We start from the raw sequence: 57,671 nt of genomic DNA on the forward strand, positions 1-57,671 counted from the left end.
TAGGTGGTCTTTCAGTGGTCTTTATTATTTCATCTATTTCTAATTTATAGTTAAGTAACGACAACTATTTATATTTAGATGATAACGAAAAGAATGGGCGTTGGAGTATAGATTCCGCTATTAAGGTTTATCATGGTGACGATATATCTTTACCTGTTCGAGGGGATAATGTTGCATTGAGGAATCTGGGGGACTTCTCCAGTGATGATAAAGGGGCAAGAACATATCTGAATCTGTATTCAGGTTCGTCATATTACTATGCAAAGCTGGACAAATACAGTGTTTCAAATCCTAATATCTCTCACGTGATGCACTTTTCTCTTCGATGGTTGGCACCCAGCGACTACGGTATCTATCGGAAGTATATTTTCAGGGGGCCGGCTGGAGATGGTTTACTGCAGCCGTATTATGGACGAATGGATAAATCGGAAGATGATTATGTCATAACCTATGAGAATAAGGACAAATTTTATTGGGAAGTCATTACTATAGATACAGCTAAACTGGACAAGAAAAAAGTGGGTGATAGAAATTTCCATGCAATAAGAGCGAGCAATGGTTATGGTTCATTCTTGTTGGGAAGAAAAGACAGTTACTGTCCTGGCGGTACGAGCACTTGCTATGTGCTGAAGTCTGGTGCGGGCGCTTATGACAGTGACGGCACGCCGAAAAAGGATTTTTTATGGATTATTGATTATATTAGAAGTAACTGATCTATAAATAATCATGACAGCTCATGGTGGATTTGTGGTCCACCGTGAGTTTTTCAATATTCCAACGCGACGGCGCGCACCGAGGCTAGAGCCTTAAGCGTGCTATAGAGTTCACTCAGCGAGGTCTTACGCCGCAGGGATACCTTCATATTGATCTCAATCAGGTCTTTTTTGATATCCCTGATTGTCAAACCATCGACCAGATACTTGTTTTTCTTCATTTCAGTGATGACTTCGTTGAGACCCTCTTTGTTCAAAATAATTATTTTGACTTTAATTTTCCCTACGGCTCCGTATCTGAAATGAAGATGGGAAACGACGGGGCTTAACTTTATAGACAGTAAAAACAAGAGGGTGACCAGTAGCGCATAGAGATAGAATCCTGCGCCGCAGGCAATGCCGATCCCCGCTGATGCCCAAACGATAGCGGCGGTTGTCAGACCTGAAATGGCATCATCACGGCGGTGCAGGATTACGCCGGCGCCGATAAAACCGACGCCGCTGATGACCTGCGCCGCCAGCCGCATGGGATCCGTACGAATGTTGCTGGCTAACTCGGCATAATGTTCGGCAGAAGTAATGGACACTATCGTGAGCATGCAGCTGGCTGTTGCGATGATCACGCAGGTTTTAAAACCTACGGGTTTCCCTTTGGACTCCCTTTCCAGGCCGATGATCCCGCCGAGTAAAAAGGCGGCCAACAGTTTGGCCGCGATTTCCCAGTGTGGATATACCGCGTCTCTGATGTACAGCATAATATCCATGGCTATTTCTCTTCGTTCCTTTACCCGTTTGGTTTAGCGTTTGGCCGGTTCGGTGGCGATTTGTTTCCTTCGCAGCGTGTCGTCTTTAAAGAACACCAGGAAGAACAACGAAACACCGGCGGCAACAACGGCAGGGTAAAGCCAGAATGTCGCCCATTGCGGAAGCGCGGCGGCGGAAGTGCTGGAAACGGTCACCGTTTCGTTAAATATTTGGCCGCAGACAGCCGAGGCAAAAAACAGACCGAGGCCGTTGGAGACGATAAAGCGCAAGCTTTGCGCCTGAGCCTTAATTTCTTCCTTGGCTTTGCTATCGACATAGATGTCTCCCGCGGTGAAGAAGAAATCCCAGCAAAGGCCCTGCAGCATCAATGCGGCAAGGACGTAGGCCATATCGACATGCAGCGCGGAGTAGGAAAGCAGCAATGAGCGCAGAATCCAGCAGATCGCGCCCAGCAGAATGGCCGTTTTAAAGCCAAAACGCAGTAAAAACGCCGACAGGACAAACATGAACAAGACCTCCATCACGGTACCTGCTTGCATCATGGTTGCGGCGTTGTCGAAGCCCAAAGATTTCAGAAAAACCGGAATATAGGCGGAATAAGCCGTTTTGGGGATCATCAAGACAAAGGTGCTGGCCATAAAAATGGCGAAATACTTATCTTTGAACAGGGACAATGCGTCGAGGCACAGTAGCTCGCGCAGCGTGAAACTTTGTTTCCGTTCTTTCGGCGGCGTATTGGGCAGTGTGAAGCAGTAAATGCCCAGTAAGGCCGCAGTGCCTGAGGCGATATACCAGGTCGTCGTGCTACCGGAGAGGCCGAGTTGACCGAGCAGAAAACCGATGGACATAAAGCCGAAGGTGCCGAAAACGCGGATCACTGGGAACAGTTGCACACCGTCGATATGGCGGAAGCTAATGCTGTTGGCCAACGCCGTCGTGGGATAGAAAATTAAACCAACGAAGAAAATCAGCAGCAAAATCATCGTGGTGTTTTGTACTTCAATGTATTGCGGTACCAGCAGTAAAACGCCCGCATTGACCAAATGCAGCGCCGCCATCACTTTTTGCGAAGGGATAAAACGGTCGGCGACGAGCCCGATAAACAGCGGGGAGATGAGCGTTGCGATGCCCAGCAAAGCGTACGCATCTCCGATGATGGCGGAAAGCCCCACGCTGCTTAAGACCAATCCCATGGTCATGTTCCAGGCACCTTGGACGAAATATTGCAGGTACATCATGACGACCAAACGAGGTATCTTATTATTTTTCATGTTATTTCCTTTTATATTTCTATTTTCAGCCCGTCGTAGGCGATCCTGATATTGCGCTCATCAAACAACTCGACTAATTGGTGGTGCAACAGGTTCACGTTATGTGAAATATGCGAAATGACTATTTCGCCATTTGGGTGCAGCGCCTGAGAATCTTGTAATCGCTGCTGTGCGGCAAAAATGGTTTCTATGCTCATGTGGTTGTCTGAACGTGCGTTTTGAGTAAACCCATAGGTACATTCAAGAACGACCAGGTCGGCACGTTTTCTCTCCAACCATTGCCAGGTCGCCTCTGGGAACCAGCCCGAATCATGGCCGTAAAATATTTTTTTCCCTTCTTTCTCAATAAAATAGACGTAGCAAAACTCCCAGGGCGCGTGGTTGGCGAGCAGCGGAGTGATGCGGTAGTCGTGGCGTTCGACGGTAGTGAGGGGCGGCGGGCAGATAAAGCGAAATCGCTCCCGGCTGTAATTCGGCAGCATGTCGAGACAGCCATTGATGGCCCGGTCGTTGCCGGTAATGGTTAATGGATGTTCAATATGGTGGCCGAAACCTTCCATACGGCTAAAAAGCTCGCCAACGTTGAAATGGTCGGCGTGTGTATGCGTGAACAGCAAATCAGTAATTTTTGTCGCATCAATAGCGTCGCGCATGATTTGATAACTGAACTCTGGCGCCATGTCGATTAATAAGATGTCATCGATAAGCGCTGAAGAACGAGTGCGAATGTCTTTGCCTTGCATCGCGTGAGCTTGCAGACACAGGTCGCAACGGCAGAATGGGTTAGGTATTCCTTCAGATGAGGAAGAGCCCAGAAAGTGAATTTTCATTTTCTCTCCATTTTTATTTTTTTTTGATGTTTATTGGAACGTACCAATCATTATTTCCGGTAGATTTTTTTGCAAATTTTTCATTCTGTTTTCGTGATTTCAATCAAATTGATTTTTTATTCTTGTTATTTATCAGTTAGATGTGTTCGGCGGGGTTTTCCAGAAGAGAATGGCTTTATCCATTGCATTCATGCAGCTATTTATTCTAAATGTGAATTATGAATGAAAGTAGAGTGGTGGTATCGCTAAACACGCCGGTCATCGTTGATCAGAGTGTTGGTGTGAAGCCGGTCGCTTATTTGATCGACTATTGTGCTTCAGTATAGAATCCTGTCATGACTCCATCCGCAAGCTAAGATCCAACAATGCCTACAATCAAGGACATAGCCAGGTTGGCCGGCGTCTCTCACGGCACCGTATCGAATGTACTGAATGGTCGGGGGAACGTCAGCGTCAAGAAAATCAACGCGGTCATGGACGCCGCCCGACAGCTTGACTATAAACCCAATGCGCAGGCGCGGGAGTTGCGGGCCGGGAAAGGCACGGGAATTGCCGTGGTGTTGCCCGATATCACTTCCGAGCGCTACGGTTCTTTTTATACCGGCATTACTCAGGCGCTATCGCTGCAGGCAGAGGTGGCCCTTTATCTGACCGACGATCGTGAGCAAAACGAACGACGGATCTTGCAAATGTTGGCGGCGAAGCAATATCGATTGGTCGTCAGCGTTTCCTGTCTGCCCCAGGCTGCCGACTATTACGATTTGTTGGGGCAGGATGGGGCCGAGATCGTCTTTGTTTATCGCCAACCCGAAGGCGCAGAGCGCTTCGTGTCGCCGGATTTCGTACAGGCTGCCCATGACATTGCGCAAGAGCTCGCGGTTTCTTCCGCAAGTCGAATCGGCTTGTTCTGCGAAGAGCGCCGATATCCGTATGCCGAGCAATTTGCGTCTGCGTTGCAAACGCGTTTGGCGCTTCTGCGCCCTGAAAGCACGTTGACAATATACAGCAGCAGCCAAGCTGAGAGTTACCGCACCGCGTTTGCGTTTTTTGCGGCGGAGCCTTTTGATGCGATCGTCGCTATGGATAGCGAAAAAGCCGACGATCTCAGGGCGGCCTGTCGTCTGGGCAGTGAACTGGCCTGTCCGGCACTGTACGTCCTGAGTGGCGGAGCGAAAGGCGGAGAAGACAATCTGCACTGTTATCAATTGGATGCGATGCAGTTGGGGTACGGCATTGGCGACGGTTTTCTGAACGCTTTGCCGCGAAGCATGCCGGAGCAACCGGGTACGGGCAATAAAGGGTTCGACGTGGCCGCTAAATCTTTGCTGTTCCAGCGTGAAATATCACGGCATGTTTTGCATTTCGCATCGTTGGCCAACCCTTCCATTACGGCTCTCAATAAGCTTCTGCCCGGCTTTCGTCGGCAAAGTGGCATCGACGTCAATATTACGACTTACTCCTACGATGAAATGTTCCACCTGCTGGAAGAGCCGGATCAACAGCGCGATATCGATATTTTTCGCGTCGATGTCGCCGTTTTGGCTTGGTTGGCTCCTCGTTTGATGCGGCCATTGGTCACCCTTGGTGACGGGGTTGCGTCGCTGGCGACGCGTTTCTCTGGCCAAGCGTTGGAGAAATATATCTTTTGCGGCGGGACTGCCTATGCGTTGCCTTTTGATCCCAGTATTCAACTGCTGTTTTATCGTCGGGATCTGCTCGAAGACCCCGTAATCAAAAGGATGTTTTACGAGCAGTTCGGCGACGAACTCCGCGTGCCGGAAAATTTCTCTGATTTTGATAGGGTGTCGGCTTTTTTTGCCAGGTTGCATCAGCCGGGAAACCGGATGCGTCCTATGGGGGCTTGTGCGATAACGGGCAATCCCAGGCTTATTGCTACGGAGTTTCTGCTGCGCTATTACGCCCTTTCCGGCCATTTAATGCGAGACGAGATGGGGCCGCAGTTAGAGCCTGTGGTTGGCTGCAGGGCGTTGGAGCAGTATATCGGCCAGTTTAACCACGTCCGTGAACTGCCCGGCGGCTGGTGGAGTGAGTCTCTGGCACTTTTTGAACAGGATGGAGTGGCGATGTTGAATGTTTTCATGAACTTGTTCAACGATGTAGCCCATAGTCCTGTCGCCCCTTCTCTGGGATATGCGCCGGTGCCGGGCAATGTACCCATGCTGGGCGGAGGCTCGCTAGGGGTGTCACGCCATAGTCGAAAGGACAGGCAAATCGCGGTATTTTTCGACTGGCTATTTTCACGTGAAATATCGGAACAGATCGCTTTATTGGGCGGAAATAGCGCTCATCCGGCGATTTATGACAATCCACGCATCATTCATAGTCACCCGTGGCTGCGTCTGGTGAGAGCGGTGGGATATCAGGGGGTAAGAGAGTCTTCTTTACCGGACGGTAAAGGCGTAAACCTGCATCAGATAGAGTTGATCATCGGCCAAGGTGTGATGAAATCTCTCGATAAGTCTATGAAACCAATAGAGGCTATTAACTATATCAATAGTAAACTACGCGTTTTGCAAAATTCGACGGGCGCTCCTTAAACACACGAGCAACTTCAGAACTGCGTTGACACACGAGTCTTGCACTGAAGTGGGTTAATTTATTAAGAATATTCGCACGATAATAATAATCGAATAATAGAATTCAGCAGGTTGCTGTTAATAAGTTTATTTCGGCCGATAGCGTTCGCCATTTTTATTATAAAAACCCAATAAAAAAGCACGCCGACGGCGTGCTTTGGGTGAATGAGGCTGCGCTTATTGCGGATATGGCACCCAGTCGCCGCCGTTCAGGCGAATGTAGGGCTTGCCCTGATACAGCATCACGACGGCGTTGTCGTTTTCGGAGATGACCGGGGTCTGCGGCAGCCCCAGGGTCAGCGCCTGCCAGTCGACGCTGGGTTCGCTGAAGACCTTGCCGTCCACCAGACGCGACACCAGTTCAGACAGCGCCAGATAGCTGCTCGGCGTTTTGATCTGCAGCGGGCTGCCCTGATGCGGCGCCTTCATGCCCACCAGTTTGATGCCGACCGGCGTATGGGTGATATTCGGGCTGGGAATGTCGCGCAGGCCGGACATCTGCATCTTGTCGCCCACCAACGCCGCGCCGTGTTCCGGCACGATCACCACCACCACTTTGCGGCCGGATTTCTCCAACTGATCGAGGAAGGTGTTCAGCTGATCGAACAGCTTCTGCGCGCGCGACGGGTAGTCGGCGCTCTTGTTGGAGCCGACGAAGCGGTTGCCGTCGTGCAGCGGGATGACGTTGAAGAAGGTGGCGGTGCGGCCGTCACCGCCTTTTTGCTGCTGATCCAGCCAACGGGTCAGCAATTCGAGATCGTTATAAATCGGCTCGCCGTCGAACGACGTCAGCTCGTTGCCGATGCCGGCCTGCGACATCAGCGGCGCCTGCATGTCGCCCTGTTCACGCAGCTCTTTCAGGAAGTTGCCGAACACCCCGGAGTGATCGAGCATCAGCTGTTCCTTGAAGCCGAGCTTCGCCAGGTTGTCGAACAGGTAACACTGCTGGTTCACCGGCTGATACAGATCGCGATGCGAAAGCTGGCCGCAGCTGGCGCGCAGCAAACGGATGGCCGCCGGGCCGCTGTAGGCGGTGGCCGAGTTGAAGTTGTCGAACATGATGTCCATCTTCGACCACAGCGGGTGATTTTGCAGGTTGACCGCGTCCATATCGGCCCAGGCCAGCGAACAGATGTTGATCACCAGCAGATCGAACGGCTGGGCATCGGCGGGCAAGCTGGCCGGGAACGCGGTGGTGCGGCCTTTTTCTCGCTCGTAGAACTGGTTCAGGTAGGCCGTCAGGTTGGCGCTGGTCGGCGGCAGGCTGTCTGCCGGCGCAGCATCCCCCGCCGCCGGCGCAGACGTGGCCGGCGTATTGGCGCCGCCGGCCGCGGCCGTGGAGGTCGCGGGCAGCAGCGAGACTGCCGGCCCGGCGATGTTGACGATATTGAGCCACACCAGCGCCGCCACGGTGAACACCGTGACGCGCACCCACTGCGCGACGAACAGGTAGGCGATAAACAGCACGAAGGCCGCGCCGATCATTTGCCAGTTGATAAAGCGGCCGATCAGCTCCAGCAGGTACTGGGCGCTGAAGCCGGCCAGCTGCGAACCCTGGCTGAGAATGCTGTTGATGCCCGGCAGCCAGGTGTCGTGGTAGAACAACGCGATGCCCATCGGAATGGCGAGGTAATGGCGCCAGCGATGCAGGCGCTGCGACGGGATCGGCATCAGCAGAAACGCCATGAACACCAGGTTCGGCAGCGCGTGGAAGTTCAGGTAGCCGAACCACAGCAGGCCGAATTTGGCCAGAAAGTAGAGGTTCCAACCGCCCAGCCCACGCCAGTAGCGCCACAGAGCGTTATCGGATTGCGTCTTCGAGTTTGGATTCATGGCTGCTTCTTACGTTTAATCTGAGATGAGGAGCCTGTGCGCACCCACAAACCGGCGGATTTCAAATAGCGCGGCGATAACAACAGGTTTTGCCAGTATTGACGCAAATGCGGAAAACGCCGGTGAAAGGCGTAGCCCAGCGGGATGAAGATCAGCGCGCACAGCAGGATCAGTTGCACGATGTCGTTAAGGTTCAGCATGCGGTTCCTCCTGCGGGCCAAGCGTCAGCGTGAAGGCGACCGGCTGCCGCCGTTCTGCGGGCGCCTCGGCCGCCGTCTCGCGGGGGCGCGGCGCGGCGCCGGCGGTGCCGGTGGCCGAAATCTGCCAGCGCCCCTGAGCCATACGTTTGATTTCCGAAATGATATCGACGTCCTGGTGCCACACCACCCGGTTGCTGAAGGCTTCATCCACCGGCAGGCGGAAGATGAACCTCAGCGCGGTATCCAAATCGTTGATGCGGCAGGTGGAGAGAAACAGCACCAGCCGCCCCTGCACCACGGTCATCACGTCGCCGAAGCGCCGCAGGTGGCACAGGGTCATCGCCTGTTCGGCGCGCAGGCCGGTGGCCGGCCGCAGCGCCACCATCACGCCTTTGCCGTCCTCGGGCAGCAGCGTGTTGCCCATCAGCGAAAGCACCGCCTGGCTGAACGGTTCCGGCCGCATATAGCCTTTGAGCTGCAGCGGGCGCAAGCCGGCCAGCAGCGCATCGATGTCGGCGGGCACATGGCGCGAGAAGCGCTGCCCCTGAATACCCTCGAGCATGGTCAGAAAACGCGACAGCGGCGCGACGTGCGGCACGATCAGGTTGGCGCCGCAGGCCAGCAGCAGCCGCTCGTCGCTGTAGCGCAGGCTGGCACTCATCTCGCGCACCGCGATTTTCAGGCCGTTGCCGCGGCTGCGGCGCAGGGTGTGGATCTGGTGCGCCAGGTGATCGATTTGGTCGCTTTGGTACAGCGCGAAAATCAACGTCGCCGAGAGTCTCAGCATGCCGTGCTGCGCCAGTTCGTCGTTGCTCTCCAGCAGCTGCCAGTTGGCGGACAGCGGCGGCGCGCCTTCCAGGATGCTGCGCTCGGCCAGATACAGGCCTTCATCGCTGCGCAAGGCGGTGGGGGAGGGTTGGCTGTTTTCATCCTCACCCTGCCAGCCGCCTTCCGCGGCGTACAGCGTCAGCAGCTGATTGGCGTTGATGCCGTTTTCGGTGCTCCACCAGTTCACCAGATATTGCGCGCTGTCCTGTTGCCATTGCAGGCTGGACAGGCCGTTCAGGATGCGATGCTGCGCGCTGAGCTGCCCTTTGAGCTTATTGATGCCGCCGCCGTGGCTGAGGATCAACAGCGTGCAGCCCTGCCGCCGCAGCCAGGCGGCGAGGGCGCGCGTCCACTCGCGCAGCTCTTCGGTGGTGAAGGTTTGCCACAGGCTGGCGTGGGCCAGCAGGATAAGTAAGCGATTTTGCGGCCGCAGGGCGCGCATCAGATCGTCGCTCAACTGCGTCAGCGCGGCTTTTTTCTCCGGTAATTGATACAGCGGCAGCTTCTGCAAAGCAGGCGAAGCCAGCTCGGCCAACAGGCGATCGGGTTTGTCGCCGCTGCAGATCAGGGCGACTTTGCGGGTGGCCGGCTGGGCGGCAATGACCTGGCGACACAGCAGCGCGGCGTCGCTTTGCCTGTCGATATTGATCCAATAAAGCCCGGGGGCCTGCATCACCGACAGCTCTTCCCAAATCTGCCGAATGCCTAGAGAAAAAGAGTGCGCCATAGGATGTGTTCTACTTTCGTTGAAAGCCGACTAAAGGCGTTTATATATAAAGATAGCCATTTTTACTCTGGCAATAACAAATCTCCTACGCTCTGCAACAATATTTGTTGAGAATCATCTTATTGCCTCTCTCTTTTTGTATCGTTGCTATAGTTAATTAACATAGCCTATTTTCGCCAAGGCGGAAGAATGAATAACGCACCCACCCATTTTCGTGCAGCGGCGCCTGGGGAGAGCCAGGATGACCTGCAGGCGCTCAGCCAAGCTTTTTCATTGCCGAAATTAAGCTATGTCGATATTTCCCGGCAGGAGCGGTTAACGCAAATGATGACGCGCTGGCCACTGTTGGCCGAATTGGCGCAGACCACGGGGAGCCATTGATCTATGCCGGTGATCGCGCTGCAAGGGTTGCGGGGTGGAATGGGGACGACGTCGGTCACGGCGGCGCTCGCCTGGGCGTTGCAGCAGCTGGGTGAGTCGGTGTTGGCGATCGATTTCACGCCGGATAATCTGTTGCGCCTGCATTTCAACACGCCGTTCGAGCTGGCGCGCGGCTGGGCTCGCGCGGAGCGGGATGGCGGCGGCTGGCAGGAAGGCGCGCTGCGTTATTGTGAAAACCTCGACTTTCTGCCCTTTGGCCGCCTGAATGCGGCGGAACGGCTGGAAGTACAGCGTCAGTGTCGGGAGCAGCCGGAACGCTGGCGCGACAATGTGCGCCAGCTGATCGCCGGCGATCCGCAGCGCTGGATCCTGCTGGATGTCCCGGTCGGGGACGGCGTGCTGGCGCAGCAGGCGCTGCAGCTTGCCGATTGCGTGTTCATGCTGTTGAACCCCGACGCCAACTGCCAGGTGCGGCTCCATCAGCAGACGCTGCCGAACGACTGCCGTTTCTTGGTCAATCACTACTCCTCCGCCAGCCAGCTGCAGCAGGATCTGCATCAGCTGTGGCTGCAAACGCTGAGCGGCCTGTTGCCGGTGGTGATCCACCGCGACGAAGCGTTGGCGGAAGCGCTGGCGGTCAAACAGCCGTTGGGCGAGTACCGCCCCGAGAGCCTGGCGGCGGATGAAGTGCTGACGCTGGCCAACTGGTGCCTGATCAATCTCAAACGGGGCGTTGCGCCATGAGCCGGGTGCTGAGCCTGCTGCTGGTGCCGCCGGTGCGTCAGGCGGTTCAGACGCGCTACCGCGGCTATCGCCGCAATGGCGCATCGGCGCTGACCGCCTTTTTCGCCACGCTGCTGGTGGCGTTGGGCTGGCTGCTGCTGCGCTTCGAGTCGCCGGCCTGGCAGCGCGTGCGTACCGGCCGCGCTTACTGGTTCCCGCATCTGTCCGCCGAACGCCCGCGCCCGGCGGATGCGCTGCGTTATCTGCTACAGGGGCTGTGGCTGCTGCTGTTTCGCAGCGGCCGCGCGCCGGTGCAGCGCGACTATTTCGCCGGTTGGCGCCGCCTGCAGCAGCGCTATGCCGACTGGCTGCAGGGCCTGCCGCAGCGGCTGAAGAACGCCGGCGTGGAACAGCGCTCGGTGGAGCGCCTCGGCCGCATGAACCGTGGCATGCGGCGCGCGCTGTTTATTCTGGTCAGCGTGCTGGCGGCGATCCTCGCCATGCTGTGCATCTCGCAACCGTTCGATCTGCCGGCGCAGTTCGTGTTCGTCCTGCTGCTGTGGGGGATCGCGATGGTGGTGCGCCGGGTGCCGGGGCGTTTGCCCGCGCTGATGCTGATCGTGCTGTCGCTGACCGTCTCCTGTCGCTACCTGTGGTGGCGCTATACCGCCACGCTGAACTGGGACGACCCGCTAAGCCTGGTGTGCGGCCTGTTGCTGCTGGTGGCGGAAACCTACGCCTGGGTGGTGCTGGTGCTGGGCTATTTCCAGACCATCTGGCCGCTTAATCGCCAGCCGGTGCCGCTGCCCGCCGATAGCGCCAGCTGGCCGACCATCGATCTGATGGTGCCGACCTACAACGAAGATCTCGGGGTGGTGAAGCCCACCATCTACGCGGCGCTGGGCATCGACTGGCCGAAAGAGAAGGTGAATATCTATATCCTCGACGACGGCAATCGCCCCGAATTCCGGGCGTTCGCCGCCGAAGTGGGGGTGAAATACATCGCCAGGCCGACCCACGAACACGCCAAGGCCGGCAACATCAACAACGCGCTGAAGCAGGCCACCGGCGAGTTCGTGGCGATTTTCGACTGCGACCACGTGCCGACGCGCTCCTTCCTGCAGCTGACCATGGGCTGGTTCTTCAAAGACAAAAAGCTGGCGATGCTGCAAACCCCGCACCACTTCTTCTCGCCGGATCCGTTCGAGCGCAACCTCGGCCGCTTCCGCCAGACGCCCAACGAAGGCACCTTGTTCTACGGGCTGGTGCAGGACGGCAACGACATGTGGGATGCGACCTTCTTCTGCGGCTCTTGCGCCATCCTGCGCCGCAGCGCGCTGGACGAAATCGGCGGCATCGCGGTGGAAACCGTCACCGAAGACGCCCACACCTCGCTGCGCTTGCACCGGCGCGGGCACACCTCGGCCTATATCCGCATTCCGCAGGCCGCCGGGCTGGCGACCGAGAGCCTGTCGGCGCACATCGGCCAGCGCATTCGCTGGGCGCGCGGCATGGTGCAGATCTTCCGGCTGGACAACCCGCTGCTGGGCAAGGGGCTGAAACTGGCGCAGCGCCTGTGCTACGCCAACGCCATGCTGCACTTCCTGTCGGGCATTCCGCGGCTGATCTTCCTCACCGCGCCGCTGGCGTTTTTGCTGCTGCATGCTTACATCATCTTCGCGCCGGCGCTGGCGATCGCGCTTTACGTGCTGCCGCACATGATCCACGCCAGCCTGACCAACTCGCGTATCCAGGGGAAATACCGCCATTCGTTCTGGAGCGAAATCTATGAAACGGTGCTGGCCTGGTATATCGCGCGGCCGACGACGGTGGCGCTGTTCAATCCGCACAAGGGCAAATTCAACGTCACCGCCAAGGGCGGGCTGGTGGAGGAGGAGCACGTCGACTGGGTGATCACCCGGCCTTACATGTTCCTGGTGATCCTGAACCTGGCCGGGCTGGCGTTCGGCGTCTGGCGGTTGGCCTATGGCCCGACGGACGAGGTGATGACGGTGATCATCAGCCTGGTGTGGGTGCTGTACAACATGACGATTCTCGGCGGCGCGGTGGCGGTGGCGGTGGAGGCCAAGCAGGTGCGTCAGGCGCACCGCGTGGAAATCGCCATGCCGGCGGCGATCGCGCGCGCCGACGGCCATCTGTATCCCTGCACGCTGCGCGATTACTCCGACGGCGGCGTGGGCATTGAGATGCGGGTGGAAAACGCGTTGAAAGACGGCGACAGGCTCTCGCTGCTGCTCAAGCGCGGCCAGCAGGAGTACAGCTTCCCCTGCGTGGTGACGCGCGCCTTCGGCAACAAGGTGGGGGTGCGCCTGGTCGACCTCTCCACCCGCGAACACATCGATTTCATTCAGTGCACCTTCGCCCGCGCCGATACCTGGGCGCTGTGGCAGGACGGGTTCCCCGAAGACCGGCCGATCGAAAGCCTGCGCGACGTGCTGGCGCTGGGCTTCCGGGGGTATGTGCGCATGGCGGACTACGCGCCGCCGCTGGTGCGCGGTCTGCTGGTCGGGGTTACCTCGCTGACCGCCTGGGTCGTGTCGTTTATTCCGCGCGGCGTCGGCAGGGATCCGACCTTGGGTCAACAAGAAACAGTGGGTTAGCTGCGAGTTCAACCGCCCGCTCACTCGCCCGGTGAACAGGCTCCAACATTGATGATGATACGATGACGAGAAAAATAACCTGGTTAACTGCTCTGGCCTTAGGCATCAGCACCCTGTCGCAGGCCGAAACCGCCACCGCGCCGACCGTGGCGGCCCAGCCGCCGATCGCCGCGGCGGCCGATACGGCGATCGCGCCACCGCCAACCGCCGCGCCGCAGGATCCGAATGCGCCGGTGCGCGACGTGTCGCTGTCGTTTGCGCAGATAGCGCCGCCGCCGGGCACCTTTGTTCTGCGCGGCACCCGGCCGGACGGGCAGATCGAATTCGGCGTGCGCAGCGACGAGGTGGTCTCGCAGGCGATGCTCGATATGGAGTTTACGCCATCGCCGGCGCTGATCCCGGTGGAGTCGCACGTCAAGGTCTACCTGAACGACGAGCTGATGGGCGTGACCACGATCGCCAAGGAGCAGCTGGGCAAGCCCAATCGCATCCAGATGGCGATCGATCCGCGTTATATCACCGATTTTAACCGCGTTCGGCTGGTGTTCGTCGGCCATTATCAAAATATCTGCGAAAACCCGGCCAGCACCTCGCTGTGGCTCGACGTCAGCAAGTCCAGCGCGCTGAAGCTGCGTTTCCAGACGCTGCCGGTGAAAAACGAGCTGTCGCACTTCCCTGAGCCGTTCTTCGACAGCCGCGATAATCGGCCGCTGACGCTGCCGATGGTGTTCGCCGGCCAGCCGGATCTCGCCCAGCAGCGTGCGGCGGGCATTCTGGCGTCCTGGTTCGGCAGCAAGGCGCAGTGGCGCGGGCAATCCTTCCCGACGCTGTACAATGCGCTGCCGACGCAGCACGCGGTGGTGTTCGCCACCAACTCGCAGCGCCCGGATTTCCTGCGCGATTATCCGGCGGTCAACGGCCCGACGGTGGAGATGATCAGCCATCCGGATAATCCGTACGTCAAACTGCTGTTGATTCAGGGGCGTGACGACAACGATTTGATCACCGCGGTGAAGGGCATCGCGCAGGGCAACATCCTGTTCCGCGGCCAGAACGTAACGGTGGACAAGGTGGAACAGCTGGCGCCGCGCCAGCCGTACGACGCGCCGAACTGGGTGCGCACCGATCGGCCGATGACCTTCGCCGAGCTGCAGCAGTACGCCGAGCAGCTGCAAACCAGCGGCATCGAGCCCGGGCCTATTTCGCTGACCATGAACCTGCCGCCGGATCTGTTCCTGATCCGCAGCACCGGCATCGACATGCACCTGAAATACCGTTACACCGCGCCGCGCATTCAGGACGGTTCGCGGCTGAGCGTCAGCCTGAACAACCAGTTCGTGCAGGCTTACTCGCTGGTGCCGGAGCACGAGCAGGGCGCGCAGCTGCTGCGCCTGCCGTTGACGCAGGGGCTGCTCGATTCCGACAAGAACGTCAATATCCCGGCGCTGCGGCTGGGGGCCACCAACCAGCTGCGCTTTGACTTCGACTACACCACGCTGCTGGCCAGCGGCGCGGAAGGGCGCTGTGAAACCTACTCCTTCACGCAAAACCACGCGGTGATCGACGGCGCGTCCACCATCGATTTCTCCGGCTACCGCCACTTTATGGCGATGCCGGATCTGCGCGCCTTCGCCAACGCCGGCTTCCCGTTCAGCCGCCTGGCGGATCTGTCGCAAACGCTGGTGTTGGTGAATCAGAAACCGCAGCCGGCGCAGGTCAGCGCGCTGCTGAACGCGCTGGGCGTGATCGGCGCGCAAACCGGCTACCCGGCGCTGGCCTTCACGCTGAGCGATGACTGGTCGCAGGCCAAGGATCGCGACGACGATATCCTGATGGTCGGCACCATTCCGCCGGAGCTGCGCGACGACAAGAAAATCAGCCTGCTGGTGGACGCGACCCAAAGCTGGGTGAAACAGCCGACGCGGCAGCCGCCGCTGCCCAGCGCGGAAGCACTGGCGGAGGACACCCGGCCGGACAGCAAGACTGCCGTCAGCTCCGAGGGGGCGATGTCTGCGATCATTGGCGTGCAGTCGCCGTTCAACGACCAGCGCAGCATCGTGGCGCTGTTGGCGGACAGCCCGCGCGGCTATGAGCTGTTGAACAATGCCCTGCTGGACAGCGGCAAGCGCGCCGCGGTATTCGGCTCGGTGGCGGTGATCCGCGAATCGGGGGTCAACAGCCTGCGCGTCGGCGATATTTACTATGTCGGCCACCTGCCGTGGTGGGAGCGGCTGTGGTATGCCCTCTCCACCCATCCGGTGCTGCTGGCGGTGATCGCGGTGGTGCTGGTGGTGATCCTGGGGCTGATGCTGTGGCGTGGCCTGAAGGCCTTCAGCCGGCGTCGTCTGGCGCCTGAAGATCGGGATTGACGGCGGTGAACGCCATGCTGCAACGCCTGTCGCTCGGCATGCTGCTGCTGTGCGCCTTCAGCGCCGCGGCGGCCTGCGAGTGGCCGGGCTGGCAACAGTACAAGCAGTTCTACATCAGCCCGCAGGGGCGGGTGATCGATCCGAGCAGCCCGAACAAAATCACCACCTCCGAGGGGCAGAGCTACGGCCTGTTCTTCGCCCTGGTGGCCAATGACCGGCCGACCTTCGATCTGCTGCTGGCCTGGACGGAGAACAACCTGGCGGCGGGCGATCTCAGCGCCCGTTTGCCCGCCTGGCTGTGGGGCGAGAGCGACGACAAACAGTGGAAGGTGCTGGACGCCAACTCGGCGTCGGACGCCGATCTGTGGATCGCCTACAACCTGCTCGAAGCCGGCCGCCTGTGGAAAAGCCGGCGCTATCAAACCCTGGGAACGCTGCTGTTGCAACGCATCGGCCGCGAGGAGGTGGCCGACATTCCCGGCCTGGGCCTGATGCTGCTGCCGGGCAAAGTCGGGTTCGTGACGGACGATCGCTGGCGGCTGAATCCCAGCTACCTGCCGCCGCAGCTGTTGGCGCGTTTTGCGGCGCTGAACGGCCCGTGGCGCGCGATGCGCCAGGTCAATCAACGGCTGTGGCTGGACACCGCGCCGCACGGTTTCTCGCCGGACTGGGTGGTGTGGCAGGTCGGCGCCGGCTGGCAGCCGGATCCCGTCAAGCCGAACGTCGGCAGCTACGACGCCATTCGGGTTTATCTGTGGGCCGGCATGCTGGCGGACGACGATGAATACAAGGCGGCGCTGCTCGAACGTTTTCAGCCGATGGCGCAGCTCACCGCCAAACAGGGCGTGCCGCCGGAGAAAACCGATACCGCCAGCGGCAAAACCACCGGCGGCGGCCCGGTCGGCTTTTCCGCCTCGATGTTGCCGATGTTGGCGACGCAGGCTGAGGCGCTGGCGACACAGCGGCAACGCATCAGCGAACATCCGCCGGGGGACGACGCCTATTTCAGCGCCTCGCTGACGCTGTTCGGTCAGGGGTGGGATCAACAACGTTATCGCTTTAATCGTCAGGGTGAATTGCAACCCTCGTGGGACGGCCAATGCACAACTTCAAAATAAACTGGCTGAATTTGATTCCGCTGAGCCTGGCGATGCTGCCGCAGGCGCGCGCTGCGGAAGCCGTGGCCCCGGAGCAGTGGCTGCTGGAACAGGTGCGCATTGGCGAGGCCGGCAACAAGGACGATCTGGTGCGCCAGTCGCTGTACCGGCTAGAGCTGATGGATCCGAACAACCCGGACGTGATCGCCGCGCGCATGCGTTTGGCGCTGCGGCAGGGCAATATGGCGCTGGCGCAGCAGCAGTTGGACAAGCTAAAAACCCTCGCGCCGCAGTCCAGCGCCTATCGCCAGGCGCAAATGAACATGCTGCTGACGCAGCCGGAAACCCGGCAGAAGCTGCAGCAGGCGCGCCTGATGGCGACCGCCGGCCGGTTGCCGGAGGCCAAGGCGCAGTACGATGCGCTGTTCCACGGCGAGCCGCCGACGCTCGAGCTGGCAGTGGAGTACTGGCGGCTGGTGGCGCGCTTGCCGGGGCAGGAGGCGAAAGCGTTGAAGCAGCTGCAGGCGCTGGATCAGCAATATTCCGGCAACGTGGCGTTGCGCATGTCGCTGGCGCGCATGCTGTTCAGTCAGAACCAGGACGCGCAGGCCTATGAGCTGCTGCAGAAGATCGCCGCCGATCCGGCCGGGCGCGGCGATGCCGCCGATCTGTGGTTGGACAAGGTCAAAGCGATGCCGGTCAGCGCGCAAAGCGTGGCGGCGCTCAACCGTTTCCTCGGCGTGTTCGATACCGGCGATCAGGCGACCAGCGCCCGTGAAGAGCTGGCCAGACAGCAGAAACTGTTGGCCGATCCGGCGTATCAGGCGCGGGTGCGCGGCCTGGCGCAGGTGGATAAAGGCGGCAGCCGGGCGGCCATTCCGGCGTTGCAAAAGGCGCTGGCGGCGACGCCGAACGACGCCGAGGTGCTGGGCGCGCTCGGCCAGGCCTATTCGCGCGCCGGCAACCGCCCACAGGCGTTGAAGCTGTTCCGCCAGGCGCTTGCCGCCGACACGAACGGCTACGACAGCGGCAAGTGGCAAAGCCTGATCAAGAGCACCAGTTACTGGCTGGCGATAGACGAAGGCGACAAGGCGCTGAAGGCCGGCAATCTTGCGCTGGCCAGGCAGAAATACCAGCAGGCGCGCCAGCTCGACGACCGCGACGGCGATGCGTTTATCGGCCTGGGCGATGTGGCGGTGGCGAGCAAGGATGACGCTGCGGCGGAAGGGTTTTATCAGCAGGCGCTGCGGCGCGATCCCGGTAACGGCAGCGCGCTGCGCGGCCTGGTGAATCTCTATCAACGCCAGTCGCCGGAAAAAGCGCTGGCCTACCTCAACGGCCTGCCGCACAGCCAACAGGCCAAGCTGCGCAGCACCCTCGACGGGCTGCGGCTCGATATGTTGAAGCAACAGGCGGAGACGCTGGCGGCGCAGCAGCAGTGGCAGCAGGCGGCGGAAATCTATCGCCGCGCCCAGCCGATGGATCCCGACGACGTTTGGCTGACCTATCGCTATGCGCAGGCGCTGCGTCAGGCCGGCCAGCCGCAGCAGGCGGACGCCTTATTCCGGCAGCTGGCGCAGCGTCAGCGCGCCAATCCGCAGTTGGCCTATGCCTATGCGCTCTACCTTTCCGGCAGCGATCGCGGCGACCAGGCGCTGGCGCAGCTCAATACGCTGCCTGCGGCGCAGTGGAACGACAACATGCGCGAACTGGCGCAGCGGCTAAAAATGCAGGCGGTGATTGCACATGCTGAACGGCTGCGGGCGGCCGGCGACGAACCGGCGGCGGAAGCCTATCTGCGCCGGCAGCCGGCGGACACCCGCATCGATTTGCTGCTGGCCGACTGGGCGCTGGCGCGCGGGGAGTATGCGGCGGCGCTGGGCGACTATCAGCGGGTGAAACGGCGCGAACCGAACAACCCGGATGCGCAGCTGGGCGAGATCGAAGCCTATGTGGCGCAGGGGGATCTGGACGCGGCGCGCCAGCGGCTGAAAACCGAACCGCAGCCGCAAGACGCTTCGCTCAACAGCCAACGGCGGATCGCTAACGCCTGGGGCGCGGTCGGCGATCCGCAGCAGGCCGAAGCTATCTTCGGTCGGCTGAAAACGGCGGCGGCCGCGGAGCCCGTGGGGCAGACCAAGGCGCTGATCTACCGCGACGCCGCCCGTCTGGAACGGGCGCAGCGGCAGCCGGAGCGGGCGCAGCAGGATTACCGCCAGGCGATGGTGGCCGGCGGCATCACGCCGACGCTGCCGCAGGATAATGACGGCTACACCTATTTGACGCGCAATAATCCGAGCGACGACTGGCTGAAACGCGGCATCCGTTCCGAGGCCGCGGATCTGTACCGGCAGCAAGACGTGAACGTCACGCTCGATCACGATTACTGGCGCTCGAGCGGCACCGGCGGTATTTCCGACTTCAATGCGCATGACACCATGCTGCAGGTGGACATGCCGCTGTATGACGGGCGCGCCTTCTTGCGCACCGACACCGTGCAGCTGGATGCCGGCCGCTTCTCGACCGACGGCAGCGGCCACTATTACGAGACCTTCGGCACCTGCAACACGCAAGGATGCCGCGGCGATGAACATCAGAAATCCACCGGCACCAGCGTGGCGGCCGGCTGGAAAAACGATCGTTGGGCCGCCGATATCGGTACGACGCCGATGGGCTTCGAGGTGGTCGACTGGACCGGCGGGCTGGCCTACAACGGCGACTGGAACCACATCGGCTGGACGCTGGCGGCCTCGCGGCGGCCGATCTCCAGCTCGCTGCTGGCGTTCGGCGGCGCCAAGGATCCGAACACCGGCATCACCTGGGGCGGCGTGCGCGCTACCGGCGTCAGCCTGAGCGCCAGCTACGATCGCGGCGAGGCGAACGGCGTGTGGGCCGATCTCAGCGCGCACCAGATTACCGGCAAGAACGTGGCGGATAACCAGCGGCAGCGGTTGATGGCCGGCTACTACTACAAGCTGATCAACGAAGACAATCGCCGCCTGAGCGTCGGGCTCAATACCATGCTGTGGCACTACCAGAAGGATTTGAGCGGCTATTCGCTGGGGCAGGGCGGCTATTACAGCCCGCAGCAATATCTGTCGCTGTCGCTGCCGGTCAACTATCGCCAGCGCACCGAGAACTGGTCGTGGGAGCTGGGCGGTTCGGTTTCGCTCTCCCATTCGAAAACCGACAGCCAGCGCCGCTATCCGCTGCAGGGGCTGATCCCGGATTCGCTGCCCGATAAGTTCGCCGTTGAGGATGGCAGCTCCTCGAGCGGCGTCGGTTATACCCTGCGGGCGATCGTCGAACGCCGTCTCAGTTCGCACTGGACGCTCGGCGCCGGTATCGACATTCAACAGGCGAAGGACTATACGCCGAGCCACGCGTTGATTTATCTGCGCTATTCCCTGGCCGGCTGGCAGGGGGATCTCGATTTGCCGCCGCAGCCGCTGACGCCTTACGCCGACTTCAAGTAGCCGGGAGGGGAAAGATTCGGAGTGTCGGACACCGGGGAGTTTTGTTACCCTGTGTCCGGGTCGCGTTTGTTCGCTTTAGGAAAAGACTGAAACCCGCGATTTTCTTGGTTTTGCCTGCGGCATAGCCAGATAAAAACAGCCGATGATCGAGTATAATCAGCCCGGTTCGAGGGGGCGGGTGAGAGTCAGCCCCCTTTTTTGTTTCAGCCCGATTTCACGGAGAGCAGGTTTGCGGGTCAGGCGTTCGTTAACGATTAAGCAGATGGCGACGGTGTCCGGCGTGGCGCTGGTCACGATCTGCATCTTTATCGTGATCCAGTTATTCCACTTTGTGCAGCAGCGCAGGGATGACTACGCCCAGCAACTGGAGAATATCGCTCAATCCGTGCGCCAGCCGCTGGCGGAAGCGGTGCTGCGCATGGACGTGCCGGAAGCCAAAAAGGTGCTGAACACGCTGTTGCCGGTCGGCATTCTCAGCCGGGCGGATATCGTCTTGCCGAACGAGTTTCAGGCGCTGCACGCCAATTTCCCGCCGGAGCGGCCGGTGCCGACGCTGATCGCCCGGCTTTTTGAGCTGCCGATCCAAATTTCCGTGCCGCTCTATTCGCTGGAGCGGGTGCCGGCCAACCAGCAGCCGCTGGCCTATCTGGTGCTGCAGGCCGATTCGTTCCGCATGTACCAGTTTATCCGCAGCATTTTGTCGACCATGCTGTCGACCTACCTGCTGTTGGCGCTGATCCTGTCGGTGGCCATCACCTGGTGCATGAACCGGTTGATGGTGCATCCGCTGCGCGCGATGGCCAAAGAGCTGGAAAACATCTCGCAGGACGAAGCGCCCTACCACCAGCTGATGCTGCCGACGCTGCACCAGGACGACGAGCTCGGCCTGCTGGTGCGCAACTACAACCGCAATCAACAGACGCTGGCCAAGGCGCATGCCGACATGAGCCGCCTGAGCACCCGCCATCCGGTGACCGAACTGCCGAATCCGGCATTGCTGAACGCGTTGCTGGAACAGCATATCGCCTCCAGCCTGCGCCCCGAGCGTTTTAACCTGCTGGTGATCGGCATCGAGACGCTGCATGAAGCCTCGGGCGTGATGAGCCCGGCGATGCGTGAAGCGCTGCTGTTGGCGCTGGCGAAGAAGCTGCGCGGCTGCATCGACGAAAACGGCGTGCTGGCGCAGCTGAGCAATACCGAATTCGCCATCCTGGCCAAGGGGACCGAGCGGCCGTTCCACGCCATGCAGCTGGCGCGACGCATCATGGCGGAGATCAACGCGCCCTTGACCCTGGAAGGTCTGGCACTGCGGCCCAACGCCAGCATCGGCATCGCGCACTACCTCAATCAGGGGGAAAGTGCGGAACAGCTGCTGCGCAGCGCCACCTCGGCGATGATGTCCGCCCACCGTGAAGGAAAAAATCAGATCCTGTTTTTCGAGCCCAGCCTGACGGAACGCACGCAGAAGCGGCTGACGCAGGAGAGCGAGATTTTGCACGGCATCGAGCAGCGGCATTTTACGCTGTTCCTGCAGCCGCAGATCGACATGCAGTCCAACGAGGTGATCGGCGCCGAAGCGCTGTTACGTTGGCAGCAGTATGACGGCAGCTATACCCTGCCGGCCGACGTTATCCCGCTCGCGGAAGAGCTGGGCGTGATCGTGCCTCTCGGCAACTGGGTGCTGGAAGAGTCCTGCCGCATCCTGGCGGACTGGCAGCAGCGCGGCATTGCGCTGCCGCTGGCGGTCAACGTTTCCGGTATACAGATGCAGCATGAGGCGTTCGTCCCGCATCTGAAAAACCTGCTGGCGCAGTATCGGATAGACCCGCGCAAGCTGCTGCTGGAGATCACCGAGACGGTGCGCATCGACGATCTCGACCGCGCGCTGGCGCTGCTGCGCGAGCTGCACGATCTGGGATTGTCGATCGCGCTTGACGACTTCGGCATGGGCTACTCCAGTCTGGAATACCTGAACCGCTTGAAATCCCTGCCGATCGATTTGATTAAAATCGACCGCAGCTTCATTCAGGGGCTGCCGGCCGACGATGCGATGGTGCGCATCGTCAGTGCGATCTCCGAAGTGCTGGCGTTGCCGGTGATGGCCGAAGGCGTGGAAAACGCCGAGCAGCGCGACTGCCTGCTGCAGCACGGCATTCGCAGCGGGCAAGGATTCCTGTTCGCCCGGCCGCTGCCGCGCGCAGCGTTTGAAGCCGAGTTTTGCCGCGCGGCGCCGTAAGCGCCGCGTTTACCTTTCCGGTACTTTTCCCCGTCCGAAAATCGCTATTTCTCATCTACCTCTTTTGCGTTAGTGCAAACAAAGCATTACGCAATTTTCAGCTTTGCACCCCGACTGACGCGTTTCAGCTCTTAAATTCACATCAACTCCCAGGGGCGGGTGCAACAAATTATTTCCATGTTGTTAAGTGGGTGTTATTTTCCGCGCAAGCAATGAACAGGCTGGATTTTTAGACTGCTGCCTGGTGCGTGTCTTCCCCCCATAGGATGTTCATATGAAAACAACGATCTTTAAGAGCCTCTATTTTCAGGTGCTGACGGCGATCACGCTGGGTATCCTGCTTGGCCATTTCTACCCTGACCTCGGCGCCGAGATGAAACCTCTGGGCGATGGCTTCGTCAAACTGATCAAGATGATTATCGCCCCGGTGATCTTCTGCACCGTGGTGACCGGCATCGCCGGCATGGAAAGTATGAAGGCGGTGGGCCGCACCGGCGCCATCGCGCTGCTGTATTTTGAAATCGTCAGCACCATCGCGCTGATTATCGGCCTGGTGATCGTCAACCTGGTGCAACCGGGCGCCGGCATGAATGTCGATCCCGGCACGCTGGACGCCAAGGCGGTGGCAGTCTACGCCGAGCAGGCGCAGCAGCAGGGCATCATTCCGTTCCTGCTGGACATCATCCCCGGCAGCGTGATCGGCGCGTTCGCCAGCGGCAACATTCTGCAGGTGCTGCTGTTCGCGGTGCTGTTCGGCTTCGCCCTGCATCGCTTGGGTGAAAAGGGGCAGCTGATCTTCAACGTGATCGACAGCTTCTCGCGGGTGATTTTCGGCATCATCAACATGATCATGCGCCTGGCGCCGCTGGGGGCCTTCGGCGCCATGGCGTTTACCATCGGTAAATACGGCGTCGGCACCCTGGTGCAGCTCGGCCAGCTGATCGTGTGCTTCTATATCACCTGTATCCTGTTCGTAGTGGTGGTGTTGGGCAGCATCGCCCGCGCCAACGGCTTCAGCATCTTCAAATTCGTCAACTACATCAAAGAAGAGCTGCTGATCGTGCTGGGGACCTCGTCGTCCGAGTCCGCGCTGCCGCGCATGCTGGATAAAATGGAGAGGCTGGGCTGCAAGAAATCGGTGGTGGGCCTGGTGATCCCGACCGGGTACTCCTTCAATCTAGACGGCACCTCTATTTACCTGACCATGGCCGCGGTGTTTATCGCACAGGCGACCAACACCCACATGGACATCATGCATCAGATTACCCTGCTGGTGGTGTTGCTGCTCTCCTCCAAAGGGGCGGCGGGCGTGACCGGCAGCGGCTTTATCGTGTTGGCCGCCACCATCTCCGCCGTCGGCCACCTGCCGTTGGCCGGCCTGGCGCTGATCCTCGGTATCGACCGCTTCATGTCGGAAGCCCGCGCGCTGACCAACCTGGTGGGCAACGGGGTGGCGACCGTGGTCGTGGCGAAGTGGTGCGGCCAACTGGATGAGAAACAGCTGAAAGCCACGCTGAACAACAAAAACGCCGGCGCGGACAAAACGCTGCCTTCCGCCTGATATTGACGGCGAATCACCGGCCGCAGCCGCGGCCGGTGAGGTTTTCCCCCTGCCTCGTAACGATTTCTTGCATTAAAAACCCCGCTATCTATTATTTTTCACTCTAATGAGTGACATCCGCAAAGGCGCGCGGTCTAACACGATGGTACACTTTCTGCTTTCCGCCCCACTGTGAAACTCAGGGCGTATTTTTATGATTCCATTGAATGGAATACACGCATTTGCATAAGAAATTGGATAGTCATTAAGTAGGGGTTCACATGCAGGGCACCAGAATTCATCTTATAGTTGGTGGGCTGCTATTGGCTGCAGCCAGTAGCAGCGTGCAGGCTGAAGCACTACAACCCGATCCTGCCTGGCAGCAGGGGGCGCTGGCCAACGGGTTTTCATGGCAAATTCTCGATACGCCGCAGCGGCCAAGCGACCGCGTGGAACTGCGGCTGATCGTCAATACCGGCTCTCTGGTGGAGTCTTCGCAACAGACCGGCTTCGCCCAGCTGTTGCCGCGGCTGGCGTTGACGCGCAGTGAAAGCTTTACCGCGCCGCAGCTGCGCGCCCTGTGGCAGCAGAGCGTGGATAACGAGCGGCCGCTGCCGCCGGCTATCATCTCGTATGATTTCACCATGTATAATCTCAGCCTGCCGAATAACCGGCCTGACCTGCTGAAAGAAGCGCTGGCCTGGCTGGCGGACACCACCGGCAAACTGGCGATCGACGAGCATACGGTGCACGCGGTGATGAACTCCACCATCAATCCGGTCGGCACTTTCCCGCCCAATACCCAAGACGTCTGGTGGCGTTACCGCCTGAAAGGCTCGACGCTGCTGGCGCACGATCCGGCGCAGCCGGCGAAACGGCCGGTCAACCTCGAACAGCTGAAGAAATTCTATCAACAGTGGTATACCCCGGATGCCATGACGCTGTTCGTTGTCGGCAAGGTCGACAGCCGCAGCCTGGGCGAGCAGATCAACAAGGCGTTCTCGCCGCTGCAGGGCAAACGTGAAACCCCGGCCCCGATGCCGACGCTGACGCCGCTGCCGCAACAGCCGGTGAGCCTGATCAGCGAGCAGGTGAAACAGGATACGCTGTCGATCATGTGGGATTCGCCGTGGCATCCGATTCGCGATTCGCAGAGCCTGCTCCGTTACTGGCGTGGCGATCTCGCCCGCGAGGCGCTGTTCTGGCATCTCCAGCAGACGCTGGAAAAAAGCGACCAGAAGAGCCTGCATCTGGGCTTTGACTGCCGCGTGCAGTACCAGCGCGGGCAGTGCGCCATCCATCTGGATACGCCGAACAACAACCTGAACGGCAGCCTGGGCTTTATCGCCCGCGAGCTGGCCAACGTGCGTGACAACGGCCTGTCGAAAGAAGAATTCGATGCGCTGCTGGCGCAGAAAAACGATCAGCTGAGCAAGCTGTTCGCGACCTACGCCCGCACCGACACCGATGTGCTGATGAGCCAGCGCCTGCGTTCGCAGCAGAGCGGGGTGGTGGATATCGCGCCGGAACTGTATCAGAAGCTGCGCCAGGAGTTCCTGTCCAGCCTGACGCTGGAGACGCTGAATCAGGCGCTGAAGCTGCAGCTTTCTCAGGAGGCGACGCTGGTGCTGATGCAGCCGAAGGGCGAGCCGGAAATGAGCATGAAGCAGCTGCAGGAAACCTATGACGGCATCATGATGCCTGCGCCGGCGGTGGTGACGGAGGAAGCCAAACCGGCCGACGCCGCGGTGGCTGCACCGGCGACGGACGCCGGCGCGCAGTAATGCCCAACAGGGGGCTCAGGCCCCCTCAGTTGCGGTACAGCACCTTGATGATGTGGTAACCGAACTGTGTTTTGACCGGGCCATAAGGTTTGAGCAGCGGAATGCTGAACACCGCTTTATCGAACGCCGGCACCATCGCGCCCTTGTTGAATTCGCCCAGCGAGCCGCCGTTGCGTTTTGACGGGCAGCTCGAGTATTTGCGCGCCAGCGTGTCGAAGCTGACGCCGCGCTTCAGCTTGGCCAGCAGCTCGTTGGCCAGCTTTTCATTGTCTACCAGAATGTGCAGGGCGCACGCCGTTTTTGCCATGGTATTGCCTTTGTCGATGCGAAAATTGCGCTGATTATACCCGCTAAATCTCATCGGCGCTTTCTGCTACAATTCCCTTCCACGTTTTACAGCCGAGCAAGCCAGCACCATGCGATTAAACCCCAGCCAACAACAAGCCGTCGAATTCGTTACCGGGCCCTGCCTGGTGTTGGCCGGTGCCGGTTCCGGCAAGACGCGCGTTATCACCAACAAGATAGCCCACCTGATCCACCATTGCGGCTATCAGGCGCGGCACATCGCCGCCGTGACCTTTACCAACAAGGCCGCGCGCGAGATGAAAGAGCGCGTGTCGCAAACCCTGGGGCGCAAAGAGGCGCGCGGGCTGATGATTTCCACTTTCCATACCCTGGGGCTGGAGATCATCAAGCGGGAATACGTGGCGTTGGGGATGAAGTCCAACTTCTCGCTGTTCGACGATCAGGATCAGCTGGCGCTGTTGAAAGAGCTGACCGAAAAGTGGCTGGAAAGCGATAAGACGCTGGTGGCGCAGCTCATTTCGACCATCTCCAACTGGAAAAACGACCTGATCGATCCCCAGCGGGCAGCGGCGCTGGCGCGCTCGGAGCGCGACAAGCTGTTCGCCCACTGCTACGGTCTGTACCACGCCCATATGCGGGCGTGCAACGTGCTGGACTTCGATGACCTGATCCTGTTGCCGACGCTGTTGCTGCAACGCAACGAAGAGGTGCGCGAACGCTGGCAGCAGCGCATCCGCTATCTGCTGGTGGATGAGTATCAGGATACCAACACCAGCCAGTACGAGCTGGTGAAGCTGCTGGTGGGCAACCGCGCGCGCTTTACCGTAGTGGGAGACGACGACCAGTCGATCTACTCTTGGCGCGGCGCGCGGCCGCAGAACCTGGTGCTGCTGAAGGAAGATTTCCCGGCGCTGCAGGTGATCAAGCTGGAGCAAAACTACCGTTCCAGCGAGCGCATTCTGAAGGCGGCTAACATTCTGATCGCCAATAACCCGCACGTTTTTGAAAAGCGGCTGTTTTCCGAGCTGGGGTATGGCGAAGAGCTGAAGGTGGTGACCGCCAACAACGAGGATCACGAAGCTGAGCGGGTGGTGGGAGAGTTGATAGCCCACCACTTCGTGAAAAAGACCAACTACGGCGACTATGCGATCCTGTACCGCGGCAACCACCAGTCGCGGGTGTTTGAAAAGATGCTGATGCAGAACCGCATCCCGTACAAGATTTCCGGCGGCACCTCATTCTTCTCGCGCCCAGAGATCAAGGATCTGCTGGCCTACCTGCGCGTGCTGACCAACCCGGAGGACGACAGCGCCTTCCTGCGCATCGTCAATACCCCTAAGCGCGAGATCGGCCCGGCGACGCTGCAGAAGCTCGGGGAGTGGGCCAACCAGCGCAACAAGAGTTTATTCCACGCCAGTTTCGATCTGGGGCTGAGCCAGCACTTAACCGGACGCGGGCTGGAATCGTTGCAGCGTTTCACCCACTGGCTGGGCGGCATCGCCCAGCAGGCGGAACGTGAGCCGGTGGCGGCGGTGCGCGATCTGATCCGCGGCGTGGATTATGAGAGCTGGCTGTTTGAAACCTCGACCAGCCCGAAGGCCGCCGAAATGCGAATGAAGAACGTCAATACGCTGTTCGGCTGGATGACGGAGATGCTGGAAGGCAGCGATCTGGACGAGCCGATGACGCTGACCCAGGTGGTGACGCGCTTCACCCTGCGCGACATGATGGAACGCGGTGAAAGCGAAGAAGAGCTGGATCAGGTACAGCTGATGACGCTGCACGCCTCCAAGGGGCTGGAGTTCCCCTACGTGTTCCTGGTGGGCATGGAAGAGGGCCTGCTGCCGCACCAGAGCAGCATCGATGAAGACAATGTCGATGAAGAGCGGCGTCTGGCCTATGTGGGGATCACCCGCGCGCAAAAAGAGCTGATTTTCACCCTGTGCCGCGAGCGCCGTCAGTATGGTGAGCTGGTGCGGCCGGAGCCGAGCCGCTTCTTGCTGGAGCTGCCGCAGGACGATTTGGCATGGGAAACCGAGCGCAAAGTGGTGAGCCCGCAGGAGCGGATGCAGAAAGGGCAGAGCCATCTAGCCAATATCCGCGCCCAGCTGGCCAAGGCCAAAGGCGGGAATTAAAAAGACAGGGCTAGATTACTGACAAAGGAGGAAAAGCGTGGTTTTTCCTCCTTTGTGGTTATCAGCCGAAAATCAATGAATTGATTTTCCTTATTTTTTATATGCTGTCTTATGTAAACTTGGCAATGTCATCAGGTTTGCCATTAACCTCAGGCGTGAATCGCGCCCTGGTCATTTCAACGCTGTTCTTCCAACCGCAGCGTCCAGTGGACGTAGCTCTGCCAGTGGCTTTCCTGCTCCAGCGCCTCGGCGCGCAGCGGATGCTGTTCCAGCCAACCCGGCGGCAAGATCACCGTCAGTTCATCGTCCTGATTGGCGCGCAACCGCACCGCCGGCAGCGTGTCATCGCGGCGGCGGCTGGCGAAGATGATCGCCAGGCGCAAAATGCGGCACAGACGCTGCGCAGTGCGCGGCGGCAGGGCGTTTTGCTGGTTCAACAGCGACAGGTCGAGGGGGTTGCTCTGGTTTTGCAGCAGGGTGGCCAGCAGTTTTTTCTGCGCCGGGGTAAAGCCGGGTAAGTCCAGGTGGCGGATCAGGTAGGCGGCGTGTTGCGGCGCCTGCTTGAAATCGACGCTGAGGCCGAGTTCGTGGATCAGACTGGCGCTGTGCAACAGCTCGCGACATCGCGCATCCAGCTGCCACTCGTTGGCGACCTGCTGCGAGAAGTTGGCGGCGAGTTGGCTGACGCGTTCGGCCTGCTCGGTGTCGATCAGGTAGCGGCGCTGCAGGTTGCGGATGGTGCGGATGCGAATATCCTGCTCCACCGGCAGATGCAGCATGCCGTAAACCAGGCCTTCACGCAGCGCCCCGCCGGCCAGCATCATGCTCTCGATGCCCAGTTCCTGGAATATGGCCAACAGAATGGACAGGCCGCTCGGGAACACCAGCGCGCGCTCCAGTGTCAACCCTTCGATCTCCAGCTCTTCCAGCTTGCCGCACTGAATGGCGCGCTGTTTCAGCTGGCGCAGCTTGGGCAGGGTGATGCGCTCATCCATGCCTTGCGCCACCATGATCTCCTGCAGCGCCTGTACGGTGCCGGAAGCGCCGACGCAGATCTGCCAACCTTGCTGGCGCAGCTGCGGTGCGATCGGGCGCACCATTTCGCGCGCGGCCTGTTCGGCGCGCTCGAAGTTTTCTTGCCCGAGGTTGCGATCGCTGAAGTAGCGCTCCAGCCAGGTGACGCAGCCCATCGACAGGCTATACAGCTGCGATGCTTGTGCGCCGGTGCCGGTGACCAGTTCGGTGCTGCCGCCGCCGATGTCGACGACCAGCCGCCGATCCGGCCCGCCGGTGGTGTGCGCGACACCGTGATAAATCAGCCGTGCTTCTTCTTCGCCGCTGATCACCTGTACCGGGCAGCCGAGGATTTGCTCGGCGGCCTGCAGGAACTCATCGGCGTTGGACGCCAGGCGCAGCGTGGCGGTGGCGACGACGCGGATCTGCTCGCGCGGAATGTCCTGCAGGCGTTCGGAGAACAGCCGCAGGCACTGCCAGCCGCGTTGCATGGCCTCATGCGACAGGTGATTGTTCTGATCCAGCCCGGCCGCCAGGCGCACCTTGCGCTTGATCCGCGCCAGGGTCTGAATGCTGCCGGCCACCTCGCGCACCACCAACATGTGGAAGCTGTTGGAGCCGAGATCGATGGCAGCATAAAGCGTGCTGGAGCTGAGCATGGCGATCAGCTCGAGCGTTTACGGTTGTTGCGCGGCGCGCCGCCGCGACGAGGCGCGGAGTTGCGACGTGGGCCGTTGCCGCCGCGCGGGCGCGACAGGCGTTTCGGCGCCGGCAGATCGGTCAGCAGCGCATCGCTATTGTACTTGCTTACCGGAATGCTGTGGTCGATATAGGTCTCGATCGCCGGCAGGTTGAGCGCGTACTCTTCACACGCCAGGCTGATGGAGTGGCCGCTGGCGCCTGCGCGGCCGGTACGGCCGATGCGGTGCACGTAGTCTTCGCAATCGTCAGGCAGATCGTAGTTGAAGACGTGGGTGACGGCAGGAATGTGCAGACCGCGCGCGGCGACGTCGGTGGCGACCAGGATGTCGAGGTTGCCTTTAGTGAAGTCGTCAAGGATGCGCAGGCGTTTTTTCTGCGCCACGTCACCGGTCAGCAGGCCCACGCGGTGACCATCGGCGGCCAGATGGCCCCAGATGTCTTCGCAGCGGTGCTTGGTGTTGGCGAAGATGATGGCGCGATCCGGCCACTCTTCTTCGATCAGCGTCTGCAGCAGACGCATTTTTTCTTCGTTGGACGGGTAGAACAGCTCTTCTTTAATGCGGTGGCCGGTTTTCTGTTCCGGTTCCACTTCAACATATTCGGCGTTGTTCATCTGCTCGAAGGCCAGCTCGCGTACGCGATAGGACAGGGTGGCGGAGAACAGCATGTTCAGGCGTTGATCGGCCGCAGGCATGCGGCGAAACAGCCAACGGATGTCTTTGATAAAGCCGAGATCGTACATGCGATCGGCTTCATCCAGCACGACAACCTGCATCGCGCCGAGATCGACATAGTTTTGCTTGGTGTAATCGATTAAACGGCCGGTGGTGCCAATCAGAATGTCCACGCCGCTTTCCAGCACTTTCAGCTGTTTGTCGTAGCCGTCGCCGCCGTAGGCCAGGCCCAGTTTCAGGCCGGTGCTCTGGGAGAGCGCTTCTGCGTCGGAGTGGATTTGCACCGCCAGTTCACGCGTAGGCGCCATGATCAAGGCGCGCGGCTGATTGGTCTGGCGATCCTGTTTCGCCGGGTGAGTCAGCAAATAGTGAAAAGTAGACGCCAAAAACGCCAGCGTCTTTCCGGTACCGGTTTGCGCCTGACCTGCAACGTCACGCCCGGAGAGCGTGAGCGGCAATGCTAACGCCTGGATGGGCGTGCAATTGTGAAACCCTTTTTTCTCAAGGGCTTCAAGGACTAACGGGTGCAGGGCGAAGTCGGAAAACTTCTGTTCAGTCAAGTGTGTTTTGCTCATAGTGTGGTAGAATATCAGCTAACTATTGCTTTACGAAAGCACATCCGTTGAAATAAACGCGGTGCAATAAAATCACCTTGAGTTGGTTAATGCTACACCAACAAGGTAGACATAATCCTGTGGAGTAGAACATGAGCGATAAAATTATTCACCTGACTGACAGCAGCTTCGACGCTGACGTGCTGAAAGCGGAAGGGCCGATCCTGGTCGATTTCTGGGCTGAATGGTGTGGGCCGTGCAAGATGATTGCTCCGATTCTGGATGAGATTGCCGAAGAGTTCGAAGGCAAACTGACCATCACCAAGCTGAATATCGATCAGAACCCGGCTACCGCGCCCAAGTACGGTATCCGTGGCATCCCTACGCTGTTGCTGTTCAAGAACGGTGAAGTGGCCGCGACCAAGGTTGGCGCGTTGTCCAAAGGTCAGCTCAAAGATTTCCTGAACGCGAATCTGTAATCGGGCGGGAAGCCCAGTATCAGGCGCCTGGCGGTGATGTTCAATTCACCGCTAGACGCCTGCCAAGAAGCGTGTTAAGTTTAACCACACTGCATATAGAACTTGCCCGAAGTTTTAAATCTAAAGAGTTTGAATCTAAAGCTATACTCTGTGTCGAATCACTGGCGTTGAAAGTAAACTGAACTCAGCCCGTGTTTTGGCAATCAAACGGTTTTGCAAAAATCATTTTTAAGGTACCTTCGATCTTCAACCGTCAATGCGTGCGCCCGATGTAAGCCATTTCTTACCGCGACGGCTCTGCGCCCGGTGATCGAACGTCCAGTAAACAGGCACGCATCTCGCTGCCATACCATTCACGATACAAGTTCGAGACATACCCCGAGTTTAAGAACCCACCACTATGAATCTTACCGAATTAAAGAATACGCCGGTTTCTGAGCTGATTACTCTCGGCGAAAATATGGGGCTGGAAAACCTTGCCCGCATGCGCAAGCAGGACATTATCTTCTCCATTCTGAAGCAACATGCGAAAAGCGGAGAAGATATCTTCGGCGACGGCGTGCTCGAGATATTGCAGGATGGATTCGGTTTCCTCCGCTCTGGAGACAGTTCCTACCTCGCCGGTCCCGACGACATCTACGTATCCCCTAGCCAAATCCGCCGCTTCAACCTCCGCACAGGTGACACCATTTCCGGTAAGATTCGCCCGCCAAAAGAAGGCGAGCGCTATTTTGCCCTGTTGAAAGTCAACGAAGTCAACTACGACAAGCCGGAAAACGCCCGCAGCAAGATCCTGTTCGAGAACCTGACGCCGCTGCACGCCAATTCCCGTCTGCGGATGGAACGCGGCAATGGTTCGACCGAAGACCTGACGGCGCGCGTACTGGATCTGGCGGCACCGATTGGCCGTGGCCAGCGCGGCCTGATCGTGGCGCCGCCGAAAGCCGGTAAAACCATGCTGCTGCAGAACATTGCGCAGAGCATCGCCTACAACCATCCAGACTGCGTGCTGATGGTGCTGCTGATCGACGAACGTCCGGAAGAAGTGACCGAGATGCAGCGTCTGGTGAAAGGCGAAGTGATCGCATCGACCTTCGACGAGCCGGCTTCGCGCCACGTGCAAGTGGCCGAAATGGTGATCGAGAAGGCCAAGCGTCTGGTTGAACACAAGAAAGACGTGATCATTCTGCTCGACTCCATCACCCGTCTGGCGCGTGCCTACAACACCGTGGTACCGGCTTCCGGCAAGGTGCTGACCGGTGGTGTGGACGCCAACGCGCTGCATCGTCCGAAGCGTTTCTTCGGTGCGGCGCGTAACGTGGAAGAGGGCGGCAGCCTGACCATCATCGCGACCGCGCTGGTCGATACCGGTTCGAAGATGGACGAAGTGATCTACGAAGAATTCAAAGGTACCGGCAACATGGAATTGCACCTGGCGCGTAAAATCGCCGAGAAGCGCGTATTCCCTGCGATCGATTACAACCGCTCCGGTACCCGTAAAGAAGAGCTGCTCACCACTTCCGAAGAGCTGCAAAAAATGTGGATCCTGCGCAAAATCATTCACCCGATGGGTGAGATTGACGCGATGGAGTTCCTCATTAATAAGTTGGCGATGACTAAAACCAACGATGAATTCTTCGATATGATGAAACGCTCATAATTCGTTAAAAAATTCGCTGAACGCCACGCCTAGTCGTGGCGTTTTTCGCTTTTGGCGGATACGATAAGTAGCAGTAATGGAAAAGTAAGTTGTTTCCTCGACTTATTGAGAATTCATCTTGTTTGTCGGTCGGCTCGGTGCCGATCGGCTTTGCTGCTGTCGTTTTGTCAGCCGATGCGAAGAAAATAGGCATGAATCACCGTTGTCATAGGAAATGACCGAAAGGTGGCGGGGGTCGATGGCACAAGCTATTGCCCGTGGTAAGCTGCCTTATCTTCTACAGAGATCTGTTAACTGTGAACTTACTCACTATGAGTACTGAAATTCTATTTGTTTTCCTGTTTTCTTTGGCTTTTCTCTTTGTTGCCCGCAAGGCGGCAAAACGTATTGGTCTGGTAGATAAACCCAATTATCGCAAACGCCATCAGGGGCTGATTCCACTGGTCGGCGGTATTTCCGTTTATGCCGGATTGTGCTTCGCGTTTTGGATTTCCGAACAACCTATCGCGCACGCCAAGCTTTATCTTACCTGCGCCGGCATTCTGGTGTTTGTGGGCGCGCTCGACGATCGTTTCGACATCAGCGTTAAAATCCGCGCCCTGGTGCAGGCGTTGGTCGGCATCGCCATGATGGTGTTCGCCGGTCTGTATCTGCGCAGCTTCGGCCATGTACTGGGCGACTGGGAGATGTTGCTGGGGCCGTTCGGCTATCTGGTGACGCTGTTTGCGGTATGGGCGGCGATCAACGCCTTCAACATGGTCGACGGCATTGATGGCCTGCTGGGTGGGCTGTCGTGCGTCTCCTTCGGCGCGCTGGGTCTGTTGCTGTACCTGAGCGGCCACCATGAGATGGCGTTCTGGTGCTTTGCGATGATCGCCACCATCGTTCCCTATATTTTGCTCAACCTCGGCATTCTCGGCCGCCGTTATAAGGTGTTCATGGGGGACGCCGGCAGTACCCTGATCGGCTTTACCGCCATTTGGCTGCTGCTGCAAAGCTCGCAGGGCAAGGCACACTCGATTAATCCGGTGACCGCACTGTGGATCATCGCTATTCCTCTGATGGACATGATAGCAATCATGTATCGTCGTTTACGCAAGGGGATGAGCCCCTTCTCTCCCGATCGTCAACATATTCACCACCTGATCATGCGAGCCGGCTTTACGCCGCGGCAGGCTTTTGTGTTGATTACCCTGGCGGCCGCATTGCTGGCGGCGGTTGGCGTGATCGGCGAACGCCTGACTTTTATCCCAGAGTGGGTTATGTTGGCATTATTCTTGCTTGCTTTCTTCCTGTACGGTTACTGCATCAAGCGCGCCTGGCGGGTTGCGCGGTACATTAAGCGTATCAAGCGTCGCCTGCGGCGTTCGAGCGATAACAAGCAAGTATCTTAACCAGAGGCTTTTTGGCTGTGATGAATCCAGAAACAACGTCTGACAAGCATACCCCGGCGGTGGATAACGAACTCGATATCCGCGGCCTGTGCTGCACCCTGTGGCGCGGCAAACCGTGGATTATCGGCATTGCGGTGCTGTTCGCGGCGGTCGCGCTGATCGTCTCTTATCTGGTAAAGCAAGAATGGAGCGCGACCGCAATCACCGACAAACCCACGGTGAATGCGCTGGGCGGTTACTACTCCCAGCAGCAGTTCCTGCGCAATCTGGATGTGCGCACGCTGCCGGCGACGGCCGGCGATCAGCCGAGCATCGCGGACGAAGCCTACAATGAGTTCATCATGCAGCTGGCGGCTTACGATACGCGTCGCGATTTCTGGCTGCAGAGCGATTACTACAAGCAACGTCAGGAAGGGGATGCCCGCGCGGATGCGGCGCTGCTCGACGAGCTGATCAACAACATCCTGTTCACGCCGCGCGACGACAAGAAAGTGCCGAACGACGGCGTGAAGCTGACGGCGGAAACTGCCGCGGACGCCAACCGCCTGCTGCGTCAATACGTGGCCTTCGCCAGCCACCGCGCTGCCCTGCACCTGAACGAAGAGATCCAGGGGGCGTGGGCCGCTCGCACTACCTCAATGAAGGCGCAGGTCAAGCGGCAGGAAGCGGTGGCGGATTCGGTTTACAAGCGCGAGCTGAACACCACGCAGCAGGCGCTGAAAATCGCCGAAAGCCAGGGGATCAGCCGCGCGCAGACCGACACCCCGGCCGAGCAACTGCCGGATTCGGATCTGTTCCTGCTGGGCCGGCCAATGCTGCAGGCGCGTCTGGAAGGCCTGCAGGCCTCCGGCCCGACCTATGACCTGGATTACGATCAGAACCGTGCGATGCTGGCGACGCTGAACGTTGGCCCGACGTTGGATGAGAAGTTCCAGACCTATCGTTATTTGCGCACGCCGGAAGAGCCGGTAAAACGCGACAGCCCGCGCCGGGTATTCTGGCTGATTCTGTGGGGCGCGATGGGCGCTTTGGTTGGCGCGGGCGTTGCCTTGGCGCGTCGGCCATCGAATTAACCTTAGATTTAACTTACCGATGGGCGCTTAGTGCGCTCGGTTCGCAGGTCCGCCTGCGCTTAACTGACCAAAAAGAGATTCTCTGTGAAAGTGTTGACTGTTTTCGGCACCAGACCTGAAGCCATTAAAATGGCGCCGCTGGTACATGCTTTGGCTCAGGATGAGGCCTTTGACGCAAGGGTCTGTGTAACGGCGCAGCATCGTGAGATGTTGGATCAGGTATTGCGGTTGTTTGAGATTACGCCGGATTACGACCTGAACATCATGAAACCCGGCCAGGGGCTAACGGAAATCACCTGTCGTATCCTGGAAGGGCTGAAAGGAGTGCTGGAAGACTTCAAACCGGACGTGGTGCTGGTGCACGGCGATACCACCACTACGCTGGCGACCAGTCTGGCTGCATTCTATCAACGCATCCCCGTCGGGCATGTTGAGGCCGGATTGCGTACTGGCGATTTGTATTCCCCTTGGCCGGAAGAGGCCAACCGAACTCTGACGGGGCATTTGGCGAAATTCCACTTCGCGCCGACCGAGAATTCACGTCAAAACCTGCTGAGAGAAACACTGCCGGATAATCAGATTTTCGTGACCGGCAATACGGTAATCGACGCGCTGTTTTGGGTGCGCGATCGGGTAATTAGCGATGCCGCGCTGCGGGCTGGCCTGGCGCAGCGTTATCCGTTCCTCGATGCCAACAAGAAGCTGATCCTGGTCACCGGTCACCGCCGGGAAAGCTTCGGCGGCGGCTTTGAGCGAATTTGCAGCGCGCTGGCGGAGATTGCCCGCAATCACCCGGAAGTACAGGTGGTGTATCCGGTGCATCTCAATCCGAACGTCAGCGAGCCGGTGAATCGCATTTTGAAAGGCATCGATAACATCATGCTGATCGAACCGCAGGATTATTTGCCGTTTATTTATCTCATGACTCAAGCGCATCTGATCCTGACCGATTCCGGCGGCATTCAGGAAGAGGCACCGTCGTTAGGTAAACCGGTGCTGGTGATGCGCGACACCACCGAGCGTCCGGAGGCGGTGGATGCAGGCACGGTGCGCCTGGTGGGTACCGATGTGGCCAAAATTGTTGATGCGGTAACTCAGTTGTTGATGGACGAAAGCGAATATCAAACCATGAGTCGGGCGCATAACCCATATGGTGACGGACATGCCTGCCAGCGTATCCTTGAAGCTTTAAAGAATCATCAGGTGACACTATGAGCTTTGACACTATTTCTGTCATTGGTCTGGGGTATATCGGCTTGCCGACGGCGGCGGCGTTCGCCTCTCGCAAGAAAAAAGTTGTAGGTGTTGATGTTAACCAACATGCGGTAGATACCATTAACCGTGGTGCGATCCACATCGTCGAGCCGGATCTGGATAAAGTGGTCAAGGGCGCCGTCGACGGCGGTTTCCTGCGGGCGGTGACCAAACCGCTGGCGGCCGATGCGTTCCTGATCGCGGTGCCTACGCCGTTCAAGGGCGATCACGAGCCGGATCTGGCCTATGTCGAAGCGGCGGCGAAATCGCTGGCGCCGGTGCTGAAAAAAGGCGATCTGGTGATCCTGGAGTCCACCTCGCCGGTGGGCGCCACCGAACAGATGGCGGAATGGTTGGCTGAAACGCGCAGCGATCTCAGCTTCCCGCAGCAAGCGGGCGAAGCGGCGGACGTGAATATCGCCTACTGTCCGGAGCGCGTGCTGCCGGGGCAGGTGATGGTGGAGCTGATTAAAAATGACCGCGTGATCGGCGGCATGACGCCGAAGTGCTCGGAACGAGCCAGCGCGCTGTACAAGATTTTCCTCGAGGGCGAATGCGTGCTGACTAATGCGCGTACTGCCGAGATGTGCAAGCTGACGGAAAACAGCTTCCGCGACGTGAACATCGCCTTTGCCAATGAACTGTCACTGATTTGCGCCGAGCAGGGAATCAACGTCTGGGAACTGATCCGCCTGGCGAACCGTCATCCGCGGGTGAATATTCTGCAGCCGGGTCCGGGCGTCGGCGGTCACTGCATTGCCGTCGATCCGTGGTTTATCGTGGCACAGAATCCGCAGCAGGCGCGTCTGATCCACACCGCACGCCTGGTGAACGACGGCAAACCGCTGTGGGTGGTCGACCGCGTGAAAACGGCGGTAGCTGACTGTCTGGCCGCGACTAACAAGCGTGCGTCCGAGTTGAGAATTGCCTGCTTCGGCCTGGCCTTTAAACCGAATATCGACGATTTGCGTGAAAGCCCGGCGGTGGAAGTTGCCCATTTGATTGCGGATTGGCATTCGGGGGAAACACTGGTCGTGGAACCTAACGTCGAACACCTGCCGGCATGTCTGGTGGGGCATGTGGCGTTGAAAACGATTGCCGAGGCGTTGCAGCAGGCCGATGTGATCGTGATGTTGGTCGATCACCAGCAGTTCAAGGCTATCCGGCCGGAAGAGATCAAGCAAAGCTGGGTGGTGGATACTAAGGGAGTCTGGCGTTGAAACGTATTTTAGTTACCGGTGGTGCCGGTTTCATTGGCTCCGCGGTTGTGCGGCACATCATCGAGGCCACCGGCGATAGCGTGGTGGTGGTGGATAAGCTGACCTATGCCGGTAACCTCGAGTCGCTGGCGGTGGTGGCCGAGAGCGAGCGCTATGCTTTCGAGCAGGTTGACATCTGCGATCGTGCCGAGCTGGATCGGGTATTTGCCCAGTATCAGCCGGACGTGGTGATGCACCTGGCGGCGGAAAGCCACGTCGATCGCTCTATCGACGGCCCGGCGGCCTTTATCGAGACCAACGTGGTGGGCACTTACACCATGCTGGAAGCGGCGCGCCATTACTGGCAGCCGTTGGCTGCAGAGAAGAAGCAGGCTTTCCGTTTCCATCATATCTCCACCGACGAAGTGTACGGCGACCTGCATGGCACCGACGATCTATTCACCGAAACCACGCCGTATGCGCCGAGCAGTCCGTATTCCGCCTCCAAGGCGTCGAGCGATCATCTGGTGCGCGCCTGGTTGCGCACCTACGGTTTGCCGATCCTCGTGACCAACTGCTCGAACAACTACGGCCCTTATCACTTCCCGGAGAAGCTGATTCCGTTGGTGATCCTGAATGCGGTAGCCGGCAAACCGCTGCCGGTATACGGCAACGGCGCGCAGGTGCGTGACTGGCTGTATGTCGAAGATCACGCGCGCGCGCTCTATCAGGTCGTGACCGAAGGCGTGGTAGGCGAAACTTACAATATCGGCGGCCATAACGAGCGCAAGAATATCGAAGTGGTGCAGACCATTTGCGATCTGCTGGAAGAACTGGCGCCGAACAAGCCGCAGGGCGTGGCGAACTACCGCGATCTGATCACTTACGTGAAGGATCGCCCGGGTCACGATATGCGTTACGCCATCGACGCCGGCAAAATCGATCGTGAGTTGGGCTGGCGGCCGCAGGAAACCTTCGAAAGCGGCCTTCGCAAAACCGTGGTTTGGTACCTGAACAACGAAACCTGGTGGCGCCGGGTGCAAGACGGTTCTTATGCCGGCGAGCGTTTGGGGCTGTCAGATTAATTTAACGCCGTGTCGCTCTGCGGCTGCGCGGCGGGTTTTGGAGCAAGTATGAAAGGTATTATTCTGGCCGGCGGTTCCGGTACGCGTCTGCATCCGATTACCCGCGGCGTATCGAAACAGCTGTTGCCGATTTACGATAAGCCGATGATCTATTACCCGTTGTCGGTGCTGATGCTGGCGGGAATCAAAGATATTCTGATTATCTCAACGCCGGAAGATCTGCCTTCATTCAAGCGGCTCTTGGGCAGCGGTGAAGCGTTCGGCATCAATCTCAGCTATGCCAAACAGCCAAGTCCCGATGGCCTGGCTCAAGCATTTTTGATCGGTGAAGAATTTTTGGCCGGTGAGCCGAGCTGTCTGGTTTTGGGCGACAATATTTACTTTGGTCAGGGGTTCAGTCCCAAGTTGAGAAGCGTTGCAGCACGCACCACCGGCGCGACCGTGTTTGGCTATCAGGTGATGGATCCCGAGCGCTTTGGCGTGGTGGAGTTTGACGACCACTTCCGCGCGCTGTCGATCGAAGAAAAACCGGTTAAACCGAAGTCTAACTGGGCGGTGACCGGCCTGTACTTCTACGATAGCCAGGTGGTGGAGTTTGCCAAACAGGTGAAGCCTTCGGAGCGCGGCGAGCTGGAAATCACCAGCATTAACCAGATGTATCTGGAACGCGGAGAGCTGAACGTCGAGCTGCTGGGGCGTGGTTTCGCCTGGTTGGATACCGGCACGCACGACAGTCTGCTGGAAGCCAGCAGCTTCGTGCAGACGGTAGAAAAACGCCAGGGCTTTAAAATCGCCTGTCTCGAGGAGATCGCCTGGCGCAATGGCTGGCTGGATGATGAGGGCGTAAAACGCGCGGCTCAGACGCTGGCCAAAACCGGTTACGGCAAATATTTACTGGATTTACTGCATGCGCGTCCACGCCAGTATTGAACCGCTGCAGTGGGAGAGCGACTTCTTCCACTTGGAAAGCGCCAAGTTACATTTCGATAACTCGGCGGCGTCTGTAGCTGAAGCTGATTTGAACGCTTATGCATTGGTGCAGGCCAAAATTCCCGCTTACCGCCTGGAATGGGCCGATGCGCTGTCGACGCTGGGATTCCGGCTGGTCGAAGGGGAAGTGGACCTGGTGGTGAACGTTGCGCCTGAAAGCGCAATGGCCGATGCCGCTTCGGCGGTTGCGTTGCGTCAGGCCGTTCCCGAGGACATCCCGTCATTGCGCGCTGCCGCCGGTGAGGTGTTCGCCGCCAGCCGATTTCGCGCCCCGTGGTACGATCGCGCCGATAGCGGGCGATTCTATGCGGCCTGGATCGAAAAGGCCGTTCTGGGCACCTTTGATCATCAATGCTTGCTGGTGCTGGATAGCCAGGGGCAACCCGAAGGCTTTGTCAGCCTGCGTGACATTGGCGGCCAGGAAATGCGCATTGGCCTGTTGGCGGCGTTCCCCGGCGCATCCGGCCGGGGCGTGGGCGCCAGGCTGATGACGGCGGCGATCGCCGAATGTCGGCAGCAGGGGATGCAGCGCCTGCGGGTTGCGACCCAGGTGGGCAATATCGCCGCATTACGACTCTATCAACGACAGGGTGCCGTGATTGAAAGCACCGCGTATTGGTTATACAGAGGTAGACATGATTCCATTTAACGCTCCACCGGTTGTTGGCACTGAACTGGAATATATGCAGGCTGCCATGGGCAGCGGCAAATTGTGCGGCGACGGCAGTTTCACCCGCCGCTGCCAGCAGTGGATGGAACAGCGTTTCGGCAGCGCGAAAGTGTTGTTGACGCCTTCCTGCACCGCGTCGTTGGAAATGGCCGCCATTCTGCTGGATATCCAGCCGGGTGACGAAGTGATCATGCCAAGCTTTACCTTCGTTTCCACCGCCAACGCCTTTGTGCTGCGCGGCGCCAAAGTGGTGTTCGTCGACCTGCGTCCAGACACCATGAACATCGACGAAACCAAAATCGAAGCGGCGATCACCGATAAAACCCGCGCGATTGTGCCGGTGCACTATGCCGGCGTGGCCTGCGAGATGGATACCATCATGGCGCTGGCGAAGAAATATAACCTGTTCGTGGTGGAAGACGCCGCGCAGGGCGTGATGTCGACCTACAAAGGCAAGGCATTGGGTACCATTGGCCATATCGGCTGCTTCAGCTTCCATGAAACCAAAAACTACACCGCCGGCGGCGAAGGCGGCGCGACGCTGGTGAACGATCCGGCCCTGATCGATCGGGCGGAAGTCATCCGCGAAAAAGGCACTAACCGCAGCCAGTTCTTCCGTGGCCAGGTAGACAAATATACCTGGCGCGACATCGGTTCCAGCTATCTGATGTCCGACCTGCAGGCCGCCTACCTGTGGGGCCAGCTGGAAGTGGCGGAGCGCATCAACCAGCGCCGTTTGGCTCTGTGGCAGAATTACTACGACAGCTTCCTGCCGTTGGCCCGGTCAGGCCGCATCGAACTGCCGGTAATCCCGGCCGACTGCGTGCATAACGCGCACATGTTCTATATCAAGTTGCGCGATATCGAAGAGCGCACGGCCTTTATCGACTACCTGAAGGAAGCCGAAATCATGGCGGTGTTCCACTATATCCCGCTGCATGATTGCCCGGCCGGCGAACGCTTTGGCCGCTTTGCCGGCGAAGATCGTTACACCACGCAGGAAAGCGCGCGTCTGGTGCGCTTGCCGCTGTTCTACAATATGTCTGATGTCAATCAGCGTACGGTAATCAATACCATCCTGAGTTTCTTTGCCTGATATGTCGTTGGCAAAAGCATCGATATGGACCGCCGGCTCCACGCTGATCAAAATCGGCGTGGGGCTGTTGGTGGTGAAACTGTTGGCGGTGGCGTTTGGCCCCAGCGGGGTGGGGCAGGCGGGTAACTTCCGCCAGTTGATTACCGTGCTGGGCGTGCTGTCCGGCGCGGGCATTTTTAACGGTATCACCAAATACGTGGCGGAGTACCACCAGGATCCGCAGCGTCTGCGTCTGGCGGTGGGCACCGGGTCGAGCATCGTGCTGGGCTTTTCAACCTTGCTGGCGCTGGTGTTTCTGTTCGCCGCCGAACCGATCAGCATCGGGCTGTTCGGGCATGCCGATTACGTCGATGTGGTGCGCGCCGTCGCTTTCATTCAGATGGGCATCGCCTACGCCAACCTGTTTATGGCGGTGCTGAAAGGCTATCGCGACGCGATGGGCAATGCGCTGGCGGTGATCGGCGGCAGCCTGATCGGCGTGGTGGCTTATTACCTGTGCTTCAAGCTGGGCGGTTATGAAGGCGCGCTGGCGGGGTTGGCACTGGTGCCGGCGTTGGTGGTGCTGCCGGCCGGGCTGATGCTGTGGCGGCGCAAAACGCTGCCGTTGAGCTACCTGGCGCCGCGCTGGGACAAACTCGTGGCCGGCAACCTCGGCAAGTTCACCGTCATGGCGCTGATCACTTCGGTGACGCTGCCGGTGGCCTATGTGATGATGCGTAACCTGTTGGCCGCGCATTACGGTTGGGATGAAGTGGGGATCTGGCAGGGCGTCAGCAGCATTTCCGATGCCTATCTGCAGTTCATCACCGCCTCGTTTACCGTCTATCTGCTGCCGACGCTGTCGCGGCTGACGGACAAGGGCGCCATCTCGCGGGAGATCGTGCGCTCGTTGAAATTCGTGCTGCCGGCGGTAGCGGCGGCGAGCTTTACGGTGTGGCTGCTGCGTGATTTCGCCATCTGGCTGCTGTTCTCGGACAAATTCGTCGCCATGCGCGATCTGTTTGCCTGGCAGCTGGTGGGCGACGTGCTGAAAGTCGGGGCTTATGTGTTCGGCTATCTGGTGATCGCCAAAGCGTCGCTGCGCTTCTATATCCTGACGGAAGTCAGCCAGTTTCTGCTGCTGACGCTGTTCTCGCACTGGCTGATCCCGCTGCACGGCGCGTTGGGGGCGGCTCAGGCCTATATGGCAACCTACATCGTGTATTTCGCGCTCTGTAGCTGCGTATTTCTTATCTATCGTAGACGAGTATGACCACACTGATTCACGTTCTGGGATCCGATATCCCGCATCATAACCAGACGGTGCTGCGCTTCTTCAACGACGTGCTGGCGCCGCGTTTGCCGGCTGAGCAGACGCGGCATTTTATGGTGGCGGCCAAGGATGTGGCGGCACTGGGTGATTTCCCCGCCCTGAACATTGCGCCCTATGCGGACAAGAAAAGCCTGGCGGCGGCGGTCATCGCGCGCGCTCAGGCCGATCGCGATGCGCGCTTCTTCCTGCACGGCCAGTTCAATCCGGGGCTGTGGCTGGCGCTGCTGAGCGGCAAGATCAAGGCGCGTCAGGTCAGTTGGCATATTTGGGGCGCCGATCTGTATGAAGACGCCACCAGCTGGAAATTCCGGCTGTTCTATCTGCTGCGCCGCATTGCGCAGGGGCGAGTAGGGAACGTGTTTGCTACCCGCGGCGACGTGATCCACTACCAGCAGCGCCATGCGCGGGTGCCGGCCTCGCTGCTGTACTTCCCGACCCGCATGGATCCGGCGCTGACCGACGTTCACGTCGAGAAAAACCTGGCCGGGCCGATGACGATTCTGGTCGGTAACTCCGGCGATCGCAGCAATCGGCATATCGAAGCGCTGCAGGCGATTCATCAGCAGTTCGGCGCCGACGTGCGCGTAATCCTGCCGATGGGCTATCCGGCCAATAACGACGCCTACATCGAGCAGGTGCGCGCCGCCGGGTTGCCGCTGTTCGGCGAGAAAAACCTGCAGCTGCTCACGCAGCAGGTGGCGTTTGAGGACTATCTCAATATTTTACGCGCCTGCGATCTCGGCTATTTCATTTTCAATCGCCAGCAGGGGATTGGCACTTTGTGCCTGCTGATTCAGTTCGGCGTGCCTTTCGTGCTCAGCCGGCAAAACCCGTTCTGGCAGGATTTGGCGGAACAGCATCTGCCGGTGCTGTTCTACGGCGATTCGCTGGACGAGGCGGTGGTGCGTGAAGCGCAGCGTCAGCTGGCGGCGGTGGATAAACAGGCGATCGCCTTCTTCAATCCGAACTATGTCGACGGTTGGCAGCAAGCCCTGGCGTTGGCGGCGGGAGAGCACTCATGACGTTGGCGCAATTCGGCGGCCTGTTCGTCGTCTATCTGGTCAGCCTGACGTTTATCCTGACGCTGACCTATCAGGAGTTTCGGCGCGTGCGCTTTAACTTCAACGTCTTCTTCTCGCTGCTGTATTTGCTGACGTTTTATTTCGGTTTTCCTTTGACCTGCCTGCTGGTGTTCCAGTTTGACGTCGAGGTAGTGCCGGTGGAGTTTCTGCTGTACGCCCTGCTGTCGGCGACGGCGTTTTACGCCATCTATTACGTTACCTACAAGACCCGGCTGCGCAAGCGCCGCACACAGCCGCGCGCTGCGCTGTTTACCATGAACCGGGTGGAAACCCATATGACCTGGGTGCTGCTGGCGCTGGTGGCGATCGGTACCGTTGGGATCTTCTTCATGCAGAACGGTTTCCTGCTGTTCAAGCTCAATTCCTACAGCCAGATTTTCTCCAGCGACGTGTCCGGTGTGGCGCTCAAGCGGTTCTTTTACTTCTTCATTCCGGCGATGCTGGTGGTCTATTTCCTGCGGCAGGATCTGCGCGCCTGGTTCTTGTTCCTGATGGCGACGGTGGCGTTCGGCATTCTGACCTACGTGATCGTCGGCGGCACCCGCGCCAACATCATCATCGCCTTCGCGCTGTTCCTGTTTATCGGCATCGTGCGCGGCTGGATCACGCTGTGGATGCTGGCGGCGGCGGGCATATTCGGCGTGGTCGGCATGTTCTGGCTGGCGTTGAAGCGCTACAGCCTGGACGTCAGCGGCGCGGAGGCGTTTTATACCTTCCTCTATCTGACCCGCGATACCTTCTCGCCGTGGGAAAACCTGGCGCTGCTGTTGCAAAATTACGACAAGATCGATTTCCAGGGCCTGGCGCCGATCTTGCGTGATTTCTACGTCTTTATCCCTACCTGGCTCTGGCCCGGCCGGCCGGACGTGGTGCTGAACTCGGCCAACTACTTCACCTGGGAAGTGCTGAACAACCACTCCGGGCTGGCGATTTCGCCGACGCTGATCGGTTCGCTGGTGGTGATGGGCGGCGCGCTGTTTATCCCGCTCGGCGCGATTCTGGTGGGCATGATCATCAAGTGGTTCGACTGGCTGTATGAGCTGGGCAAAACCGAGCCGAACCGCTATAAGGCGGCCATTCTGCAGGGGTTCTGCTTCGGCGCGGTGTTCAACATGATCGTGTTGGCGCGGGAAGGGGTGGATTCATTCGTGTCGCGCGTGGTGTTCTTCTGCATTATTTTCGGCGCCTGTCTGGTGCTGGCGAAGTTGCTGTATTGGCTGTTCGATACCGCCGGGCTGATCAAGGCCAGAGTGACGCGCACCCGCGCGCTGGCGTCGCCGCCTCGGGCCAACGGTCTTTTGTAAGGGTAATGAGAACGATGGAAGCAAAGATTTCGGTGCCGCAGTATGAGCTGCGCGGTTTCAGCCTGTGGGGCTTTCGCGATATGGCGCACTGCATGGACTTTTTGTTCGACGGCGGCCGGGTAAAACAGGGCACGCTGGTGGCCATGAACGCGGAAAAGATCCTGAAGGCGGAAGAGGACCAGGCGCTGCATGCGTTGCTGGATGAGGCGGAGTACAAGTACGCAGACGGCATCAGCATGGTGCGCTCGATTCGCCGCAAATACCCGGCGGCGGACGTTTCGCGCGTTGCGGGCGCCGATCTGTGGGAAGCCTTGATGCAACGCGCCGGCCGTGAAGGCACGCCGGTCTTCCTGGTCGGCGGCAAGCCGGAGGTTTTGGCGGAAACCGAGCAAAAGCTGCGCAGCCAGTGGAATGTCAACCTGGTGGGCAGCCAGGACGGCTACTTCAAACCGGATCAGCGCGAGGCGCTGTTCGAGCGTATTCGTGCCAGCGGCGCCGCGATCGTGACGGTGGCGATGGGATCGCCGAAGCAGGAGATTCTGATGCGCGACTGCCGCAAGGTGCATCCGCAGGCGCTGTATATGGGCGTGGGCGGCACCTACGACGTCTTTACCGGCCATGTGAAGCGTGCGCCCAAGGTGTGGCAGAACCTCGGTCTGGAATGGCTCTACCGCCTGCTCAGCCAACCCAGCCGCATCGGCCGGCAGTTGAAGCTGTTGAAGTTTGTCGGCTACTACTACAGCGGCAAGATGTAACCCCTCATCCGGGGCGGAAAGTGCTGTTCCGCTCCGGTCTGCTGTACCAATAATCTGCTTTTGCGCGTTTCTCCCGCATATCTATAACCCTCGGCCCTAAACGTCGTCGCATTTATTCCATAAAGTTTTAAATTGCGGTTTGCTTATAGCGACGAAATGCGAAACGATACCGCCCGGAAATTATCCCTGGCCGCTGAAGCTTGATGCGACAGCGCTGAACGATGTCCTTCTCACGGTCACTTCGCTCCGACAACCCGTTGATGCCAATCCGATCGGCAGGGGATGATTTATTCTTTTAATAATGACAATAACGACCGGCAGCGGCCGGCAGGCAAACACGACCCGAGAAAAATTATTGAGGATTTATGGCACACAAAGAGAAACCGCAAGGGCTACACCGGGGCCTTGAGGCCCGGCATATCGAGCTTATCGCTCTGGGGGGCACCATCGGTGTCGGCCTGTTTATGGGCTCGGCCAGTACGCTGAAATGGGCGGGGCCGTCGGTGCTGCTGGCTTACATTATCGCCGGGCTGTTCGTGTTCTTCATTATGCGTTCGATGGGGGAAATGTTGTTCCTCGAGCCGGTCGCCGGGTCGTTTGCCGTTTACGCGCATAAGTACATGAATCCCTACTTCGGTTATCTGACCGCCTGGGGCTACTGGTTTATGTGGATTGCCGTCGGCATTTCTGAAATCACCGCCATCGGGGTGTATGTGCAGTTCTGGTTCCCGGAAATACCGCAGTGGGTGCCGGCGCTGATCGCCGTAGCGATGGTCGCGTTGGCCAACCTGGCGGCGGTGCGCCTGTACGGTGAGCTGGAGTTCTGGTTTGCCATGATCAAGGTCACCACCATCATCGTGATGATTCTGGTGGGGCTGGGGGTGATCTTCTTCGGCTTCGGCAACGGCGGTGAACCTATCGGTTTCGCCAATTTGACGGCGCACGGCGGTTTCTTTGCCGGCGGCTGGAAAGGCTTCCTGTTTGCGCTGTGCATCGTGGTGGCGTCCTATCAGGGGGTTGAACTGGTGGGCATCACCGCCGGGGAAGCCAAGAACCCGCAGGTGACGCTGAAACGCGCGATCAACAATATCCTGTGGCGCATCCTGATCTTCTATGTCGGTGCGATCTTCGTCATTGTCACCATCTTCCCGTGGAACGGCATCGGCACCACCGGCAGCCCGTTCGTGCTGACCTTCGCCAAGATCGGCATCGTTGCTGCCGCCGGCATCATCAACTTCGTGGTGTTGACCGCCGCGCTCTCCGGTTGCAACAGCGGCATGTACAGCGGCGGCCGCATGCTGTACGCCCTGGCCAAGAACCGCCAACTGCCGGCGGCGCTCACCAAGCTTTCCGCCAGCGGTGTGCCGGTGAACTGCATCGCCGTCACCATCGGCTGCCTGTTGGTGGGCTCCGCGCTGAACTACATCATCCCGAATCCGGAGCAGGTGTTCGTTTATGTCTACAGCGCGAGCGTGCTGCCGGGCATGGTGCCGTGGTTCGTGGTGCTGATAAGCCAACTCTATTTCCGCCGCGCCCATAAGGAAGCGATCAAAAACCACAGCTTTAAGTCGATCATGTTCCCGTATGTGAACTATCTGACCATCGCTTTTCTGGTTTGCGTGCTGGTCGGCATGGGAATCAACCCGGATACGCGCATTTCCCTGCTGGTCGGGGCGATTTTCTTAGCCGGCGTCAGCCTGTGCTACTTCGCTTTCGGCATGCACAAGAAACATCATCCGGTTGAAAATCGGGTAGAAACGCGCCAATAAACGGCGAAAAGGGGCTACGGAGTGCGCTTTTGTGCGCGGGAGTGAGCAAAGCGTAATCAAACGCAACATTTCTGCGAAAAAGCACTAGACAGGATTGGCGTAAATCCGTAGTATCCCCTCCCGCAACGGCGCTACGCGCCCGTAGCTCAGCTGGATAGAGCGCTGCCCTCCGGAGGCAGAGGTCTCAGGTTCGAATCCTGTCGGGCGCGCCATTAAGTTTGTGCGCAGGAGCTGCGGTGGTATATTACCGCGTGAGTAAGAAGTAGTAATGGTGGCTATAGCTCAGTTGGTAGAGCCCTGGATTGTGATTCCAGTTGTCGTGGGTTCGAGTCCCATTAGCCACCCCACTTCCTGACGAAGTGACGATTTAGCAGTATTTTGTGACAGTGCGAAGGTGGCGGAATTGGTAGACGCGCTAGCTTCAGGTGTTAGTGTTCTTACGGACGTGAGGGTTCAAGTCCCTCTCTTCGCACCACGCAAAATATCTGATAAATATAAGATTTATATGGACAATGGTCTGATAAATCGGGTAGTATGAGCAATACAAATCGGCGAGTAGCGCAGCTTGGTAGCGCAACTGGTTTGGGACCAGTGGGTCGGAGGTTCGAATCCTCTCTCGCCGACCACATTCGAAAAACCTGCTTTTTTAAAGCAGGTTTTTTTTCGTCTGTAGTTTATGAGGATGAGTACCTCCGCAGGAGGTTCGAGCCTCGCGAAGCGAGACGAAGGTAGGCCCGTGCAGCAGTGCGCGGGCTTTTTGCGTATCTAAGGATGGGCACTTTGTCTCTGTCGGCAAGCGTGTTGGTTTTTAGCGACAGCGCCATCCAGCGCTGTCGTCAGGTTGAGACAAATAATTGATTGATTTAAAAAGATAAAATGGGCTTTGGCTTAAGTCGTCGTTTTGAGGCGACATTCTTATTACGGCTGCTGGCATGGAATGCCAGAGAGTGGCATATAACAGGAAAGACAGGGTTAAATTAAAAATTAATATATTTCAATGCATTGAGACCTATTTTATATTGGGAATGGCCTCAACCTTAAAGTTGGCACGCCAAGTGCAATATCTATAGCGTAGATGCTCATTCCACCTCTTATGTTCGCCTTAGGCCTCATAAACCCTGGGAATGACGCAGAGCCGATTTAGGGTGCCTATCGCCCACGAGAACGATGACTAACCCGTCATCACGCTCAGGGCAAAACGTTGAGTGAGGCACCGCCCCTGTTGTCCTAGACCTGATTGCTTCTTTATACACTTGCCCTGCGGCAAGTGTTTTTTTTGCGCCTCAGGATGTTAACTGGCAAAAAAAAGCGCGGCATCAAGAGCCGCGCTGTTCTTCAATCGTGCAGGGCGCTATTCGCCGCCGTTCTGTTTCAGCGTCAACATCAGTCCTTCGCGCCGCATCTGCGCCGCTTCATCCGAACGATGCAGTTTTTCCAGCGTATCGGCCAACCAGGCGTAGTCGTAGGCATCCGGGCGCTGTTTCAGCGCTTCGCGGAAGACGTCGGCCGCCTGCTGCCACTCGCCGTGTTTCATCAGCAGCTGCCCCAGCGTGCTGTTCAGCAGCGGCGTCGCGCCGTGCTGCTTCATCTGCTGGCGCAGCGCTTTCTCCAACTGCTCGGGGTTGCCGGACTTCAGCCGCGGCAGCAGCAGCACCAGGCGCTCGTCGTATTGGCGCTTCAGGCTGTCGAGCACGATCTCCTGCGCCAGTTCGTGGTCGTTGCATTCGATCAGGTGTTCCACCATCGCGATTTGCAGCGGCACTTCGTGACGCGTCTTGCGGCTCTGATCTTTCCACCAGCGCTTCAGGCCTTCGCTGCCTTCGTCCGCCATCGCCTGATTCATCAGCCCGATATAAGCCTGCTGCTGCAATGCCTGCAGTTGCTCTTCGCTGTGGAGTTCGATTTTACGCATCGACGGCAGCACTTCCAGCAGCGACGCATAGGCGCCGGTGCGCAGATAGGCTTGTTCCGCCAGGCGCAATACTTCCGGATGACGCGGCGCCTGATTCAGCAGGCGATCGACACCGTGGCGCGCGGCGTGGTTCTCGCCCTGCGCCAGCTGGATGCGAACCCGGGTGATGTCCACCGGCAGTTGATCGGTGTCGGCCGCTTCGGCAGCGCGCTCCAGATACTGATTAGTGCGGAAGTCGTCGCCGCGTTGCTGTGCGGCCTCGGCGGCCAGCAGGTAGTTCACGACCGGCTGTTCGGCGTGGTCGGCGTTGCGCGTCATCAGCTTCTCGACCTGCTTGTAGTCGCCTTCCGCCAGCTTGATCAGCGCGGCTTTGGTTTGCTGGCGCGCGCGGGTGCGCTTGCGGCCGATAAACCAACCGCGCGTGCGGGCGCCGGTACGGAAGATGCGGCGCAGGATCCACTCGATCGCCAGCAGCACCACGAACAGCAGCACCAGCATAATCACCAGGCCGGTGACGCTGGTTTCAATATTGTAATTGTCGGTCTGGATCAGCACATAGCCTTGATGCCCGGCCAACATCGGCCCGAGCACCACGCTGGCGATCACCACCAGGAACAGAAATAGCACGCGTAACATGGCTTAACCCTCCTGGTGAGCGGCAGGGGACTGGGTCATCAGGTTGCGCACCCGGGTCTGCATCACTTTTTCCAGCAGCGGCTGGCTTTTCAGCTGATCCGGCACGTCCATCGAGATCGACTGTTGGCTCAGGCTGTCCAGCTCTTCCAGGAAGGCTTTAGTCGCCGGATCGGTGGTGTCGAAATAGGCGCGCACCCAGGTGGAGACGGTTTCCAGCGATTGCTTGTAGGTCTCGTTCTGGTGGCGCGGGATGGCCTGCGCGGCCACCAGCAGGCGCGAGCGGATGTTTTCGCGCAGGTAGATGTCCTGGTTCGGCGCCAGCAGCGGTTCGGCGCTGGCGTCGCGGCGGCGGATGGTAATGAAGTCGGCCATGAAATTGCGCCAGCTCTTGGCCAGGTTCTGCCGCCACTCGGCGATCGAACCGGAGAGCTCGCTGCTGTTTTGATCCATCGGCGCTTCGTCGGTGTCGTTGTCCGCCAAGCGCAGGTTATCCACCTGATTGGACAGCTGATTGACCTTGAGGATGATGCCGTCGTAATCGACCTGGGTCAGCGTAGCAAGCGTGCCGATGTCTTCGGTAATGGCGCGGCGCACGTCGAGCAGGCTAGGATCGTTCATGTCCGCCAGGCTGGCGTCGGCGCTTTTCAGCAGCGCGGCGGCGCTGGTCACGTCCTGATCGCTCCACAGCTTGCGGCCGGCCATTTTCACCAGGAAATCGGCCTGCGCCAGCAGCCAGGTTTTGGCGTCGCTGCCGGAGATGGTCGCCACTTTTTCCTGCAGCTCGCTCAGTTGGCGCGCGAGGTTAGCCTGCTCGCGATCGGCGGCGTCCAGGGTTTTACCCTGCTGCTGCAACAGGCCTTCCAGCGCATTTCTTTCCTGCTGCTGGCTCTGCTTCACGCCTTCAAGCTGCTGCTGCAGCGCCTGATTGGCGGCGATCAGCTGTTGCGCCTGCTGGTGCGTGTGGTAATAGCCGCCCGCGCCGAGGGCGATGACCAGCACGATAGCGATCGCGCCGAGCACCGGGCCGGTGTTCTTGCCTTTGCGGCTGGCAGCGGCTGGCTGCTGGGAGCTCTCAACCGCGATGGTTGGCTCTTCAACCGGAGCGGATGGGGTATTTTGTTCCGTCATAGTGGCACATCCCATAGTCAGATTATTGTAGCGCGCGGATCAGCGCGTCATTATCGGCGTTGTCAGCTACCCGAATCGTACGCCAGCCCAAATCCCGGGCGAGGGTAGCCAGGCGTTCGCTCACTACTACCAGGCGGCAACGCAGCAGCCATGAAGAACGATAGTAATCAGGAACTAAAGTATAGAGCTGTTGTAACATTTCACCGCTGGTCACCACCAGCGTATCCACACCGGCGCGCTGCCAGTGGGCGCTCTGCTCGCTGCCGTCGTAGTGCACCGGGCTGCGTTGATAGCATTCATAATAGCTGACGTCGGCGCCGCGCTCGCTCAGCGTCGTGCCCAGCAACTCGCGGCCGCCGTTGCCGCGCAAAATCAGCGCGCGTTTGCCCGCCAGCTTTTGCAGCGCCGGCAGCAGCAGCAGCGTTTCGCTGATCTCGCGTTCGCGCGGGTATTCCACCGGCAAACTGCTGATGCGGTGCAGCGCCAGCCCGGTGGTGCGGCCGATGGCGTAATAAGTCAGGTGCGCGGGCCAGCTCAGCCCGGCGCGGCCGATGACCGAATCGGCATAGTTCACCGAATGCTGCGACAGCACGAATACCAGATCGCCGGCGTTCAACTGCTGCAACGCCTGCGGCAGCTGCGGCAGATCGCCGCCGGGGGCGAAGTCGATCAGCGGTGCATGATAGGCAACCCGGCCGAGTGCGCGCAACCGGCTCACTAACTGCTCTCCCGAAGGCGATGGGCGGGTTACCAGGATCGTCATGCCGGCGGATTTCCCTGATAAACTTCGCGCAGGATCTCGCGCGCGCCGCGCGCCAGCAGCTCTTCCGCCAGCTCAACGCCCATCCGTTCGGCCTCGGCGGCCGGGCCGCGGCGCTCGCCGCGCACCATCTGGCTGCCGTCCGGCGCGCCGACCAAGGCGCGCAGCCACAGGCTGTCGCCATCCAGTTCGGCATAGCTGCCGATCGGCACCTGGCAGCCGCCTTCCAGACGGGTGTTCATCGCCCGTTCGGCGCGCACGCGGGTTTCGGTGGCCGCATGGTTCAGCGGCGCCAGCAGCGCGCGGGTGACGCTGTCGTCGAGACGGCATTCAATGCCGACCGCACCCTGGCCGACCGCCGGCAGGCACTCTTCGGCGCTCAGCGGGCTGCGGATGCGTTGCTCCAGTCCCAGGCGTTTCAGGCCGGCCACCGCCAGAATAATTGCGTCATAGTCGCCGTTGTCCAACTTGGCCAGGCGAGTGCCGACGTTGCCGCGTAGGTCGCGCACGATCAGATCCGGGCGGCGTTCACGCAGCTGGCACTGGCGGCGCAGGCTGGAAGTGCCGACCACGCTGCCCTGCGGCAGTTGATCGAGCGAGGCGAAACGGTTGGAAACAAAAGCGTCGCGCGGATCTTCGCGTTCGCAAATGGTGGTCAAACCGAGGCCGGCGGGGAAATCGACCGGCACGTCTTTCATCGAGTGCACGGCGATGTCGGCGCGGCCTTCCAGCAGCGCCAGCTCGAGTTCTTTAACAAACAGGCCTTTACCGCCGACTTTTGCCAGCGGCGTATCCAGAATAACGTCGCCGCGCGTCACCATCGGCACCAACTCGACCTGCAGGCCGGGATGGCAGGCCATCAGACGTTGCTGCACATAATGTGCTTGCCAGAGTGCAAGCGGGCTTTGTCGGGTGGCAATTCGAATAATTTTGTCTAACATGCTTGTTACCGTTTTTATATTTCGCCATCCATCCTACCACTGAGAGCCAATACTGTCAGTGCAAGAAGCCGGAGGCGGAAAAAGGACAACGGAATCAAAGGGACGTGTGATGTGCTTTGGGGCAGTTAACACTGCGGGTAAATCGTTTAGGGAAGCGCTACAATAATTGTGAAGCGTTACCTCCTTTACGGTCAATCAGCAAGGTGTTAAATTGATCACGTTTCCAGCAATAAGTCGCCAAATATTCTTCTTACACTAACGGCGCTTATGGAATACGGGTTTTTTTCTAAACACCGGGATAATCAGGCGAGACGTCTTGTACCTCTACATCGAGACATTGAAGCAGAGACTGGATGCGATCAATCAGCTACGCGTCGATCGCGCCCTGGCGGCTATGAAGCCCGCGTTTCAACGGGTATACAGTCTGCTGCCCACCTTACTGCACCACCACCACCCGCTGATGCCGGGTTACCTGAACGGTAACGTTCCCCACGGCATTTGCCTCTACACGCCTGATGAAACTCAACAAGATTACCTGAACGATTTAGAAGACAAATGGGGCAGCCCGTTTGACAAACCGGCCAGCGGCGAGCTGCCGATCACCGGCGTCTATTCGATGGGCAGCACCTCGTCTATCGGCCAAAGCTGCAGCTCGGATCTCGACATCTGGGTCTGCCACCAGTCCTGGCTGGACAACGAAGAACGCACCCGCCTGCAGCAAAAATGCAGCCTGCTTGAGAAGTGGGCCGCCTCGATGGGGGTGGAAGTCAGCTTCTTCCTGATCGACGAAAACCGCTTCCGGCATAATGAAAGCGGCAGCCTGGGCGGCGAAGACTGCGGCTCGACGCAGCATATCCTGTTGCTCGACGAATTCTACCGCACCGCGGTGCGCCTGGCCGGCAAGCGCATCCTGTGGAACATGGTGCCGGGCGAAGAAGAAGCGCACTACGATGAATACGTGCTGTCGCTATACGCGCAGGGCGCGCTGACGCCGAACGAGTGGCTGGATCTCGGCGGCCTGAGTTCGCTGTCGGCGGAAGAGTACTTCGGCGCCAGCCTGTGGCAGCTGTACAAGAGCATCGATTCGCCTTACAAGGCGGTGCTGAAGACCCTGCTGCTGGAAGCCTATTCCTGGGAATATCCCAATACCCAACTGCTGGCGACGGACATCAAACATCGCCTGCATCAGGGCGAGATCGTCAGCTTCGGGCTCGACGCCTACTGCATGATGCTCGAGCGCGTCACCCGCTACCTGACCGACATCAACGACACCACCCGCCTCGATCTGGCCCGCCGCTGTTTCTACCTGAAAGTGTGTGAAAAGCTGTCGCTGGCCAAGGCCTGCGTCGGCTGGCGGCGCGAGATCCTCAGCCAGCTGGTCAGCGAATGGGGCTGGAGCGAAGAGCGTCTGGCGATGCTGGACAACCGCGCCAACTGGAAAATCGAACGGGTGCGCGAAGCGCATAACGAGCTGCTCGACGCGATGATGCAGAGCTACCGCAACCTGATCCGTTTTGCCCGCCGCAACAACCTCAGCGTCAGCGCCAGCCCGCAGGATATCGGCGTGCTGACCCGCAAACTGTACGCGGCGTTCGAAGCGCTGCCCGGCAAGGTGACGCTGGTGAACCCGCAGATTTCGCCGGACCTGTCGGAAAACGACTTAACCTTTATTCACGTGCCGGTTGGCCGCGCCAACCGCACCGGCTGGTACCTGTATAATCAGGCGCCGGCCATGGATTCTATTGTCAGCCATCAGCCGCTGGAATATAACCGCTACCTGAACAAGCTGGTGGCCTGGGCCTATTTCAACGGCCTGCTGACGCCGCAGACCCGCCTGCACATCAAGAGCGGCAACCTGTGCGACACCGCCAAGTTGCAGGAGCTGGTGGCCGACGTTTCTCATCACTTCCCGCTGCGCCTGCCGGCGCCGACGCCGAAAGCGCTGTACAGCCCGTGCGAGATCCGCCATCTGGCGATCATCGTCAATCTGGAAAACGATCCGACCGCCGCCTTCCGCAATCAGGTGGTGCATTTCGATTTCCGCAAGCTGGACGTGTTCAGCTTCGGCCAGCAGCAGCAGTGCCTGGTGGGCAGCATCGATCTGCTGTACCGCAACTCCTGGAATGAAGTGCGCACCCTGCATTTCAGCGGCGAGCAGTCGGTGCTGGAAGCGCTGAAAACCATTCTCGGCAAAATGCATCAGGACGCCGCGCCGCCGGAGTCGGTGGAAGTGTTCTGCTACAGCCAGCACCTGCGCGGCCTGATCCGCACCCGCATCCAGCAGCTGGTGTCGGAATGCATCGAGCTGCGCCTGTCCAGCACCCGCCTGGAGCCCGGCCGCTTCAAGGCGGTGCGCGTCGCCGGGCAGACCTGGGGGCTGTTCTTCGAGCGCCTGAGCGTATCGGTGCAAAAGCTGGAGAACGCGGTGGAGTTTTACGGCGCCATCTCCAACAACAAGCTGCATGGCCTGTCTATCAAGGTGGAAACCGATCAGGTGCATTTGCCGCCGGTGGTGGACGGCTTCGCCAGCGAGGGGATCATCCAGTTCTTCTTCGAAGACACCTCAGACGACAAGGGCTTCAACATCTATATTCTGGACGAGTCTAATCGGGTGGAGGTGTATCACCACTGCGAGGGCAGTAAAGAGGAGCTGGTGCGCGACGTCAGCCGCTTCTATTCATCCTCGCACGATCGCTTCACCTACGGCTCCAGCTTCATCAACTTCAACCTGCCGCAGTTCTATCAGATCGTGCAGCTCGACGGGCGCACGCAGGTGATCCCGTTCCGCAGCAACGTGCTGTCCAGCCTGTGCGTGACGGTGGCCGACGGCGCCGCGCAGCCGCTGAAACAGCAGTTCCAGCTGCATTGACGCCGCAAGGGCTCGGTTGCCGAGCCCTGCTTAGCCTCAGGAAAAACGCAGTTCCTCGCCGGCCTGCGCGCTGGCCGCTTCGCTGAGCAGCTGATAAAACGGCTGCCCGCTGCGATCGCATAGCCAAGCGCCGTCGCGGTAGTTGAAGTGGTAGCCGCCGGCCTTGGTGGCGAGCCACACCTGGTGCAGCGGCTCCTGTCGGTTGATGACGATTTTGGTGCCGTTTTCGAAGCTCAGCGTCATTACGCCACCATTGGTTTCGTAATCGATATCCGCATCGCCGTCAAAATCGTCCAGTGTCTCTTCAATATTCAGCATCAGCTGGTCGGCCAACTGGTGAAACTCGCTGTCGTTCATATTCAATTCCTATTGCTTTTCATGATCCACCTGCGATTATAGAGACCTTGGACGCATGAATTACAGGCATTAATGCAAATGAAAAAACAACTACGCTATGCGCTGATGGCAGTTCTGGTTACCGGCCTCGCCGGCTGTGGTCTGAAAGGCCCGCTTTACTTCCCGCCTGCCGATCCCGCCAGCCAAAAACCGGCCAAGCCGCCGGTGCAAACGGGCGATCAGGTGCAAAAGAACCAGCAGGAGCAGTCTGGCTCTCAGCAAAAACCGTCGATGGTCGACCAGTAACACCCTGTTTGCGGTGGCGAGCGCCGCCGTAAAATCAAGACGGATAGCGCGTCCAGATAGCGGAGTATGATATGCAGTTCTCCAAAATGCACGGTCTGGGCAACGACTTTATGGTGGTCGATGCCGTTACACAGAATGTCTATTTTTCACCTGAGCTGATCCGCCGGCTGGCCGATCGGCACCTGGGCGTCGGCTTTGACCAGATGCTGGTGGTAGAACCGCCTTACGATCCCGAGCTGGATTTTCACTACCGAATTTTCAACGCCGACGGCAGCGAAGTGGCGC

The 57,671-nt window shown here is 59.1% G+C and carries 44 protein-coding genes and 4 tRNA genes (1 of these 48 running past the window's edge); 34 read left to right on the forward strand and 14 right to left on the reverse strand.

Features of this window, described 5'->3' with window-relative positions; all coding sequences use genetic code 11:
* The first annotated feature begins 176 nt into the window (after nucleotides 1-176).
* Nucleotides 177-713, forward strand: coding sequence for a hypothetical protein (locus tag ACJ8IN_RS17270; protein ID WP_442519511.1), 537 nt, complete (start codon nucleotides 177-179; stop codon nucleotides 711-713).
* 53 nt (nucleotides 714-766) lie between these two features.
* On the opposite strand, the gene ACJ8IN_RS17275 is transcribed toward ACJ8IN_RS17270, so the two are convergent.
* From ACJ8IN_RS17275 to ACJ8IN_RS17285, 3 genes are read right to left on the reverse strand one after another with little or no spacing between them, the layout of a single operon-like run.
* On the reverse strand, nucleotides 767-1,477 hold the full coding sequence (locus ACJ8IN_RS17275; RefSeq protein ID WP_047569857.1) for an MgtC/SapB family protein: 711 nt from the start codon (nucleotides 1,475-1,477) through the stop codon (nucleotides 767-769).
* 33 nt (nucleotides 1,478-1,510) lie between these two features.
* Nucleotides 1,511-2,749, reverse strand: coding sequence for an MFS transporter (locus tag ACJ8IN_RS17280; protein WP_197846908.1), 1,239 nt, complete (start codon nucleotides 2,747-2,749; stop codon nucleotides 1,511-1,513).
* Between the two features lie 11 nt (nucleotides 2,750-2,760).
* Nucleotides 2,761-3,579, reverse strand: a complete 819-nt coding sequence (locus ACJ8IN_RS17285) for an MBL fold metallo-hydrolase (RefSeq protein ID WP_047569853.1) — start codon at nucleotides 3,577-3,579, stop codon at nucleotides 2,761-2,763.
* Between the two features lie 365 nt (nucleotides 3,580-3,944).
* On the opposite strand from ACJ8IN_RS17285, the gene ACJ8IN_RS17290 reads away from it, so the two are divergent.
* Complete coding sequence (locus ACJ8IN_RS17290; protein WP_047569851.1) at nucleotides 3,945-6,137, forward strand: extracellular solute-binding protein; 2,193 nt, start codon at nucleotides 3,945-3,947, stop codon at nucleotides 6,135-6,137.
* 216 nt (nucleotides 6,138-6,353) lie between these two features.
* On the opposite strand, the gene bcsG is transcribed toward ACJ8IN_RS17290, so the two are convergent.
* From bcsG to bcsE, 3 genes are read right to left on the reverse strand one after another with little or no spacing between them, the layout of a single operon-like run.
* Nucleotides 6,354-8,009 carry a cellulose biosynthesis protein BcsG gene (gene bcsG / locus ACJ8IN_RS17295; RefSeq protein ID WP_442519512.1) on the reverse strand — a complete coding sequence of 552 codons (1,656 nt, stop codon included), beginning with the start codon at nucleotides 8,007-8,009 and terminating at the stop codon, nucleotides 6,354-6,356.
* Nucleotides 8,006-8,209: a cellulose biosynthesis protein BcsF gene (gene bcsF / locus ACJ8IN_RS17300; RefSeq protein ID WP_004934139.1), complete on the reverse strand. Its 204-nt coding sequence runs from the start codon at nucleotides 8,207-8,209 to the stop codon at nucleotides 8,006-8,008. The genes bcsG and bcsF overlap by 4 nt, the downstream gene beginning before the upstream one ends.
* Entirely contained in the window at nucleotides 8,196-9,764 is a 1,569-nt protein-coding gene (gene bcsE / locus ACJ8IN_RS17305) for a cellulose biosynthesis protein BcsE (RefSeq protein ID WP_033649882.1), read from the reverse strand. Before bcsE ends, bcsF begins: the two co-directional genes overlap by 14 nt.
* 189 nt (nucleotides 9,765-9,953) lie before the next feature.
* Here bcsE and bcsR point away from each other — a divergent pair, with 189 nt between their 5' ends.
* From bcsR to ACJ8IN_RS17350, 9 genes are all read left to right on the forward strand, one after another.
* Nucleotides 9,954-10,145, forward strand: coding sequence for a cellulose biosynthesis protein BcsR (gene bcsR / locus ACJ8IN_RS17310; protein ID WP_033649881.1), 192 nt, complete (start codon nucleotides 9,954-9,956; stop codon nucleotides 10,143-10,145).
* A 3-nt stretch (nucleotides 10,146-10,148) separates the two neighbouring features.
* A complete protein-coding gene (bcsQ, locus tag ACJ8IN_RS17315; RefSeq protein ID WP_060419897.1) occupies nucleotides 10,149-10,889 on the forward strand; it encodes a cellulose biosynthesis protein BcsQ in 741 nt (246 codons plus the stop codon).
* Nucleotides 10,886-13,489 (forward strand): UDP-forming cellulose synthase catalytic subunit, encoded by a 2,604-nt coding sequence (gene bcsA / locus ACJ8IN_RS17320; RefSeq protein ID WP_033653998.1) that lies wholly within the window; start codon nucleotides 10,886-10,888, stop codon nucleotides 13,487-13,489. Before bcsQ ends, bcsA begins: the two co-directional genes overlap by 4 nt.
* A gap of 62 nt (nucleotides 13,490-13,551) precedes the next feature.
* Nucleotides 13,552-15,858 (forward strand): cellulose biosynthesis cyclic di-GMP-binding regulatory protein BcsB, encoded by a 2,307-nt coding sequence (gene bcsB / locus ACJ8IN_RS17325; protein ID WP_047569844.1) that lies wholly within the window; start codon nucleotides 13,552-13,554, stop codon nucleotides 15,856-15,858.
* Nucleotides 15,859-15,863: 5 nt separating this feature from the next.
* The gene (bcsZ, locus tag ACJ8IN_RS17330; RefSeq protein ID WP_060427093.1) at nucleotides 15,864-16,976 is read left to right on the forward strand and encodes a cellulose synthase complex periplasmic endoglucanase BcsZ; all 1,113 of its coding nucleotides are present in this window, start codon (nucleotides 15,864-15,866) and stop codon (nucleotides 16,974-16,976) included.
* A complete protein-coding gene (gene bcsC / locus ACJ8IN_RS17335) occupies nucleotides 16,958-20,431 on the forward strand; it encodes a cellulose synthase complex outer membrane protein BcsC (protein WP_308325337.1) in 3,474 nt (1,157 codons plus the stop codon). The genes bcsZ and bcsC overlap by 19 nt, the downstream gene beginning before the upstream one ends.
* Before the next feature lie 229 nt (nucleotides 20,432-20,660).
* A complete protein-coding gene (hmsP, locus tag ACJ8IN_RS17340; protein WP_033636621.1) occupies nucleotides 20,661-22,667 on the forward strand; it encodes a biofilm formation regulator HmsP in 2,007 nt (668 codons plus the stop codon).
* Between the two features lie 274 nt (nucleotides 22,668-22,941).
* On the forward strand, nucleotides 22,942-24,228 hold the full coding sequence (locus ACJ8IN_RS17345; RefSeq protein WP_033636623.1) for a dicarboxylate/amino acid:cation symporter: 1,287 nt from the start codon (nucleotides 22,942-22,944) through the stop codon (nucleotides 24,226-24,228).
* 260 nt (nucleotides 24,229-24,488) lie between these two features.
* Nucleotides 24,489-25,991 (forward strand): M16 family metallopeptidase, encoded by a 1,503-nt coding sequence (locus ACJ8IN_RS17350; RefSeq protein ID WP_033636624.1) that lies wholly within the window; start codon nucleotides 24,489-24,491, stop codon nucleotides 25,989-25,991.
* A gap of 25 nt (nucleotides 25,992-26,016) precedes the next feature.
* On the opposite strand, the gene ppiC is transcribed toward ACJ8IN_RS17350, so the two are convergent.
* Nucleotides 26,017-26,298, reverse strand: a complete 282-nt coding sequence (ppiC, locus tag ACJ8IN_RS17355) for a peptidylprolyl isomerase PpiC (protein ID WP_004934175.1) — start codon at nucleotides 26,296-26,298, stop codon at nucleotides 26,017-26,019.
* A gap of 109 nt (nucleotides 26,299-26,407) precedes the next feature.
* Here ppiC and rep point away from each other — a divergent pair, with 109 nt between their 5' ends.
* Nucleotides 26,408-28,432: a DNA helicase Rep gene (gene rep, locus ACJ8IN_RS17360; RefSeq protein ID WP_033654001.1), complete on the forward strand. Its 2,025-nt coding sequence runs from the start codon at nucleotides 26,408-26,410 to the stop codon at nucleotides 28,430-28,432.
* Nucleotides 28,433-28,608: 176 nt separating this feature from the next.
* Here the strand turns inward: rep and ppx are convergent, their stop codons facing one another.
* Nucleotides 28,609-30,105, reverse strand: coding sequence for an exopolyphosphatase (gene ppx, locus ACJ8IN_RS17365; RefSeq protein ID WP_033636627.1), 1,497 nt, complete (start codon nucleotides 30,103-30,105; stop codon nucleotides 28,609-28,611).
* A gap of 5 nt (nucleotides 30,106-30,110) precedes the next feature.
* Nucleotides 30,111-31,397: an ATP-dependent RNA helicase RhlB gene (gene rhlB / locus ACJ8IN_RS17370; protein ID WP_004934183.1), complete on the reverse strand. Its 1,287-nt coding sequence runs from the start codon at nucleotides 31,395-31,397 to the stop codon at nucleotides 30,111-30,113.
* 131 nt (nucleotides 31,398-31,528) lie between these two features.
* Between rhlB and trxA the strand changes: the two genes are divergently transcribed.
* The 19 genes from trxA to ACJ8IN_RS17465 all read left to right on the forward strand — a co-directional run bounded on the left by trxA (nucleotide 31,529) and on the right by ACJ8IN_RS17465 (nucleotide 49,124).
* Nucleotides 31,529-31,855, forward strand: a complete 327-nt coding sequence (gene trxA / locus ACJ8IN_RS17375; protein ID WP_033636629.1) for a thioredoxin TrxA — start codon at nucleotides 31,529-31,531, stop codon at nucleotides 31,853-31,855.
* Nucleotides 31,856-32,255: 400 nt separating this feature from the next.
* The gene (gene rho / locus ACJ8IN_RS17380) at nucleotides 32,256-33,515 is read left to right on the forward strand and encodes a transcription termination factor Rho (RefSeq protein WP_004934188.1); all 1,260 of its coding nucleotides are present in this window, start codon (nucleotides 32,256-32,258) and stop codon (nucleotides 33,513-33,515) included.
* 296 nt (nucleotides 33,516-33,811) lie between these two features.
* Nucleotides 33,812-34,909 carry a UDP-N-acetylglucosamine--undecaprenyl-phosphate N-acetylglucosaminephosphotransferase gene (wecA, locus tag ACJ8IN_RS17385; protein ID WP_049233749.1) on the forward strand — a complete coding sequence of 366 codons (1,098 nt, stop codon included), beginning with the start codon at nucleotides 33,812-33,814 and terminating at the stop codon, nucleotides 34,907-34,909.
* Between the two features lie 20 nt (nucleotides 34,910-34,929).
* The gene (wzzE, locus tag ACJ8IN_RS17390; protein ID WP_060424183.1) at nucleotides 34,930-35,982 is read left to right on the forward strand and encodes an ECA polysaccharide chain length modulation protein; all 1,053 of its coding nucleotides are present in this window, start codon (nucleotides 34,930-34,932) and stop codon (nucleotides 35,980-35,982) included.
* An 84-nt stretch (nucleotides 35,983-36,066) separates the two neighbouring features.
* Nucleotides 36,067-37,197, forward strand: coding sequence for a non-hydrolyzing UDP-N-acetylglucosamine 2-epimerase (gene wecB, locus ACJ8IN_RS17395; RefSeq protein ID WP_060424185.1), 1,131 nt, complete (start codon nucleotides 36,067-36,069; stop codon nucleotides 37,195-37,197).
* Nucleotides 37,194-38,456, forward strand: a complete 1,263-nt coding sequence (wecC, locus tag ACJ8IN_RS17400) for a UDP-N-acetyl-D-mannosamine dehydrogenase (protein ID WP_033654004.1) — start codon at nucleotides 37,194-37,196, stop codon at nucleotides 38,454-38,456. Before wecB ends, wecC begins: the two co-directional genes overlap by 4 nt.
* Nucleotides 38,453-39,520, forward strand: coding sequence for a dTDP-glucose 4,6-dehydratase (gene rffG, locus ACJ8IN_RS17405; RefSeq protein ID WP_060424187.1), 1,068 nt, complete (start codon nucleotides 38,453-38,455; stop codon nucleotides 39,518-39,520). Before wecC ends, rffG begins: the two co-directional genes overlap by 4 nt.
* Nucleotides 39,521-39,568: 48 nt before the next feature.
* Nucleotides 39,569-40,450 carry a glucose-1-phosphate thymidylyltransferase RfbA gene (gene rfbA, locus ACJ8IN_RS17410; RefSeq protein WP_060428420.1) on the forward strand — a complete coding sequence of 294 codons (882 nt, stop codon included), beginning with the start codon at nucleotides 39,569-39,571 and terminating at the stop codon, nucleotides 40,448-40,450.
* Nucleotides 40,428-41,159, forward strand: coding sequence for a dTDP-4-amino-4,6-dideoxy-D-galactose acyltransferase (gene rffC, locus ACJ8IN_RS17415; RefSeq protein WP_060428418.1), 732 nt, complete (start codon nucleotides 40,428-40,430; stop codon nucleotides 41,157-41,159). Before rfbA ends, rffC begins: the two co-directional genes overlap by 23 nt.
* A complete protein-coding gene (rffA, locus tag ACJ8IN_RS17420; RefSeq protein WP_442519513.1) occupies nucleotides 41,146-42,276 on the forward strand; it encodes a dTDP-4-amino-4,6-dideoxygalactose transaminase in 1,131 nt (376 codons plus the stop codon). The genes rffC and rffA overlap by 14 nt, the downstream gene beginning before the upstream one ends.
* Before the next feature lies 1 nt (nucleotide 42,277).
* Complete coding sequence (wzxE, locus tag ACJ8IN_RS17425; protein WP_060424191.1) at nucleotides 42,278-43,528, forward strand: lipid III flippase WzxE; 1,251 nt, start codon at nucleotides 42,278-42,280, stop codon at nucleotides 43,526-43,528.
* Entirely contained in the window at nucleotides 43,525-44,610 is a 1,086-nt protein-coding gene (locus ACJ8IN_RS17430) for a TDP-N-acetylfucosamine:lipid II N-acetylfucosaminyltransferase (RefSeq protein ID WP_033636643.1), read from the forward strand. Before wzxE ends, ACJ8IN_RS17430 begins: the two co-directional genes overlap by 4 nt.
* Nucleotides 44,607-45,974, forward strand: a complete 1,368-nt coding sequence (gene wzyE / locus ACJ8IN_RS17435) for an ECA oligosaccharide polymerase (RefSeq protein WP_060424193.1) — start codon at nucleotides 44,607-44,609, stop codon at nucleotides 45,972-45,974. The genes ACJ8IN_RS17430 and wzyE overlap by 4 nt, the downstream gene beginning before the upstream one ends.
* A 14-nt stretch (nucleotides 45,975-45,988) precedes the next feature.
* On the forward strand, nucleotides 45,989-46,729 hold the full coding sequence (gene wecG / locus ACJ8IN_RS17440) for a lipopolysaccharide N-acetylmannosaminouronosyltransferase (RefSeq protein ID WP_033636645.1): 741 nt from the start codon (nucleotides 45,989-45,991) through the stop codon (nucleotides 46,727-46,729).
* A gap of 365 nt (nucleotides 46,730-47,094) precedes the next feature.
* Nucleotides 47,095-48,498 carry a bifunctional threonine/serine APC transporter ThrP gene (gene thrP, locus ACJ8IN_RS17445; RefSeq protein ID WP_033649864.1) on the forward strand — a complete coding sequence of 468 codons (1,404 nt, stop codon included), beginning with the start codon at nucleotides 47,095-47,097 and terminating at the stop codon, nucleotides 48,496-48,498.
* Nucleotides 48,499-48,633: 135 nt separating this feature from the next.
* Nucleotides 48,634-48,710 (forward strand) — tRNA-Arg (locus ACJ8IN_RS17450).
* Nucleotides 48,711-48,769: 59 nt separating this feature from the next.
* Nucleotides 48,770-48,845: transfer RNA gene (locus ACJ8IN_RS17455), tRNA-His, on the forward strand.
* 41 nt (nucleotides 48,846-48,886) lie between these two features.
* Nucleotides 48,887-48,973 (forward strand) — tRNA-Leu (locus tag ACJ8IN_RS17460).
* A gap of 74 nt (nucleotides 48,974-49,047) precedes the next feature.
* Nucleotides 49,048-49,124: transfer RNA gene (locus tag ACJ8IN_RS17465), tRNA-Pro, on the forward strand.
* Between the two features lie 725 nt (nucleotides 49,125-49,849).
* Here the strand turns inward: ACJ8IN_RS17465 and hemY are convergent.
* Genes hemY through hemC form a run of 4 tightly spaced genes read right to left on the reverse strand, consistent with a single transcriptional unit; the run spans nucleotide 49,850 to nucleotide 53,875 of the window.
* The gene (hemY, locus tag ACJ8IN_RS17470; protein ID WP_060388290.1) at nucleotides 49,850-51,046 is read right to left on the reverse strand and encodes a protoheme IX biogenesis protein HemY; all 1,197 of its coding nucleotides are present in this window, start codon (nucleotides 51,044-51,046) and stop codon (nucleotides 49,850-49,852) included.
* A 3-nt stretch (nucleotides 51,047-51,049) separates the two neighbouring features.
* On the reverse strand, nucleotides 51,050-52,174 hold the full coding sequence (gene hemX / locus ACJ8IN_RS17475; protein WP_164105545.1) for a uroporphyrinogen-III C-methyltransferase: 1,125 nt from the start codon (nucleotides 52,172-52,174) through the stop codon (nucleotides 51,050-51,052).
* A 22-nt stretch (nucleotides 52,175-52,196) separates the two neighbouring features.
* Entirely contained in the window at nucleotides 52,197-52,937 is a 741-nt protein-coding gene (gene hemD / locus ACJ8IN_RS17480) for a uroporphyrinogen-III synthase (protein WP_033636649.1), read from the reverse strand.
* Nucleotides 52,934-53,875, reverse strand: coding sequence for a hydroxymethylbilane synthase (gene hemC, locus ACJ8IN_RS17485; protein ID WP_004934233.1), 942 nt, complete (start codon nucleotides 53,873-53,875; stop codon nucleotides 52,934-52,936). Before hemC ends, hemD begins: the two co-directional genes overlap by 4 nt.
* A gap of 316 nt (nucleotides 53,876-54,191) precedes the next feature.
* On the opposite strand from hemC, the gene ACJ8IN_RS17490 reads away from it, so the two are divergent.
* Nucleotides 54,192-56,744: a class I adenylate cyclase gene (locus tag ACJ8IN_RS17490; RefSeq protein ID WP_019452546.1), complete on the forward strand. Its 2,553-nt coding sequence runs from the start codon at nucleotides 54,192-54,194 to the stop codon at nucleotides 56,742-56,744.
* 36 nt (nucleotides 56,745-56,780) lie between these two features.
* Here the strand turns inward: ACJ8IN_RS17490 and cyaY are convergent, their stop codons facing one another.
* Nucleotides 56,781-57,101, reverse strand: coding sequence for an iron donor protein CyaY (gene cyaY, locus ACJ8IN_RS17495; protein WP_033649637.1), 321 nt, complete (start codon nucleotides 57,099-57,101; stop codon nucleotides 56,781-56,783).
* 78 nt (nucleotides 57,102-57,179) lie between these two features.
* Here cyaY and lptM point away from each other — a divergent pair, with 78 nt between their 5' ends.
* Together lptM and dapF are read left to right on the forward strand one after the other, a co-directional pair.
* Nucleotides 57,180-57,386, forward strand: a complete 207-nt coding sequence (gene lptM / locus ACJ8IN_RS17500) for an LPS translocon maturation chaperone LptM (RefSeq protein ID WP_004934241.1) — start codon at nucleotides 57,180-57,182, stop codon at nucleotides 57,384-57,386.
* 71 nt (nucleotides 57,387-57,457) lie between these two features.
* Nucleotides 57,458-57,671, forward strand: the 5' portion of a protein-coding gene (gene dapF / locus ACJ8IN_RS17505; protein WP_047569816.1) for a diaminopimelate epimerase. Its footprint extends 611 nt past the window's final position; 214 of the gene's 825 nt are visible here — the first part of the coding sequence; the start codon lies at nucleotides 57,458-57,460; its stop codon lies off the right edge, out of view.

The sequence above is a fragment of the Serratia sp. CY31944 genome, assembly GCF_052169175.1.
Classification (GTDB): Bacteria; Pseudomonadota; Gammaproteobacteria; order Enterobacterales; family Enterobacteriaceae; genus Serratia; species Serratia sarumanii.

Coding starts and splice junctions, on each gene's coding strand:
- ACJ8IN_RS17275 (WP_047569857.1), bottom strand. CDS start 1,477: ATGGATATTATGCTGTACATCAGAGACGCGGTATATCCACACTGGGAA.
- ACJ8IN_RS17280 (WP_197846908.1), bottom strand. CDS start 2,749: ATGAAAAATAATAAGATACCTCGTTTGGTCGTCATGATGTACCTGCAA.
- ACJ8IN_RS17285 (WP_047569853.1), bottom strand. CDS start 3,579: ATGAAAATTCACTTTCTGGGCTCTTCCTCATCTGAAGGAATACCTAAC.
- ACJ8IN_RS17290 (WP_047569851.1), top strand. CDS start 3,945: ATGCCTACAATCAAGGACATAGCCAGGTTGGCCGGCGTCTCTCACGGC.
- bcsG (WP_442519512.1), bottom strand. CDS start 8,009: ATGAATCCAAACTCGAAGACGCAATCCGATAACGCTCTGTGGCGCTAC.
- bcsF (WP_004934139.1), bottom strand. CDS start 8,209: ATGCTGAACCTTAACGACATCGTGCAACTGATCCTGCTGTGCGCGCTG.
- bcsE (WP_033649882.1), bottom strand. CDS start 9,764: ATGGCGCACTCTTTTTCTCTAGGCATTCGGCAGATTTGGGAAGAGCTG.
- bcsR (WP_033649881.1), top strand. CDS start 9,954: ATGAATAACGCACCCACCCATTTTCGTGCAGCGGCGCCTGGGGAGAGC.
- bcsQ (WP_060419897.1), top strand. CDS start 10,149: ATGCCGGTGATCGCGCTGCAAGGGTTGCGGGGTGGAATGGGGACGACG.
- bcsA (WP_033653998.1), top strand. CDS start 10,886: ATGAGCCGGGTGCTGAGCCTGCTGCTGGTGCCGCCGGTGCGTCAGGCG.
- bcsB (WP_047569844.1), top strand. CDS start 13,552: ATGACGAGAAAAATAACCTGGTTAACTGCTCTGGCCTTAGGCATCAGC.
- bcsC (WP_308325337.1), top strand. CDS start 16,958: ATGCACAACTTCAAAATAAACTGGCTGAATTTGATTCCGCTGAGCCTG.
- ACJ8IN_RS17345 (WP_033636623.1), top strand. CDS start 22,942: ATGAAAACAACGATCTTTAAGAGCCTCTATTTTCAGGTGCTGACGGCG.
- ACJ8IN_RS17350 (WP_033636624.1), top strand. CDS start 24,489: ATGCAGGGCACCAGAATTCATCTTATAGTTGGTGGGCTGCTATTGGCT.
- ppiC (WP_004934175.1), bottom strand. CDS start 26,298: ATGGCAAAAACGGCGTGCGCCCTGCACATTCTGGTAGACAATGAAAAG.
- rep (WP_033654001.1), top strand. CDS start 26,408: ATGCGATTAAACCCCAGCCAACAACAAGCCGTCGAATTCGTTACCGGG.
- ppx (WP_033636627.1), bottom strand. CDS start 30,105: ATGCTCAGCTCCAGCACGCTTTATGCTGCCATCGATCTCGGCTCCAAC.
- rhlB (WP_004934183.1), bottom strand. CDS start 31,397: ATGAGCAAAACACACTTGACTGAACAGAAGTTTTCCGACTTCGCCCTG.
- trxA (WP_033636629.1), top strand. CDS start 31,529: ATGAGCGATAAAATTATTCACCTGACTGACAGCAGCTTCGACGCTGAC.
- rho (WP_004934188.1), top strand. CDS start 32,256: ATGAATCTTACCGAATTAAAGAATACGCCGGTTTCTGAGCTGATTACT.
- wzzE (WP_060424183.1), top strand. CDS start 34,930: ATGAATCCAGAAACAACGTCTGACAAGCATACCCCGGCGGTGGATAAC.
- wecC (WP_033654004.1), top strand. CDS start 37,194: ATGAGCTTTGACACTATTTCTGTCATTGGTCTGGGGTATATCGGCTTG.
- rfbA (WP_060428420.1), top strand. CDS start 39,569: ATGAAAGGTATTATTCTGGCCGGCGGTTCCGGTACGCGTCTGCATCCG.
- rffC (WP_060428418.1), top strand. CDS start 40,428: ATGCGCGTCCACGCCAGTATTGAACCGCTGCAGTGGGAGAGCGACTTC.
- rffA (WP_442519513.1), top strand. CDS start 41,146: ATGATTCCATTTAACGCTCCACCGGTTGTTGGCACTGAACTGGAATAT.
- wzxE (WP_060424191.1), top strand. CDS start 42,278: ATGTCGTTGGCAAAAGCATCGATATGGACCGCCGGCTCCACGCTGATC.
- ACJ8IN_RS17430 (WP_033636643.1), top strand. CDS start 43,525: ATGACCACACTGATTCACGTTCTGGGATCCGATATCCCGCATCATAAC.
- wzyE (WP_060424193.1), top strand. CDS start 44,607: ATGACGTTGGCGCAATTCGGCGGCCTGTTCGTCGTCTATCTGGTCAGC.
- wecG (WP_033636645.1), top strand. CDS start 45,989: ATGGAAGCAAAGATTTCGGTGCCGCAGTATGAGCTGCGCGGTTTCAGC.
- thrP (WP_033649864.1), top strand. CDS start 47,095: ATGGCACACAAAGAGAAACCGCAAGGGCTACACCGGGGCCTTGAGGCC.
- hemY (WP_060388290.1), bottom strand. CDS start 51,046: ATGTTACGCGTGCTATTTCTGTTCCTGGTGGTGATCGCCAGCGTGGTG.
- hemX (WP_164105545.1), bottom strand. CDS start 52,174: ATGACGGAACAAAATACCCCATCCGCTCCGGTTGAAGAGCCAACCATC.
- hemD (WP_033636649.1), bottom strand. CDS start 52,937: ATGACGATCCTGGTAACCCGCCCATCGCCTTCGGGAGAGCAGTTAGTG.
- hemC (WP_004934233.1), bottom strand. CDS start 53,875: ATGTTAGACAAAATTATTCGAATTGCCACCCGACAAAGCCCGCTTGCA.
- cyaY (WP_033649637.1), bottom strand. CDS start 57,101: ATGAACGACAGCGAGTTTCACCAGTTGGCCGACCAGCTGATGCTGAAT.
- lptM (WP_004934241.1), top strand. CDS start 57,180: ATGAAAAAACAACTACGCTATGCGCTGATGGCAGTTCTGGTTACCGGC.